The 57671-nt window shown below is 29.6% G+C and carries 49 protein-coding genes, 1 tRNA gene, 1 other RNA gene and 3 pseudogenes (1 of these 54 running past the window's edge); 21 read left to right on the forward strand and 33 right to left on the reverse strand.

Translation table 11 applies throughout. The annotated features are described in order from the left end of the window. Both L8T82_RS05905 and L8T82_RS05910 read right to left on the reverse strand, forming a co-directional pair. Window positions 1-1218: ShlB/FhaC/HecB family hemolysin secretion/activation protein (locus L8T82_RS05905; protein ID WP_263662897.1), on the reverse strand; the 1218-nt coding region annotated here is incomplete at its 3' end. A 10-nt stretch (window positions 1219-1228) separates the two neighbouring features. Then, window positions 1229-4897 carry a filamentous hemagglutinin N-terminal domain-containing protein gene (locus L8T82_RS05910; protein ID WP_263726106.1) on the reverse strand — a complete coding sequence of 1223 codons (3669 nt, stop codon included), beginning with the start codon at window positions 4895-4897 and terminating at the stop codon, window positions 1229-1231. A gap of 164 nt (window positions 4898-5061) precedes the next feature. On the opposite strand from L8T82_RS05910, the gene L8T82_RS05915 reads away from it, so the two are divergent. Both L8T82_RS05915 and L8T82_RS05920 read left to right on the forward strand, forming a co-directional pair. Next, a complete protein-coding gene (locus tag L8T82_RS05915; protein WP_263662901.1) occupies window positions 5062-6690 on the forward strand; it encodes a multidrug ABC transporter permease/ATP-binding protein in 1629 nt (542 codons plus the stop codon). 9 nt (window positions 6691-6699) lie between these two features. After that, the gene (locus L8T82_RS05920) at window positions 6700-7173 is read left to right on the forward strand and encodes a GlcG/HbpS family heme-binding protein (protein WP_133319039.1); all 474 of its coding nucleotides are present in this window, start codon (window positions 6700-6702) and stop codon (window positions 7171-7173) included. 24 nt (window positions 7174-7197) lie between these two features. On the opposite strand, the gene cgb is transcribed toward L8T82_RS05920, so the two are convergent. After that, window positions 7198-7626 (reverse strand): single-domain globin Cgb, encoded by a 429-nt coding sequence (gene cgb / locus L8T82_RS05925; protein ID WP_133319038.1) that lies wholly within the window; start codon window positions 7624-7626, stop codon window positions 7198-7200. A 190-nt stretch (window positions 7627-7816) separates the two neighbouring features. On the opposite strand from cgb, the gene L8T82_RS05930 reads away from it, so the two are divergent. The 4 genes from L8T82_RS05930 to L8T82_RS05945 all read left to right on the forward strand — a co-directional run bounded on the left by L8T82_RS05930 (window position 7817) and on the right by L8T82_RS05945 (window position 12711). Beyond that, complete coding sequence (locus tag L8T82_RS05930) at window positions 7817-8821, forward strand: extracellular solute-binding protein (protein ID WP_263661604.1); 1005 nt, start codon at window positions 7817-7819, stop codon at window positions 8819-8821. Between the two features lie 19 nt (window positions 8822-8840). Next, window positions 8841-10424 (forward strand): ABC transporter permease, encoded by a 1584-nt coding sequence (locus L8T82_RS05935; protein WP_263662903.1) that lies wholly within the window; start codon window positions 8841-8843, stop codon window positions 10422-10424. Then, on the forward strand, window positions 10424-11404 hold the full coding sequence (locus tag L8T82_RS05940) for an ABC transporter ATP-binding protein (RefSeq protein ID WP_263662904.1): 981 nt from the start codon (window positions 10424-10426) through the stop codon (window positions 11402-11404). The genes L8T82_RS05935 and L8T82_RS05940 overlap by 1 nt, the downstream gene beginning before the upstream one ends. Window positions 11405-11487: 83 nt before the next feature. Continuing rightward, window positions 11488-12711 (forward strand): HD domain-containing protein, encoded by a 1224-nt coding sequence (locus L8T82_RS05945; protein ID WP_263662905.1) that lies wholly within the window; start codon window positions 11488-11490, stop codon window positions 12709-12711. A 3-nt stretch (window positions 12712-12714) separates the two neighbouring features. Here the strand turns inward: L8T82_RS05945 and ffs are convergent. Then, window positions 12715-12812, reverse strand: an RNA gene (ffs, locus tag L8T82_RS05950) — signal recognition particle sRNA small type. Between the two features lie 52 nt (window positions 12813-12864). Here ffs and L8T82_RS05955 point away from each other — a divergent pair. Then, window positions 12865-13308 carry a hypothetical protein gene (locus L8T82_RS05955; RefSeq protein WP_263659559.1) on the forward strand — a complete coding sequence of 148 codons (444 nt, stop codon included), beginning with the start codon at window positions 12865-12867 and terminating at the stop codon, window positions 13306-13308. A 10-nt stretch (window positions 13309-13318) separates the two neighbouring features. Here the strand turns inward: L8T82_RS05955 and L8T82_RS05960 are convergent, their stop codons facing one another. Genes L8T82_RS05960 through L8T82_RS05975 form a run of 4 tightly spaced genes read right to left on the reverse strand, consistent with a single transcriptional unit; the run spans window position 13319 to window position 18022 of the window. Further along, the gene (locus L8T82_RS05960) at window positions 13319-14944 is read right to left on the reverse strand and encodes a flagellar hook protein FlgE (protein ID WP_263662907.1); all 1626 of its coding nucleotides are present in this window, start codon (window positions 14942-14944) and stop codon (window positions 13319-13321) included. A gap of 4 nt (window positions 14945-14948) precedes the next feature. Further along, entirely contained in the window at window positions 14949-15956 is a 1008-nt protein-coding gene (locus L8T82_RS08060) for a flagellar hook capping FlgD N-terminal domain-containing protein (RefSeq protein WP_263670295.1), read from the reverse strand. A 50-nt stretch (window positions 15957-16006) separates the two neighbouring features. Next, the gene (locus L8T82_RS05970) at window positions 16007-17680 is read right to left on the reverse strand and encodes a flagellar hook-length control protein FliK (RefSeq protein WP_263726107.1); all 1674 of its coding nucleotides are present in this window, start codon (window positions 17678-17680) and stop codon (window positions 16007-16009) included. A gap of 3 nt (window positions 17681-17683) precedes the next feature. Beyond that, complete coding sequence (locus tag L8T82_RS05975) at window positions 17684-18022, reverse strand: hypothetical protein (protein ID WP_133319030.1); 339 nt, start codon at window positions 18020-18022, stop codon at window positions 17684-17686. Window positions 18023-18149: 127 nt separating this feature from the next. On the opposite strand from L8T82_RS05975, the gene typA reads away from it, so the two are divergent. Together typA and L8T82_RS05985 are read left to right on the forward strand one after the other, a co-directional pair. After that, window positions 18150-19958, forward strand: a complete 1809-nt coding sequence (gene typA, locus L8T82_RS05980) for a translational GTPase TypA (protein ID WP_220567072.1) — start codon at window positions 18150-18152, stop codon at window positions 19956-19958. Next, complete coding sequence (locus L8T82_RS05985; RefSeq protein ID WP_263665669.1) at window positions 19958-20590, forward strand: poly(A) polymerase; 633 nt, start codon at window positions 19958-19960, stop codon at window positions 20588-20590. Before typA ends, L8T82_RS05985 begins: the two co-directional genes overlap by 1 nt. A gap of 11 nt (window positions 20591-20601) precedes the next feature. On the opposite strand, the gene L8T82_RS05990 is transcribed toward L8T82_RS05985, so the two are convergent. The 10 genes from L8T82_RS05990 to L8T82_RS06035 all read right to left on the reverse strand — a co-directional run bounded on the left by L8T82_RS05990 (window position 20602) and on the right by L8T82_RS06035 (window position 27754). Beyond that, window positions 20602-21342, reverse strand: a complete 741-nt coding sequence (locus L8T82_RS05990; protein ID WP_263726108.1) for a carbonic anhydrase family protein — start codon at window positions 21340-21342, stop codon at window positions 20602-20604. Window positions 21343-21447: 105 nt separating this feature from the next. After that, complete coding sequence (locus L8T82_RS05995; protein ID WP_133319188.1) at window positions 21448-22077, reverse strand: protein-L-isoaspartate(D-aspartate) O-methyltransferase; 630 nt, start codon at window positions 22075-22077, stop codon at window positions 21448-21450. A 90-nt stretch (window positions 22078-22167) separates the two neighbouring features. Continuing rightward, window positions 22168-23685: a disulfide bond formation protein B gene (locus tag L8T82_RS06000; protein WP_263681147.1), complete on the reverse strand. Its 1518-nt coding sequence runs from the start codon at window positions 23683-23685 to the stop codon at window positions 22168-22170. A gap of 10 nt (window positions 23686-23695) precedes the next feature. Then, window positions 23696-23863 (reverse strand): dihydroneopterin aldolase, encoded by a 168-nt coding sequence (locus tag L8T82_RS06005; RefSeq protein WP_133319023.1) that lies wholly within the window; start codon window positions 23861-23863, stop codon window positions 23696-23698. Window positions 23864-23987: 124 nt separating this feature from the next. Beyond that, the gene (locus tag L8T82_RS06010) at window positions 23988-25010 is read right to left on the reverse strand and encodes a ribonucleotide-diphosphate reductase subunit beta (protein ID WP_133319022.1); all 1023 of its coding nucleotides are present in this window, start codon (window positions 25008-25010) and stop codon (window positions 23988-23990) included. Then, window positions 25007-25423 (reverse strand): RDD family protein, encoded by a 417-nt coding sequence (locus L8T82_RS06015; RefSeq protein WP_133319021.1) that lies wholly within the window; start codon window positions 25421-25423, stop codon window positions 25007-25009. The genes L8T82_RS06010 and L8T82_RS06015 overlap by 4 nt, the downstream gene beginning before the upstream one ends. Next, on the reverse strand, window positions 25423-26031 hold the full coding sequence (gene pyrE / locus L8T82_RS06020) for an orotate phosphoribosyltransferase (RefSeq protein WP_263726109.1): 609 nt from the start codon (window positions 26029-26031) through the stop codon (window positions 25423-25425). Before pyrE ends, L8T82_RS06015 begins: the two co-directional genes overlap by 1 nt. Window positions 26032-26033: 2 nt before the next feature. Then, entirely contained in the window at window positions 26034-26591 is a 558-nt protein-coding gene (frr, locus tag L8T82_RS06025) for a ribosome recycling factor (protein ID WP_263726110.1), read from the reverse strand. Between the two features lie 14 nt (window positions 26592-26605). After that, window positions 26606-26950, reverse strand: a complete 345-nt coding sequence (secG, locus tag L8T82_RS06030) for a preprotein translocase subunit SecG (RefSeq protein WP_133319019.1) — start codon at window positions 26948-26950, stop codon at window positions 26606-26608. 102 nt (window positions 26951-27052) lie between these two features. Then, complete coding sequence (locus L8T82_RS06035; RefSeq protein WP_039629164.1) at window positions 27053-27754, reverse strand: Bax inhibitor-1/YccA family protein; 702 nt, start codon at window positions 27752-27754, stop codon at window positions 27053-27055. A gap of 160 nt (window positions 27755-27914) precedes the next feature. On the opposite strand from L8T82_RS06035, the gene L8T82_RS06040 reads away from it, so the two are divergent. Next, window positions 27915-28553 (forward strand): carbonic anhydrase, encoded by a 639-nt coding sequence (locus tag L8T82_RS06040; RefSeq protein WP_133319017.1) that lies wholly within the window; start codon window positions 27915-27917, stop codon window positions 28551-28553. Further along, window positions 28550-30421 (forward strand): mechanosensitive ion channel family protein, encoded by a 1872-nt coding sequence (locus L8T82_RS06045; protein ID WP_133319016.1) that lies wholly within the window; start codon window positions 28550-28552, stop codon window positions 30419-30421. The genes L8T82_RS06040 and L8T82_RS06045 overlap by 4 nt, the downstream gene beginning before the upstream one ends. Here L8T82_RS06045 and L8T82_RS06050 read toward each other — a convergent pair. Then, window positions 30418-30732, reverse strand: a complete 315-nt coding sequence (locus L8T82_RS06050; RefSeq protein WP_133319015.1) for a hypothetical protein — start codon at window positions 30730-30732, stop codon at window positions 30418-30420. The genes L8T82_RS06045 and L8T82_RS06050 overlap by 4 nt on opposite strands. Window positions 30733-30763: 31 nt before the next feature. Continuing rightward, window positions 30764-31126, reverse strand: a complete 363-nt coding sequence (locus L8T82_RS06055) for a hypothetical protein (RefSeq protein ID WP_263726111.1) — start codon at window positions 31124-31126, stop codon at window positions 30764-30766. Between the two features lie 100 nt (window positions 31127-31226). On the opposite strand from L8T82_RS06055, the gene L8T82_RS06060 reads away from it, so the two are divergent. Beyond that, complete coding sequence (locus L8T82_RS06060; RefSeq protein WP_263726112.1) at window positions 31227-36512, forward strand: Ig-like domain-containing alpha-2-macroglobulin family protein; 5286 nt, start codon at window positions 31227-31229, stop codon at window positions 36510-36512. Beyond that, the gene (pbpC, locus tag L8T82_RS06065; RefSeq protein WP_263726113.1) at window positions 36509-38713 is read left to right on the forward strand and encodes a penicillin-binding protein 1C; all 2205 of its coding nucleotides are present in this window, start codon (window positions 36509-36511) and stop codon (window positions 38711-38713) included. Before L8T82_RS06060 ends, pbpC begins: the two co-directional genes overlap by 4 nt. Window positions 38714-38729: 16 nt before the next feature. Here pbpC and L8T82_RS06070 read toward each other — a convergent pair. Continuing rightward, window positions 38730-39163, reverse strand: a pseudogene (locus L8T82_RS06070) (hypothetical protein); the annotation flags it as partial. Between the two features lie 159 nt (window positions 39164-39322). On the opposite strand from L8T82_RS06070, the pseudogene L8T82_RS08065 reads away from it, so the two are divergent. Beyond that, a pseudogene (locus tag L8T82_RS08065) lies at window positions 39323-39946 on the forward strand (hypothetical protein); the annotation flags it as partial. 1077 nt (window positions 39947-41023) lie between these two features. Beyond that, window positions 41024-41404 (forward strand): annotated as a pseudogene (locus L8T82_RS08070) (methyl-accepting chemotaxis protein); the annotation flags it as partial. A 24-nt stretch (window positions 41405-41428) separates the two neighbouring features. Here L8T82_RS08070 and L8T82_RS06080 read toward each other — a convergent pair. Both L8T82_RS06080 and dnaG read right to left on the reverse strand, forming a co-directional pair. Further along, complete coding sequence (locus tag L8T82_RS06080) at window positions 41429-42412, reverse strand: MnmA/TRMU family protein (RefSeq protein ID WP_214135261.1); 984 nt, start codon at window positions 42410-42412, stop codon at window positions 41429-41431. A gap of 65 nt (window positions 42413-42477) precedes the next feature. Then, window positions 42478-44265 (reverse strand): DNA primase, encoded by a 1788-nt coding sequence (dnaG, locus tag L8T82_RS06085; RefSeq protein ID WP_263660656.1) that lies wholly within the window; start codon window positions 44263-44265, stop codon window positions 42478-42480. 74 nt (window positions 44266-44339) lie between these two features. Here dnaG and L8T82_RS06090 point away from each other — a divergent pair, with 74 nt between their 5' ends. Genes L8T82_RS06090 through L8T82_RS06115 form a run of 6 tightly spaced genes read left to right on the forward strand, consistent with a single transcriptional unit; the run spans window position 44340 to window position 49239 of the window. Further along, complete coding sequence (locus L8T82_RS06090; RefSeq protein ID WP_263662127.1) at window positions 44340-45302, forward strand: hypothetical protein; 963 nt, start codon at window positions 44340-44342, stop codon at window positions 45300-45302. Then, a complete protein-coding gene (gene rnhA, locus L8T82_RS06095) occupies window positions 45299-45739 on the forward strand; it encodes a ribonuclease HI (RefSeq protein WP_263660658.1) in 441 nt (146 codons plus the stop codon). The genes L8T82_RS06090 and rnhA overlap by 4 nt, the downstream gene beginning before the upstream one ends. Further along, window positions 45732-46400, forward strand: a complete 669-nt coding sequence (gene rnc / locus L8T82_RS06100) for a ribonuclease III (RefSeq protein ID WP_263659574.1) — start codon at window positions 45732-45734, stop codon at window positions 46398-46400. Before rnhA ends, rnc begins: the two co-directional genes overlap by 8 nt. Beyond that, window positions 46397-47485: a chorismate synthase gene (gene aroC, locus L8T82_RS06105; protein WP_263726114.1), complete on the forward strand. Its 1089-nt coding sequence runs from the start codon at window positions 46397-46399 to the stop codon at window positions 47483-47485. The genes rnc and aroC overlap by 4 nt, the downstream gene beginning before the upstream one ends. Window positions 47486-47539: 54 nt before the next feature. Further along, window positions 47540-48583, forward strand: coding sequence for a Cj0069 family protein (locus L8T82_RS06110; protein ID WP_133319003.1), 1044 nt, complete (start codon window positions 47540-47542; stop codon window positions 48581-48583). A 29-nt stretch (window positions 48584-48612) separates the two neighbouring features. Further along, window positions 48613-49239, forward strand: coding sequence for a trimeric intracellular cation channel family protein (locus L8T82_RS06115; protein WP_220566464.1), 627 nt, complete (start codon window positions 48613-48615; stop codon window positions 49237-49239). Window positions 49240-49429: 190 nt separating this feature from the next. Here the strand turns inward: L8T82_RS06115 and L8T82_RS06120 are convergent. The 10 genes from L8T82_RS06120 to folE form a co-directional block, all read right to left on the reverse strand. Further along, a tRNA-Glu gene (locus tag L8T82_RS06120) sits at window positions 49430-49504 on the reverse strand. Between the two features lie 55 nt (window positions 49505-49559). Beyond that, window positions 49560-50714, reverse strand: a complete 1155-nt coding sequence (gene nhaA / locus L8T82_RS06125) for a Na+/H+ antiporter NhaA (RefSeq protein WP_263726115.1) — start codon at window positions 50712-50714, stop codon at window positions 49560-49562. Further along, window positions 50711-51871 carry a Na+/H+ antiporter NhaA gene (nhaA, locus tag L8T82_RS06130; protein WP_133319000.1) on the reverse strand — a complete coding sequence of 387 codons (1161 nt, stop codon included), beginning with the start codon at window positions 51869-51871 and terminating at the stop codon, window positions 50711-50713. Before nhaA (L8T82_RS06130) ends, nhaA (L8T82_RS06125) begins: the two co-directional genes overlap by 4 nt. A gap of 85 nt (window positions 51872-51956) precedes the next feature. Then, complete coding sequence (locus L8T82_RS06135) at window positions 51957-52928, reverse strand: iron-sulfur cluster assembly scaffold protein (protein WP_220566466.1); 972 nt, start codon at window positions 52926-52928, stop codon at window positions 51957-51959. Between the two features lie 11 nt (window positions 52929-52939). Continuing rightward, on the reverse strand, window positions 52940-54118 hold the full coding sequence (locus tag L8T82_RS06140) for a NifS family cysteine desulfurase (protein ID WP_263726116.1): 1179 nt from the start codon (window positions 54116-54118) through the stop codon (window positions 52940-52942). Window positions 54119-54244: 126 nt separating this feature from the next. After that, window positions 54245-55390: a hypothetical protein gene (locus L8T82_RS06145; RefSeq protein WP_263660676.1), complete on the reverse strand. Its 1146-nt coding sequence runs from the start codon at window positions 55388-55390 to the stop codon at window positions 54245-54247. Between the two features lie 79 nt (window positions 55391-55469). After that, window positions 55470-55649 carry a putative motility protein gene (locus L8T82_RS06150; RefSeq protein WP_133318997.1) on the reverse strand — a complete coding sequence of 60 codons (180 nt, stop codon included), beginning with the start codon at window positions 55647-55649 and terminating at the stop codon, window positions 55470-55472. 53 nt (window positions 55650-55702) lie between these two features. Next, a complete protein-coding gene (locus L8T82_RS06155) occupies window positions 55703-56191 on the reverse strand; it encodes a hypothetical protein (protein ID WP_133318996.1) in 489 nt (162 codons plus the stop codon). A 56-nt stretch (window positions 56192-56247) separates the two neighbouring features. Then, the gene (gene fliI, locus L8T82_RS06160) at window positions 56248-57555 is read right to left on the reverse strand and encodes a flagellar protein export ATPase FliI (protein WP_220566469.1); all 1308 of its coding nucleotides are present in this window, start codon (window positions 57553-57555) and stop codon (window positions 56248-56250) included. Next, window positions 57555-57671: the final stretch of a GTP cyclohydrolase I FolE gene (gene folE / locus L8T82_RS06165; protein ID WP_133318995.1), read on the reverse strand. It continues 456 nt past the right edge of the window; 117 of the gene's 573 nt are visible here — the last part of the coding sequence; its start codon lies beyond the right edge, outside the window — the gene reads right to left on this strand; the stop codon is at window positions 57555-57557. The genes fliI and folE overlap by 1 nt, the downstream gene beginning before the upstream one ends.

Consider the following 57671-nt stretch of genomic DNA (forward strand, 5'->3'; position numbering starts at 1 on the left):
CATGCCATTACTATTATTTTTATAATTAGTACCTAAAAAATTAACCCCATCGTCATAGATCTTGCCTAGGTTAATTTTGGTACTATAAATAAAAGTGTTATGAAAATTTCTAAATAAACCTTCTAAACCTATGCTACCTACATTAGAATGCTTATTAAAAGTTAAAAATCCAGCACTTGTATCACTAAGTATTTTATGATAAATACTTGAAGTAAAGTAAAATGATGAATTAGTATTAATCCATACAGGATAAGAAAAGTCTATACCGAAATTTCTAGAAGTACCATAAAATCCGGCATTTTCATAATCTTCTCCCAAGGAATAATTTCCTTTTGATACACTTGGAGTAATTTTTAAATTTCCTAAAAAGAAAGTATAACTAGCCCCATAGTTGATTTGTTTTTCATTGCTTGATTGTAAGTAAAAATTATAATAATCTCCCATATTAAGTATAGAATTAAATCCCATGCTGATGCCTATTCTATATTTGCCAGAACTTTCAATACCATAATTATCAGCATATAATAATACATTAGCCTTAGTATCAGGCACTACTTCTATAACTATATCAGTTTCTCCTACATTCTCTCCTGCTTGTAAGCCTGCTAGGGTTTGCACTCCATACATTTCATTGACTTTATATGCGCTATCTTCTATTAATTTAGTGGAGATAATTCTACCTTTAAGTTTTTTATCTAATTTATCTTTTATGAAATGATCTTTGATCGAGGTTTTGTTTTCTATTATGTGTTTTCCAAATACTCCTAAAGCAATGTTTAGTTCTATATTGCCATCTTCAAAATTTTGTTTTGGAATAAACACTGTTGCAGCAGGATAGCCATTAACTTGGAAATAATAAGCAACAATATTTGATACATCTTGCAAATCTTGGATATTAAATTTTTTCTGTTCATAATTTAATATGAGATTATGTAATTCCTCTTCTTCAATTCCTAAATTTTCAAAATCAATTCCTTTGTTTGTGATGTGAAAATTATAGTGAGTAAGTATTTCTTTTTCATAATGTTCTTGGTGTGTATTTATGATTTCTCTAGCATCTTGAAATTTTTCATAATTTTGTTCAGTTTTTAAATTTTCTTTTAAAGCTTTGTTTTGTGGTATATTTCTATCAGGGGATAATTCTATTATTTTTATATTGTCATTTGTAGCTCGTAAAGCACATGTTAAAATTAAGGTGCAAACAATAATCTTATGCATTTAACTTTCTTTAATTAGCACATGGGTTCATAGCTTTAAACCCATCGCTTACAATACAAGTTTTTTTACGAGCTTCTATATCAAGTTCTCCAATTTCTTTGATTATTATTTCATCTTTAACTAAATCATCTCCTAAAGAATTAAATAAAAATAAATTAGCAATATTGTCATTAATCATTGCAGGATAGTTTTGATTATTGTTTAGACTTGATTTTGCTTGATTGTTTTCTAGTGTAGGAATGCTAGGAATACTAGGTGTTAGATCAGTCCAAGGCAAATCAGGTTCAACCGGAATACTAGGTGTTAGATCAGTCCAAGGCAAATCAGGTTCAACCGGAATACTAGGTGTTAGATCAATGCTTTCTAAAATAGGTTTATATAAGTCATATTGATAATCTCCCATTATTAAAAAACTACCTTTATTGTGTTGATATTCTATTTTATTTTTAATTTCTGCTAATCCTAATTTGGAAGCTATTGTTTCTTGTTGTTTTTCTAGCATATTGATATTTTTAAGTAATTGAGCTAGCTTATTAGGATCTAGTGAAGAATTGTTTTTTATATAGTCATTATAAGATTTTTCTGCTATTTGAAGTTGTAATTTTATATTTTCCAATTCTTTTAGAAGTTGTTGTGAATTTAAAACTATATCTTTTAACTCTCCTTTTAGAATTTCTAATATACTTATTTTTTTCTCAATTGTTTTGTCTATATTTGATTTTATATTGTTTTGATAAAAATCTTTTACACCTTCTTCAAATTTATCATTATTTGCATTATTTAATCCGTTGTTTTGATAAGCCATTATAAAATCTAAACTTTGAACTATCTTCAAGGCTTGTGATTTATTATTTGCTGTATCTTTGATGAAGTATTTTGCCACAAAATCTACTTTTTCATCTTCTGTCATTAGATTATAATCTTTTTCTGCTAACATATCCAATAAAACATCAATATATATTTTATAATGCTGATTGATAAGATCTGCTAGAATTTCATTTTTGATGACATCTTCATATAAATCATCTTTACCAAGGATGGCTTCTTCTTGTATGATATTGTCTATATTTGGGTAATTAATTTCTATTTTATTTGAAAAATCTGGTTTTTTTGGTAGTTCTATAATAGGTCTTGTTATTGTATTATCTTTACTTAAAAAATCTTCAAATTTTAAATTTTTATTATCATCATTATAGGTATGAATATTAATTTTCATATCTTTCCATAATTTTAAGTCGCTAAAAACATCATTAAAATCATTCTCATGATGATAAATATGTATATTCTTAAAAGCTAAATTTACATTTTTATCGTTATAGGCACTAATAAATTTTCCACTTAAATTTTTACCATCACTTGCAAAAGATTGTATTTGGGAGTCATTTTCAAAAAATAAATATATATTTTTAAAATCTAAATTAAATTTTTGAAACATTGAACGCCCTTCAATATATCCGATAAACCCAGCAGCATTGGCAAAGTCTTTTTGTCCATAAGCTTGTATATTTTTTATATCATATATGCTTATGTTAGAAAAACTTCCTTTACCTTCTTTTTGAATCCATCCTGCAAAACCTCCAACATTCACCATTCCGCTTTTGTCTTTTTCAATCTTGCCTGAAATAGTGTCAATATTTTTTATTGTGATATTTGAAAGAGATAAATTATCACTTCTATATCCTTCTATTTTTCCTGCAAAGCCACCGCTTGCAGCACGAGTGCCTTCCATGGAGTTATTATTAATGCTTTCTATTTTTTCAGCTTCTATGCTAATATTATCAAAAACACCTCCATTAGCAAAACCTACAAACCCGCCAGCATAAGCATTTCCTGTATCAAAAAAATCTTCTTCCAATGAGCCATCTTTGTTATCTTGACTAATGCTTTTTACATTTTTAACACGCACATTGATGTTTTTAAAATAAGTATCACCAGAATCAATACTTCCTACAAACCCGCCAGCATAAGTATGGCGTAAAGTAGTAAAAGTGGAGGTTATGTTGTTTATATCTAAATTTATATTTTCAAGATCAGCATAGCCTATATTACCTGAAAAACCACCTGTAACAAAACCTCCATTAATTTCATCAATTTGTCTTATATCGATATTGCTAAATTTTCCTCCCCATACTTCTCCGGCAAAACCACCCGTATATGTTGCTTTTGTTGTTTTATCATTAATAATTTTATTTATTTGTGATATGTTTATATTTTCAAATTTTCCATTGTTAATTCCACCTACAAAACCTCCAATATGTGATCTATTTTCAAGGCTAATACCGCTGATTTCTCCTATTGATTTTATATCAATTTTGTTAAAGTTAGCACCATTAACATATCCTATAAAACCTCCTGCGTAGAGATTGTTTTTATTTTGTGTAGAGATTTTAGAGATATTTTTTAACTCTATATTTTCAAATTTACTGCCACCACTTGCATATCCTACAAAACCTCCAGTATACATTGAGTTTGATAGAATAGAATTATCGTTATAATCAATTATTATATTTTTAAATTCAGAACCATTAGCATTTCCAAATATACCAACATATCTTAAAGAATCTGATAATACATTTGTATCTATGAATATATTTTTTAAAGCAAAATTTTGTCCGTCAAAAATTTTATTATAAAAGCTATTATCTTCTATAATTTCCCAATTATCATTGTAAATAGGATCTTTATATCCTACTATCATATTGGTGCAACCATATCCTTCTATACAGTAATTTGCATAGTTTTTTCCTTTAAAATCTATATCATTTGTTAGTCTGTATTCAACAGCTGTATTTCTAAAATCTTTTTTATTTTCATTCCAACCTTTGGCAAAATGCCACCAATCAACATCTGAAGATATTCCTACAAAATCATATATGTTAAAGGAGTTATTATTATGTTTTATATTTTGAAAATCAGCTTGTTTAAATTTATCAAAAACTGCAAAAGAATTAGGATCGTAGTAATATCCACTAGCATTTAAATATATAGAACCTCTTTCTTTAGCACTTACTTCTAATTTTGATAAAGAATTTGCGTTTATATTTGATGTATCAATGTCTATTTCGTTTCCTATAAGTTTGATGTTTTTTGAGTTGATTTTGGTTAATAAATCATTTGAATTTTTAATATTTGAATTTAATAAAATTTTATTTCCTATAAAGACAACTTCTTCAGCGTTAATATTTCCCATATTAACTACATTGCCATTGTTTTTATCTAATTTTATAATGGGTGATTGTATGGTGTTTGTTTTTCCATTTGCAAATTTTTGTATTTCATCAGAACTTATTGATGAGGTTGAAGCCACAAAGCGATTAGCATTGATAGTTCCTGTTTTAGTTATGATTACTCCATTAGGATTGATTAAAAAGACATTATTGCCACTTGCATTTAATAAACCTTCTATGGTGGATTTACTTGTACCATGAGCAATGTTTAGGTAGTTTTTGTTAGAGCCATTAAAATTTACACTTTCATTTTTGCCTATGCTAAATCCCCCCCCCCATTGTATTACAGAATTTTGCCCATTTCCGTGGATATTCATATGATTATCATTTATGCTAATAGAACCACTAGTTCCATGTGTAAATTTACCACCACTAGGTAGCGCTAGACTTTGATCAAATAAGATAGAAATAACAATACCAGATAAAAGAATATGGTTAGAAAAACTAGACATCAGCTATCCTTAAATAATTATTAATATCAATATGTAATTTTTAAATATATTATAACAAAATTTATTTATAGTTAAATAAAAACAAATAAACATAAACAATATAAATAATTTATTATGCATATTTTTGTTATATAATTTGCTTTTAGAGTTAAGGTTTAGATTAAATGAAATTTTTAGTTTTTTTATTTAAAGAAAGCAAATTAAAAATCATTCTTTTTTTGCTTTTTAGTATTTTTACGAGTATATTAGGTGTATTGACTTTAGTTTTTATCAATGAATTTTTATTAAAAGCTAATCTTGAAAACTCAAATATTATCGTGTATTTTGTGCTTTTGTTGCTTGTATTTTTTGCGAGTTCTTCTTTTGTAGAAATTGCTTTAAGCTCGTTTGGACAAAGTTTTATTTTTAAAATGCAAAGAAGGGTTGTAAAGCAAATTTTAGATACAAGTGTTTTGAGTATTTTAAATACTACTAAAGCAAAGATTTTGGCTTCTTTAAATAATGATGTGCGTAGTATTTCTTTTGGACTTTTAAGACTTCCTGAATTCATACAATCAAGTGTTTTGATTATTTGTGTAAGTGCTTATATAGCTTATCTTTCTTTAGAAATTTTCTTTTTGTGTTTTGTGTGGATAGTGTGTGTTTTTTTGGTGGATAATTTTTTGATGAGCAAGGTGTATTTTTATTTTAAAAATGCTAGGGAAAATGATGATGCTTTGCAAAAAAACTATCAAAATATTTTACAAGGGCATAAAGAATTAACCTTAAATCCTTTAAGGGCAAAGTATTATTATGAAAACGAGTTTGAAAAAAATGCTCTAAAAAAGAAAAAAAGCTCCACTATAGGAAATATTTTACATATCTTATCTAATAATTGGAGCAATAGCGCCATGCTAGCTTTAGTAGGAGTGGAGTTTTATATAGCTTTAAGCTATGAACTTGCTAGTTTGCAAAGTGCTACTACTATTGCTTTAAGTGTGCTTTTTTTAAGATCGCCACTTGGAGCTATGATAGGAAGTTTTCCTACGCTTATGATGGCAAAAATCGCTTTAGATAAAATTTCAAATTTAAATTTAGAAAATTATTCTCATGAGTTTAAAATTAGTCAAAATAAAAAAACTTGGCAAAAACTTTGTTTTAAAGATGTATCTTTTTCTTATAATGAAAATTTTGCACTAAAACCTGTAAATTTTGAGCTTAAAAAGGGCGAATGCGTATTTTTAATAGGGAAAAATGGTAGTGGTAAATCTACTTTTTCTATGATTTTAGCAGGACTTTTTATAGACTTTAAAGGGGATATTTTTTTAGATGATGAAAAAATAACTTCAGAAAATATTTATGAATATAGAAGTTTAATTAGTGCGATTTTTAGTGATTTTCATTTATTTGAGCATGTTTTAGAAGATGAGAAATTTAGCAAAGAGGACTTGGCATATTGGCTTGAAATTTTAGAACTAAATGAAAAAGTAGAGCTTGTGGAAAATACTTTTAGCACTATAAAGCTCTCGGCTGGACAAAAAAAGCGCCTTGCTATGCTTAATGCTTTACTTGAAAAAAGAGATATTTTAATATTAGATGAGTGGGCAGCTGATCAAGATCCTATGTTTAGAAAGTTTTTTTACACTAAGCTTTTGCCACTTTTAAAGCAAAAAGGCATTACAATATTTGCTATAACACATGATGAAGTATATTTTGACATGGCTGATAGAATTTTACTCGCACAAAATGGTCAAATTTGTGAATTAAAAGGCGATATTAAAGAACTAGCAAAAAATGCAGTAGAAAAATTTTAAAGGATAAAAATGAAAAAATTATTTATTTTATGTTTATTTTTAGGAGTAAGTTTGATGGCAAAATCTTTTGAGCTTGTAAAAGAGCCTGTTCTAACTTCGCAAATGGTTGAAGGGATTTTGGATCTTGCAAAGAAAGAAGCAAGAAAAAATGGCTTTCATGTAAGTATTACCATAGTAGATAAATCTGGTCAAATTTTAGCAGTTTTAAGAGATGATAAAGCAGGTGTGCATACGATTAATGCTAGTTATAAAAAAGCCTACACAGCCACTTCGCAAAAAAGAGAAACAGCAGTTATTTTTAAAGGTGTAAAAGAGGGTAAAATACCTGAAGATATTCGTTATTTAGATGATAAGTTTTCTATTATGCCTGGTGGGGTACCGATTTTTATAGATGGAGTTGTTGTTGGTGGTATAGGTGTGGGTGGAGCACACTTAGATGAGGATGTAAAAATAGCAAAAGCGGGGATAGCGTTTTTAAAATAGGCTTTGAAAAATCAAAGCCTATTGTCACTTAGCTTTTGCATAAATTTCTTTTTCAATGTTTATGTAAAATTGTGCGATAGCTTTGTAAGCTTCTTCCCAAGCTTTTAGTGTAGTTTCATCTGCATTTAACACTACTTTAATAGCCTTTAAAAGACAAGCACCTACTATAGGGTAATGCTCCTCTTTGACATTTAATTTTGTATGAGTGATAGCTACTTTATCAACAAAGCTTCTCATATTTTCTAAATTTTCTACATTTTTTGCTGCCATTAAAATAGCCATTGCTAAAGCTTTTGGTTGCTCGCCTGAAGCTTGTTTTTCCATATTAAACATAGGTTTTACTTCAGGATATTCTTCAAACATGATTTTATAAAATTCTTTTGTCAAAACTTCACCATTTTTTTGTAAAATTGGTACACAATCTTTGATGATTTGAATTTGCTCTTGTGTCATTTTATCTCCTTTGTATATTGTATTCTTGATGATTATATAAAAATAAGAGAAAAAATATCTTGATTTATGTTAATTTTGTATTATTTTATTTTAAATTGATTATGTATATCAATTTAAGTAAATATAAAGTGAATTATTAATATAATAATCCTTATCAATTTCAAAATTTAAAATTAAGGAAATTTATAAAATGAAAGCAAAAGTAGTTTTACTATCTTTACTAGCTGCTATGAGCTTAAGTGCTCAAGAGCTTACGATTTATTCTCATCGTCATTATGATTCTGATAAAGGAATTTTCAAATTATTTCAAGAAAAAACAGGTATTAGTGTAAATGTGGTGCAAGCTAAGGCTAATGAGCTTGCTAAAAGATTAGAAGTTGAAGGTAAAAATTCAAAAGCAGATTTATTTATGACTGCTGATGCGGGAAATTTAGAACAAGTTCGCACAAATAATCTTTTTGTTTCAGTTAGCTCGCCTGAGCTAGAAAAACTTTCTCCAAAAGAGCTAAGAGGTAAAAACAACGAATGGTATGCTTTTACAACAAGAGCAAGAATCATCATCGCTTCTAAAGATAGAATTAAAGATGGAGAGATTAAAACTTATGAAGATTTAACTGATCCTAAATTTAAAGGTAAGGTTTTAGTAAGAAGTTCAAATAATGTTTATAATATTTCTTTGTTAAGTGCTATGATAGATACTTTGGGCAAAGAAAAAGCAAAAGAATGGGCACAAGGCATAGCAAATAATCTTGCACGTACTCCAAAAGGTGGGGATCGTGATCAAATTCGTGCAATCTATGCAAAAGAAGGCGATGTGGCTATATCAAATAGTTATTATCTAGGACATTTAGCAAATTCAAAAAATCCTAAAGATGTTGAAGCCGCAAATTCAGTAAAAGTGATTTTTCCAAACCAAGATGATAGAGGAACACATATCAATGTAAGTGGTATAGGTGTTTTAAAAACTTCTAAAAATAAAGAAGCTGCGGTTAAATTTATTGAGTTTATGCTTTCAAAAGAAGCACAAGAAATTTTAACAAACCAAAATTATGAGTATCCAGTAAATAAAGAAGTAAAACCTGCTAAAATTTTACAATCTTGGGGCGAGTTTAAAGTAGAAAAGCCAAATTTCGAAGCTTATTGGGGTAATGCTAAAGAATCTTTAATGATTTTTGATGAAGTTCAATGGAAATAATTTTAAGGAAAAATAAAATTTGAAATTTTTAAGTTTAAGGTGGTCTTTTGCCACCTTTTTTTTCTGTAGTTTAATCATACTGCCTATACTTGCTATTATCTTACACCTTCCTTTTATAGATATTAATACCTTAAAACATTTGAGTAAAAATGTCTTACCAAGGTATATTTTTGGTAGTGCTTTTATATTGTTTGGGACTTTAGTGTTGTGTTTGATTATAGGATTAATTAGTGCTTATTTGATAGCTTTTTATAAATTTTTTGGCTCGAAATTTTTTGAATGGTTTTTGATTTTACCTTTGGCTATACCTTCTTATGTAATGGGTTTTGTTTGGATTGATTTGTTTGAATTTCAAGGCTTAATTCCCACGCTTTTAGGTGTTGATAGGCGTATAGATATCATGAATGCATATGGCGTGATTGTGATTTTATCTTTTGCTCTTTATCCTTATGTGTATTTTTTTGCTAAAAATACCTTTGCTTATGGACTTGGAAATATCATTTTAAGTGCCAAAACACTTAAGGCTTCTAATTTAAAAACATTTTTTAAAGTGATTTTGCCATTTTGCCGTGTGGGTATAGTGGGTGCTTTGCTGTTGGTGGCTATGGAGGTTTTGAGTGATTATGGTTTGGTGGCGTATTTTGGCGTAGATACTTTTAGTGCAGGAATTTTTAGAACATGGGGAAGTGGTGGCGATGAAGTCAGTGCTGTGGCTTTAAGCGTGGCTTTACTTGTATTTATCGCATTTTTAATGCTTTTAGAAAAAATTCAAAGAGGTAAAAAAGGCTTTAATCAAAATGTGTTTTTACCTACCCCAAAAGATGAGTTAAAAGGCTTTAGGGCATTTTTAGCCTTTTTATGGTGCTTTTTAGTGGCATTTTTAGCCTTTGTCGTGCCTATTATGTGGCTTGTTTATTGGGCTGGGTTTGATTTTATGCAAAATTTAAGCAATGTCTTAACACCTGCATTTTATAGTCTTAGTGTGGCTTTGGTGAGTTCTTTTGCTATTGTGGGAGTGGCATTTTATTTATGTTTTGTGGTGCGTTTAAATGATACAAAAGCTTCTAAAATCATTCTTTGGCTTACGACTTTGGGGTATTCTTTACCTGGAGCTGTGGTAGCTGTGGGAATTTTAGTGATTTTGGGTGTGTTAAATTATATTTTTGATCTTTTGTCTTTTGAGTATGCCATAGGTGGTGGATTTTTAGTGCTGTTTTTTGGATACTTTGTGAGGTTTTTAGCTTCAGGGATTTTTGCAACTCAATCAGGCTATGAGCGAATTTCTAAAAATATAGACTATGCAAATTTAACCTTAAAATCAAAACCACTTAAAATTTTCACTCAAATTCATTTTCCTTTGATGAAACATTATTTAGCTTTAGCTGTGGTGATTATTTGTGTGGATATTTTAAAAGAATTACCTATTTCAACTATACTTTCACCTTCAGGTTTTCAAACGCTTTCATCGCTTGTATTTGCTTATAGTGAAAATGAGTTAATTTACAATGTTTCTTTGCCATCTTTGATTATAGTGTTATTTGGGATTATCCCTACATTTTTAATGCATTATTTGCAAAATAAAAACAACCAAAAAGGACAATAATGGAAATCTTAAAAATTGACAATCTTTACAAATCTTTTGGAAAAACAGAGGTCTTAAAGGGAATTTCTTTGAGCTTAAAAGAAGGCGAGATTGTCAGTATTTTGGGAGAAAGTGGCTGTGGTAAGAGTTCTTTGCTTGGTTGTATAGCTGGTTTTTTTGAAATCAATGATGGTAGTATTTATATAGGGGATAAACTAGTTGCTTCTAAGAGTATGTATTTAGCCCCACAAGAGCGTGATGTGGGGGTTTTGTTTCAAGATTATGCTTTGTTTCCGCACTTAAATGTAGAAGAAAATATATGCTTTGGTATAAGCTCTTTAGGCAAAAACGAGCAAAAACAAAGGCTTGATGAGGTTTTGGAAATTTTAAATTTAAATACACTTTTAAAGCGCTATCCAAATGAGCTAAGTGGTGGGCAAGCTCAAAGAGTAGCACTAGCAAGAACCATAGTCGCAAGACCAAAAATCATACTTTTTGATGAGCCTTTTTCAAATTTAAATCACACTTTAAGCGTTAAAATGCGCAAAGAAATCAAAAATATTTTAAAAGAACATAAGCTTAGTGCTATTTTTGTCACACATGATAAAGACGATGCTTTTTATTTATCAGATAATATCGCTTTGATTAAGGATGGGAAAATTTTAGACTATGGAAGTGCTAAAGAGCTTTTTTATAAGCCTAAAAATATAGATAGTGCTTGCTTTTTGGGCGAGGCATTTTTTATAGATCCAAATACAATTTTGGATGAGAAATTCAAAGCATATTTGCAAAGTAAAAATGGCATTTTGCGCCCTAATGATATACAAATTTCAACTTCACAAACTCCTTTAAAGGCTAGCGTTTTAGAATGCGTGTTTTATGGGGATTTTTATGAGCTAGGCGTGAGTTTGGAAGGACATATTTTTAGCATTTATCATCATAAAGAGCTTAGTAAAAATGATGAGGTTTATCTTAAGTTAAGTGATATAGAAAGCTTTTAATCACTCTAATTCGTTTTCAAACATATCTAAAATTTGCTAAAGATTATAAAATAAAGTAAAATCACAGCAAAAAAAGGAAATAAATGATTAGTGTAGAATTGATAGAGCATATTTTTAAAGCTGCTTCTATATCAAGGTGGAATGATTATCCTAGAATGACAAATTTAGTCGAGCTTGATAAACAAGCACATAAATTTATCATTGCTTATTTCATTGCTAAAATGGAAAAAGATGTCAATATGCGTTTTATCATAGAAGCAGGAATTTTTGAGTTTTTAAGTAGGGTGGTAGTGACTGATATACGCCCTGATGTGTATCATGAGATAACGCGTGCAAAAAATGAGCAAGTAAGTGCTTGGGTGTTAAGTAAAATCGCACCAATGATTCAAGATATAGAAAATGGTGAGTTTTTAAAACGCTATGAGCTTTTTTTGCAAGGTAAAGATTGTGCAAAAGAAAGGCTTGTTTTAAAAGCTGCTTCGTATTTTGCGACAAGGTGGGAGTTTAATATAGTTTATCAAACTAGTTCATTTTTAAGTGATATTGATGAGATTAAGGCTAAGGTTGAAGAAGAATTAGAAGATTATTATGAGTTAATTGGCGCAAGAAAAATAGCCCTTAATCGAAAAATTTCTAAAATAATCGATCTAAGCGGACGCTTGCGTTTTCAAAAAAGATGGGCACAAACTCCAAGGATTCCAGAAACTGCGGTTTTAGGACATATGCTTGTGGTAGCTATTTTGTCTTATTTTTATTCTTTAGAAGTAAAAGCATGCGATAGTAGGATAGAAAGCAATTTTTATTGTGCTTTGTTTCATGATTTGCCTGAAAGTTTAACTAGAGATATCATCTCTCCGGTAAAATATGGCATAGATGGTTTAAATGAAATTATCAATGAGTATGAAATGAAACTTATTAATGAGAAAATTTTACCTTTTATACCACTATCTTTCAGGGAAGAATTTAGTTATATACTTGGTATTAGAGAAGGACAAAATGAAGAAAGTGCCTTTGTAAAAAATGAATTTGAAAATCGTATTTTTAATAACAAGCCAAGTGTTTATAGCGGTAGTTTGGATGCGGTTAATGAGGATCGTTTTAAGGCTATTGATGGAAAGGCTTTGAAGTATTGTGATAAGCTAGCAGCTTTTATAGAAGCGGCTTTATCGATTAGCTATGGAGTAAAGTCTAAAGAACTTGAAAGCGGTTTTGTGGGAATGTATGAGTATTTTAAAACAAATCCGACTATTAATGGGGTAAATTTCTTTAGAATTTGTGAGGATATTAAAGGGTATTTTAAACTTTAAAACCCTCTCCCAGATGACTGCGGCACACACTAAGTCTAAGTGCTCTGCTGTGTTCCCACCCTGAAGCGGTGCTTAAAAATAGCATTGCACAGGTCTAAGAGAAGGCAGTTGAAATAATATCTTAAAATATCTTAAAAAACATTGAGGTGAAGCATGTTGAGTATATTTGCAAATTTTTTATCTAAATTTAGAGAATTTTTTGTTCCCAGTCATCTGTCTTTAGAATTTAGAGCAAAATCTTTTGCGGCTATTATTGTGGCAAATAAAAATATAAAAGCAGAAATTTGGCAAGTTTTAGCTGATATTGCTAGTGAAATTTATCCAAAAGATAAAAGTAGGCAAGCAATTTTGGTGCAAACTTCTAAAGAATATGTAGATAGAGTTTTAAAAAATGAGCTTAGTTTGGATACTTTACTTAAAAATATTGCTTTGCTTTTGAAAAAAAATCCAAGATATATACAAAAGATAAAATTTGATAAACTTGAGCGTTTAATAGATAAAAATGAAGAAGAATCTTTGGTTCAGCTTAGGGTGTATGAATTTTTTGAGCAAGAGGTAAAATATATCTTAGAGCAAAAAAATATAAATAAAACATGAAAAGCTAAAATTAGCGTTTCATGTTGATTGCTTTTTGTATCATTTGATCGGCTGTTGTGATACTTTTACTACTTGAATCATAAGCTTTTTGTAGAGTGATTAAGTTAGTAAAAGCTACCGATAAATCTACATTAGATTGCTCTAAATAAGAACCTTTAAAAGTTGCTGTGCTGAAATTTCCATTAGCATCAAGTAAAAAAGTTGGATTACCGCTATTTCCTGTTTGCCCATAAAGATTTTCCCCTAGCTTTTCCAAGCCTTGTTCGTTTGTAAAATTAAACAAAGCAAGTTTTGCCATAGCTATTTGATCTCCATTGGTAAAAGTGGCGATGATAGTACCATCTGTGTTAATAGAATAATTATTTAAAAACCCCTCGCCCTTACCATCTGTTTGTGTATGCACTGAAGGTTGTTTGTTTTGTAAAGCATGAAGCCCATCATAGCCTGAATTTGGTATATTTGGATCATAATAAGAACCAAGATTTATATTAACCCTTGTGCCATTATTATCTACCGAATTTAAGGTGTTAGATACTAAAGCTCCAGATTCGTTAAAAGTGATTAAACCTTCAGTTGTTCCACCTATTTTATTGCCATCATTATCATACACTTGTGCAACAGCTTTGTATTCTAAATCTGTACCATTTTGCGGTAAAACTCTATCTAATTTAACTTTTACCCAACTAATAGATCCATCAGGATTTATTAATTTTGCAGAAAGTTCTGTGCTATCAGCTACTTCTTTTTCAACGCTTAAGTGAGATGATTCTAATTTGGCTGTTTCTAAATCGACTTTATCTAGTTTTTGATTGTCGATACTAAAAGCTAAATTTTCATCTAAAGTAGCTTGTAATGTTTGACTAGCACCCTTTTCATCAGTGATTTTAAAATATATAGTATCGCCAGGTTTTATACCATAAATTTGTTCATCTTTTACACTACCTGAAATTTTTACACTACCATCTTCATTTTTACTAAATTCAAATTTAGAAGCATCTACATCTACATTTACTGCTTCTGTTTTGGTGCTTGTGTCTAAATTTCCACTCCAAGTTATATTCTGCGTTGGTTGAGGTGGTAAGTAAAGATTTTTAGGTACAGAAATAGGTCCTTGAGTATTAACTCCGCCCATTTGTAAATTCTGTCCAGGTGTTCCACTCCAAGCTGTAGTGACTTTTTGTCCCATAATCTGACCAAACATATTAGAAACTCTATCGCTTAGTTGAATTTCTTGTAATGATGGATTCATAGTTCCAAGTACATAATTTCCATTTGAATCTACTAAAAATCCATTTGCATCAGGTTTAAAAGCACCATTTCTAGTATAATAAACCCCATTGGCATTACTTACACCAAAAAAGCCTTTTCCAGTAATTGCTACATCAAATTCATTATCAGTAGAAACTAACGGACCTTGTTCAAAAATATCATTAGTAGCTCCTGCTACACTACCATAACCAGTTTGACCTTTGTTATATGATTGTGTTGTTATGGTGCTATAAAATACATCTTTAAATGCCACATCAGAGTATTTAAAACCGACTGTATTGACATTGCTTATATTATGAGCGGTATTGTCTATACCATAACTTTGGGATTTTACTCCATTTACTCCATTGTAAAATGCTGTAAACATGATTTTATCCTGTAATCTCTTTAATATCTTCCCATTTAACCCAGCTACCGCCCATACCAACTAGAGCTTCACCTTCTTCAAATTTAACTCCAGTGATAGGATAAGCACCATAAGTTGAATTAACGGTTGTGCCATCTTCACCTATATAGCTTGCTCTTACATAGTATTTTCCAGATGGTACAGGACTTCCACTATCATCTGTTCTATCCCAAACGATTTGTTTCATACCAGCACTCATATCTTTAACACTCATTGTTCTTACAGGATCTCCTGCTTCATTATAAATAGTAAATGTTACAGGTGTGCTGTCTGATTTATAAGCTGAATCAATCTTTGCTGTTTTGATATCAACACTTGGGGTATGTCCTACTATTTTAAATGTTTGATCTTCTCCAACTACTGCTTGAACAGTTTCTTCTTGACCTTTGTCATCTTTTAATTTTATATGTATAGTTTCTCCAGGTTCAGCTATTTCTTTATCAACTTTACCTGTTATATCTAGTTTATCTTCGCCATTTTTCTTAAGTTCAAAACCTTCAATATCAATATCAGTCTTTTTACCTTTTTGTGGTTCTTGTGGTAAATACATATTAATTTGAAATTGTATATCATCATCTGCCACTACAAGGTAATTATCTTTAACTGTTGCAAGCTTTCCAACTGCAGCTAGTGCGCTCATACCTGTGCTTGCTGCAATAGAATTTTGTAGTTTTGTCATCGCAGTTACAAGTTGAGTCATGGTTTTATTAGTATTATCTTGCATTTCAAGTGCTGAAAGTTGTGCCGTTTGGGTAAGCATTTTTTCAGTATCCATAGGATCTGTTGGATCTTGATGTTGGAGTTCTATTAAAAGAAGCTTTAAAAACGCATCCTTGTCAAGTTCTGCCCCAGGGTTGTAGATCAACCCGCTATCACCTTCACCGGCTCTAGTGCTTCCTTTAGTATTTGGCATATCTTTAGTATTAAGCGTTGCTAAAGGACCTTGAAGGGTTTGTGTGTTTATATTTGACATAAAAATCCTTTTTTATATATTTTTAAAGCTCAAAGCAAAAAATATTCCATTTAAAAATATTTTGCTAAAACCATTTCTAACCTCGGTTTTTCTTGAATTTCTTTTTCAAAATTCACCTTATCTTCTTTGCTATTGTTGTTTTTTTGTCTTTGCGGATTGCTTTGTTCTTTTCTTTCTTGATTGCTAAAATTCATTTCTAAATTTGTAAATCCCATATTTACAAGAGCATTTTTAAACTCAGCTTGATGTTGTATAAAAAGATTTAGGGTATTTTGATTAGAGTTAAAGCTAATATTTAAATTTGAACCCCTTTGGACTAAAGTTACTTCTACTTCTCCAAGATTATGTGGATTAAGAGTTATACTAAAGCGAGTTATAGGTGCTTTGTAGCTTTCTAGTTTTTCTTTAAATTCTTGGGCAAAATCATTGAAAGTTTCTTTCATAGGAATATTTTGATTTTTTATAAAATTATTAGAAACCCTATTCATTTCCCTTACATAAGAATTTAAATTCTCTTCACTATGATCATTTTCATCTTTTGAAAACTCTTTTGTGTGTTTAAAAATATCACTAAAATTATCTATATTTTGATTATTTTTATCTATTTTTAAATGTTTATCTTGAGGGGCCAATTGATTTTCTAAGTTAATTTTTAAATCTTGATTTTGATTTTGTATATTTTGAGTATTTTTTATATTTGTTAATTCAGTTTTTAAATCTTTTGAATTTTCTAAAACAGAACTTATTTTTTTACTAAAGCTATCTTCGCTAATAGTTAGTTTTTCATTCTTTAATATTTCTTTAAAATCTAGCTTTTCTTTTTCTTTAATATCTTTTTTTAGGTTTGTGTTTTGAGTAAGATTAATTAACTCAATATCACTTAGTTTTTCATTGAATTTTGTTGTTGTATTTTGGATATTTTTTGCGTTTTTTATTTCTTTTTCATCTTGAATTTGAATTTTTTCTACTAATTTTTCTTTAAAATCTATGTTTTGAATGTTTTCTTTTGCTTGTGTTTTTATATCTTTTTTTGGAAGTTCTATATTTTTTAAAGCAGAAGAAAGCAAAGACACACCTTCGTTTTCTTTGCTTTTTATATTTTTGCTTGTATTTGGTTCTTCTTTTAAAAGCTTGGTAATTTTTTGATTGATTAAATCTTGAAAAACATTAGTATTATTATTTTGTTTTGGTATTTCAAAAAAACCTTTTTTATCAAGATTTGGAAAGGCTTCTTTTAAATCTTTAATTTGTTCAAATTTTATATTTTTGATGTTTAATCCAAGCTCTTTTGCCACATTAAAAAGCTCATTAATATTTTTTATATTTTTTAGCTTGTGTAGATTTTTTTCAAGAGCTAAAATAGCAGTATTATCCTGGACAAGTTTGTTTAGTTTTATATCCTTGCTATCGCTTTGTAAAACCTCCAATAAAGAAAGAATTTGCATAAAATTTGCACCCTCAAAAAGCTTCAAAGCATCTTTTTCATCCAGCGGTATTTTATCTTTGACATCATCTTTTAAAATTTTATCATTAACTTTATCATCTTTTTGTGGAGTCTTGAAATCTTTTGGTAAACTTCCATCTTTTTCATTTATTGCTTGCAATAAGGAATTTAAAAATTCCTCGCCATCACTTTGTGAGCTAGCGTTTTCTTTACTTGGGTTTTCATTTTGTGGAGTGATGCTTAGTAAGTTTAAAGCATCACTAGCTTGGATATTAGACATTAATTAACCTACTAAAAAATTATTTTTTGCTAAATTTGGAAATAAATTTTGTAATTGTGCTGCACAATCAAGTTTTAAATTTTCATGAGTAAGATTAAAATTTTTAAATATCACTAATAATTCTTCTATGTTTTTAGCATTTAAAACCGCATTTTCATTTTGCGCATCATCTAAAATTTCACTTACTTTACTTGAAAGTTTTGCATAATTTAATTCTTTTTCTTCATTTGAATTTATAACTTCTAAATAATTTAAAAGTTCCATAAAATGCTTACTATTTAAAACTGAAGTTCCTTGTTTTTCTAAGTTAGCGTTAAAGATTTGAGTATTTAGGTTTGACATATTTTTCTCCTTAAAAATAATTCTTACTCAAGACAAAAGCAACAAGTGTTCCAATTTTTAAATCTTAATTTTTAAGCATTTTTTTTATATAATATTAGATTTTAAATTTAAGACTTTGGAGAAAAACTTGGATAATATTAGAAATATAGCTGTTATAGCTCATGTTGATCATGGTAAAACAACAATGGTAGATGAGCTTTTAAAACAATCAGGAACTTTTAATGAGCGTGAACAAATAGCAGAGCGTGTAATGGATAGTAATGATATAGAAAAAGAAAGAGGTATCACTATACTTTCTAAAAATACTGCTATTAATTATAAAGGCACAAAAATAAATATCATAGACACTCCAGGCCATGCTGATTTTGGTGGTGAAGTTGAGCGTGTGTTAAAAATGGTTGATGGGGTTTTGCTTTTAGTTGATGCACAAGAAGGGGTTATGCCTCAAACTAAATTTGTGGTAAAAAAGGCTTTATCTTTAGGGCTTAAACCTATTGTTGTTATTAATAAAATCGACAAGCCAGCTGCTGATCCTGAAAGAGTAATCAATGAAATTTTTGATCTTTTTGTGGCTTTAGAGGCAAATGATGAACAACTTGATTTTGCAGTAGTATATGCAGCTGCTAAAAATGGTTATGCAAAACTTGCACTTGAAGATGAAAGCACTAACATGGAACCATTGTTTAAGACTATACTTGAGCGCGTACCTGCTCCAAGTGGTAGCGATGAAAACCCTTTACAGCTTCAAGTTTTTACTCTAGGTTATGATAATTTCGTTGGTAAAATAGGAATTGCAAGAATTTTTAATGGTAAAGTAAAGAAAAATCAAAATGTAATGCTTGCTAAGGCGGATGGTTCTAAAATCAATGGAAGAATTTCAAAACTTATTGGTTTTATGGGTCTAGAAAAAATGGATATTGAAGAAGCAGGGACAGGCGATATTGTAGCGATTGCAGGTTTTGAAGCTTTAGATGTAGGAGATAGCGTTGTAGATCCAAACAACCCTATGCCACTTGATCCTTTACATATAGAAGAACCAACTTTAAGTATAGTATTTTCAGTAAATGATGGTCCTTTAGCGGGTACTGAAGGCAAGCATGTAACTTCAAATAAAATCGCAGAACGCTTAGAAGCTGAGATGAAAACTAATATTGCTATGAAATATGAAAGCACAGGTGAGGGTAAATTTAAAGTAAGTGGAAGAGGTGAACTTCAAATAACTATTTTAGCTGAAAATATGCGTAGAGAAGGTTTTGAGTTTTGTATGGGAAGACCTGAAGTTATCGTTAAGGTAGAAGATGGTGTTAAAACAGAGCCGTTTGAGCATTTAGTGATTGATGTGCCTGATGATTTTACCGGAGTAGTGATTGAAAAACTAGGTAAAAGAAAAGCTGAAATGAAAACTATGACACCAACTGGAGATGGTCAAACAAGACTTGAGTTTGAAATTCCTGCGCGTGGGCTTATAGGATTTAGATCACAATTTTTAACAGATACTAAAGGCGAGGGTGTTATGAACCATAGCTTTTTAGAGTTTCGTCCATTTAGTGGAGCAGTTGAAAAAAGAAATAATGGCGCGTTAATTTCTATGGAAAATGGTGTTGCACTAGGGTATTCTTTATTTAACTTACAAGATAGAGGGGTGTTGTTTATCGATCCTCAAACAAAAGTATATACAGGTATGATTATAGGTGAGCATTCACGCCCAAATGATTTAGATGTTAATCCTATTAAAGGTAAAAATTTAACTAATGTTAGAGCAAGTGGAAGCGATGATGCGATTAAGCTTGTACCACCTAGAAAATTAAGCCTTGAAAGAGCATTAGAGTGGATAGAAGAAGATGAACTTGTAGAGGTTACTCCACAAAATATTAGAGTTAGAAAAAGATATCTTGATCCTACTCAAAGAAAAAGAATGGAAAAGGCTAAGTCTTAATGGATTTTGAAGCCATAAGACAAGCTTTAAATAAAAGACTCAAAGCTTTACAAATTTTAGCATTTGCTGAAGCTTTGGTTATATTTTTTCTTGCTTTTCAATTTAGCAAGGATGTGATTATAGCTTTGTTTTTTGCTGTTTTAGCAGGAGTTTTGTTTTTTAGAATTTTAGGAAGAAAGCTTATGTGGGGACGCAATGAGCTTGTATTTAAAATGTGTGAAGAATTTTTAAAGCAAAACAATGCTAAATTTGACAAACAAGGCTTTGATCAAAAAGATTTTGAAAAAATTACTTTTGATTTTTCTTTAAAAACTTATCATTCTCAAAATTCTTTTATTTTTGATGATTTTATTCTTTATGATGTGAAATTTAAAGATGAATTTGGGAATTTCTTTTGTGGAATTTTGCTTTATAGTAAGAAATTAAAAGAAGATATTAAGTCAAATGAAAGTATTTTTGAAAAAGTAAAGGATAAAGAATTTTCTACACAAAGAGTTTTGAAAAAAGATGATTATTTGCTCATAGCTAGTTTGAAAAATCCTTTTTTTGCTGATTTAAAAATTTCAAGCGAGTTAAATTTTAAACTTTTTAGAGCTAATTTAGAAAAAATTCAAGCTTTTATACATGATTAAGTTTAGCTTACTTAATCATTTTGTTCTAAATTATTAATTTCTTGTATTTTTAAATTCTCATTTTTTCCCATTAAATTTTGTATAGTTTGGATTTGCTCTTTAGAGGCATAGCTTATGTCTTTTAAAACTATCCAAGTGATTTTTTGATTACAAGGCTTGTTGAGTTTATTTTTAAAGATATAAAAAGATTGAAGATTGTTTGGCAATAATTCATTAGCACTTAAGCCTTGAACATAAAGTTTATCGCCTTCTTTTTTAGGAAAAGCACGGATGATTTTTTTAATAAAAGGATTTTCCATACCTTCTTGTAAAAACAGCGCAACTACTGCTATATCTCCTTTTTGACTTACATGACTAAAATGAATTTCTAAAGGATAAGACTTTTTATCAATAGAAATTTTTGATGGACTATGGAAGTGAAAATGAGATAAATTATAAGCTGTATTATCTAGCACGATATGGCTTCCATTGCTTTCAAAATGCATTTTTATGGTATAACCATCATTTATTAAGCCAAAAGAATCATTTGAGTAGTTAAATTCTAAAGAATGATTTTTGTTTGTAGCCTTTTTACTGTTTATATTGATGAAATCTTGATTTAAACCACTTTCACAGTAAATCCAGTTTTTATCTAAATTTTTCCATTTGTCTTTGTCTATGAAATTTCCATGTGAGGCATTTTGAGGCATTTGCTCATAGGCAAAAAGCATGCTAGTGGTAAATAAACCAAAAAGTATTTTTTTAAAACTCATAATATTCCTTTTTTAGCATAATTATAAAAAAACATCCCCTATAAAAAGCTTATGTTTAAAAATAATTATATTAAAATTAAATATTTATCTTAAAAATTAGCAAGATTATTCTTTACCATCTTTAATAGGCACAAAAAGGCATTCATCTAAAACTTCTTTGCTAATTTCACCATCTTTTTTGGTAAATTTAGTGATGAATTGTTGATTTCCTATGAGTAAAGGAGCTACTAAAATTCCATTGTTTTCAAGTTGATCAAATAATACATTTGGAATATGCTCTATATAAGCTGAGAGTAAAATTCTATCATAAGGTGCATAATTTTTCCAACCATTTTGCCCATCATCAAATTTTACATGAATATTAGCATAGTTTAGTTTTTTAAATTTTTCTATAGCGCTAATTGCAAGTTTTTCAATGCGCTCTATGGTAAAAACTCTTCTAATAAGCTTACTTAAAATCGCAGCTTGATATCCGCTACCACAACCTATTTCTAAAACACTATCAGCTTCTTTAAAATCAAGTGCCATAGTCATTTTGGCCACAGTTAAAGGCGAGCTTATCCATTGATTACCCATTAAAGGAAGTGCATCAAGTCTATAAGCATGCATTTTTAAAGGTGAGAAAATTTCTCTTGGAGTAGAACAAAAAGCTTCAAATAATTCTTCATTGATGAAAGTATTTTTGCGAATTTCTTCTGCCATAGTTTGGCATTGTTTTTGTTCAAATATATGAATCAATAAGCACTCCTTGATAAAAAGCGTTATTTTATCTTAAATTTTATTTATCTAGCTTTAAAATCCTTAAGGCGTAAAAACGCCTTAAGATTAATCAAGTGTATAAAGGATGTTTGATCCATCTTGATAAGATAAGATGTGCATTTTGCCATCTTTAAAGAATAAGCTTCTTGCATTAGTTATATTTTCTGGATAAGAAATAGTTTTTATAACTTCTTCTTTGTCTAGATCAATTACAGCAATAACATTATGTTTTTTACTTAATGCATAAATTTTATCATCTTTAAATGCCATTGAAGTTACATAAAGATCGCCTAAAGTTTTTCCTTCTTTTAACTCAGCTTTAGGAGTAAATTCAGCTGAAAGAACTCTATCTGCTAAAGAAATTTTAGAAATTACAAAAGTTTTAGCGTCTTTATTGTTTGGAACGGTAGCAAGATACATGTATTTTCCATCAGTAGTTGTGCTTAAAACATGATGGAATTTAGCTCTAACTGTGTCAATTCTACCACGACCAAGGTTTTCACCTTGTCCCTCAAAATTATTTGCCCCTCTAATAAAATCAGCATATTGTAAAGCTTCATCTGCATTAGGATTTTGAGCAAATCTTAAGAAAGTTTTATTAGAACCCATTAAGATGTATTTGTTGTCCAAATAAGGAATAATTCCTATGATAGGATTAATTGTGGCTGAAAAATATGGGTCTAATAGAAAATCTGTTTTAGTGCTAAAATTATCATCTAGGAAAAATACTTCCCATTTTGAACTTGCGACATACTCTCCATTGATATAATCAAGTGTATTGATAGCTTTAGGAAAATCAATTTTTGTTTCATTTACGATTTTTAGATTATCATCGATATTTGCAAATGGAGCATTACTGATATTATTATCAAATTCAATACCTAGTTTTTCATTAGCAGGAGCAAAAGCAAAATCAGGTTCTTTAACATCGCGTTTTCCTAAGAAAGAAATGCTTTTCCAACTTTTATTCCAGCCTGAATCATCCCAAATAATATATTTTGGATTTAAACTAAAACGAACTGGATCACCTTGTCCGCTATATGGGATAGGACCAGTGCTTACGAAAGCTTGGAAGACATTTGAAGCTACGATAAAAGCAACAATAACCATAGCAGCTAGGTTAAATTTAGTTAATTTTCTAAAACTAACTCCTTCCATTTCTTTTTCAAAAGAACCAAATTTTGGAGCAAAGGCAAAAATAACACCAAGCAATAAAACCACAGCCCAAAATACTACTTCAGCCCAAAAATAAGTATGCAAACCAAAAATAGGCAAACCAAAACCTTGATCAAGATCACGGTGTGCATGGCCACTTATATGATTAAATGATTGCCATAAACCAAATGCAGTCGCGATTAAAAGGAAAGCTAAAAATTTACCTTTCATACCATAACGCACGATAAATAAAGCTGCAACACCAATGAAAATCATTGATTCTCTTTGGCCCCAACAAGAAGTACAAGGGCTATCACCTAGCATATAACCAAAAATCAAATTTGCAATTCCAACAGGCATTAAAATGATTAAAAAACCTGCCAAGCACATTAAAAAATAAAAAAATTTAGTTTTGTTAATATCACACATATTTGCCACCTTATAGATTCATTAGGCCTAAGATTGCGCCTGATTTGCGACCTAAATAGTCAAATACCATAATAGCCCATGAAATTACAAGTATAGAAAAAGCTAGTTTTTCTTTTTCAGGCTTAATTATCATGAGAACTATGGCAATAAAGACTAGCAAAAGTTCTAAAAACTCCATAATTGCCCCTTTACTAATAAAATAAAATGGCGGATTTTACAATAATGAAATAAATAAAAATAAAATATTAAATAAAAAGAGAATTTTAGTTTAAAAAAATGTAAAATATGGGTAGTTTTGTGACTTAAAAGTCATCAAAACTCAAACTCCCTTTAGAATAGTTTGTAACCTTGCTTTCAAAGAAATTGCTTTTTTGATCATTAAATTTAGAAAAATCATCTACCCATTTAATAGGATGTTTTGCATTATAAATTTTATCAAGATTAATAGCTATTAGTCTTTGATCAACAAGATAGTGAATGTATTCTTCTATAATATCGTCTGTAAAACCCATGATTTGATTTTGAGTGATGTATTTACCCCATTTGATCTCAAGTTCACCTGCTTTTTTAAACATATCATAAATTTTGTTTATATTGATATCATTAAACAAATCAGGTCTTTCTTTACGCACAGAATTAATCATATTTTGAAATAATAATAAATGAGTAATTTCATCTCTTTGTATAAAGCGTATCATTTGTGCTGAACCTAGCATTTTTCCTGCACGCGCTAAAGCATAAATAGCAGTAAAACCACTATAAAAATACACTCCTTCTAGAATTTGATTTGCTACCATTGCAAGTAAAAGTTTATTATCATCTACTTCGCCAGCTAATTCTTCATAAATACTTGAAATGAAATCATTTTTTTCTCTTAAAGTCTCATCGTGTTTTTCCATTTCATAAATTAAGTCTGTATTTTCACAGATTGCTTCAACCATCACTGCATAAGATTTTGAGTGATTTGCTTCTTCATAAGCTTGTCTTGCTAAAACCGCATTGATTTCAGGTGCTGTGATATAAGGGTTGATATTATCAGCAAGATTGTTTGTTTGAAAACTATCCATTGAGATAAGTTGAGACCAAACTAGATCATACATTCTTTTTTCTGCTACGGTTAGATTGCAACGATAATCTAGTGCATCTTTTGTTGTATCTACTTCTTTTGGAAACCAAGTATTTGCTTCCATTAAATCCCAAAGTTTTAAAGCCCATGTGTATTTTGCTTTAGTAAAATTTAAAATACCATGTGGGTTGCCGTTAAATACTTTTCTATCATTTAAAGTTTCGTTTGATTTTGGATTATAAATTCTTTTTCTATTCATTTTTCCACCTTTGTTACAATAGCGCTTTGGCTTAAAATATCATGCAAGGCTAAGGTATCCTTTCTTAAAAAGCTTACCAAAAAGCCAATCAACAAGCCAAAGCTTATAATGAAAATTACATAGCGTAGGATTATTCTAAAAAAATTAAGTTTGTGTCCATTTTTAATATCAATCAAGTATAAATCATAAGCTTTAAGTCCAGGACTTTGAGCTTTTTTTACTAAAAATAATGCTTGTAAAAATCCAAAAAGCAATGGGCACAAAAAAATTATAAGTTGATTGTTTAAAAAAGCTTCTTTAGAGCCAAGAGTAAAATAAAACAAATACAAAATGGGCACATAAAGCAAAAATAGATCAATCAAAAAGGCTTTAAATCTTAAAAAGCGAGTGGCTATTTTTGCTTTAGTTTTCATTAGTTACCACGACTACCAGGTTTGATAGCTTTAGTGCCTTTTTCACAAAGTGGGCAAGTATTTGCATCATAAATATCAAATTCAAAATTTCCTAGTGCAAAAAGTGGTAAATTTTGTGGTAATTTTGCATTTTCTTTTCTTGGATTGTTTAAATTTTTTACAGCACAAAAACCACGATTTGCTAAAGCTGCAAAACCTACTACTTCTCCACCTAAATTCTCGATGATTTTTGCACTCTCAAGTGCTGAGCCACCTGTTGTAATAATATCTTCACAAACGATAAATTTTTCACTTTTTTTTACTTCAAAACCGCGTCTAAGACTCATCACTCCTTCTACGCGTTCAGTAAAAATAAAGCGTTTGTTGCAAGCTCTAGCAAGTTCATAACCTGCTAAAATTCCACCCAAGGCAGGCGAGCAAATACTATCAAATTCAATATTAAAATTGGCAATAACTTTTGCAAGCTCATCACAAAGCTCACCTGCTAGTTTTGGATTTTCTAAAACTTTAGCACTTTGAAGGTAAAACTCAGAGTGTTTCCCTGAGCTAAGTAAAAAATGTCCTTGTAGGTATGCTCCACAATCTTTATAAATTTGTTCTAAGTTCATTTTTAAACCTTTAAAAGTTCCGCTTCTTTGTTTTTAACCAACTCATCTACTTTTGCTGTATAATTATCGGTTTGTTTTTGTACTTCATCATAAGCTTTTTTAGCTTCATCTTCTGAGATTGCTTTATCTTTTTCTAGTTTTTTTACCGCATCATTTGCATCTTTTCTAATATTTCTAATAGCAACTTTAGCCTTTTCACCCATAGCTTTAGCATTTTTAGCATTTTCTTCTCTTTGTTCTCTTGTCATAGGAGGAAAAAATAATTTAACACTTTCGCCATCATTGTTCGGATTTACTCCAATGTTTGCCGCAGCTATAGCACTTTCTATGGCTTTTAGCATTGATTTTTCCCAAGGAGTAATGCTAATAGTTGAAGCATCGGTTGCTAAAACTGTTGCTACTTGATTTAATGGAGTTGCACTACCATAATAATCTACATGAATATGATCAAGTATATTTATATTTACTTTGCCAGTTCTTATGGTAGTAAAATCTTTTTTTAAGACCTCTAAGCTTTTGTCTGATTGTTGTTTTTGCTTGGTATAAATTTCATTTAGCATGGTATTTCCTTTTTTTATTTGCTAGTATTACTTTCGCTAATTGGAGCACTTGGTGCAACTGGAATGCTAGTTGTGTTTGTTTCAGGTGCCTTTGGTAAAATTTGTTCTGCTTTTTCAGCAAGTGAGTTAGAATTAGCATTATTATACATATAACTTAGAGCAATTGTATTAGCGATAAGTAAAACACCCATCACAAAAGTAAATTTAGCTAAAAACCCTGCAGGACCCTTTGCTCCAAACAAGCTTTCATTACTTCCGCTATATGCTCCAAGTCCTATGCTTGAGCTTTTTTGTAATAAAACAGCAATACAAATAATCACAACAATTGCAAATTGCAAAATAATTAAAAGAGTAGTCATGAATTTTCCTTATTGAAAATAAAATGAGTATTTTAACTTAAAAAGTTTGATAAAAACTTGAAAGAGGTAAAGAAAATTTGCGAGAATTTTTCTCGCAAATTTTTATCTGCTATTAAAGCTTCTTAAAATATTAAGAAGAGAGATGAAAAGATTGATAAAATCAAGATAAAGCGCAACTGCACCTTCGATTGGTGTTTCATAATTTCCTCTAATGATGTTTTGAGTATCATAAAGAATGTAAAAAGAAAATAAAATTGCACCAATACCAGAAATTGCTAAGCTTAAAAGTGAACTTTGAAAAAAGATATTAATTAAAGAAGCTACTACGATAACAATTAAAGCTATAAAAAGCATTTTTCCCATCATAGTAAAATCTCTTTTTGTATTCATAGCAAAAACGCTTAAAGCACCAAAAGCCACTGTTGTTAAAGCAAAAGCTTGAGCGATAATGCTAGCTCCTGCAGGAAGTGCTAAAACAGAATATAAAAGTGGTGTTAAAGTAAGTCCTGAAACAAAAGTAAAGGCAAAAAGTAAAACTAAATTAAGCGGAGCTTCTCTTTTTTTCCATTGTAATGCAAATAACAAGCCAATTTCTACGATAAATAAAATCCAAAAAGTTGCTTGAGATTGTGCAAATAAATGTGCTAAGGCAAAAATTCCTATGTAAGCACCTGCTGTTGCAGCTAATAATGAAGCAGCAAAAAGCTGATAAGTTTGTTTTATAAAAATGCTCAAATCACTTCTAGCATAACCTTCAAATTCTTGAGTTTTAGAGTTAGAATAATCTCTATCATAAAGACTCATTAAAATCCTCCAATAATTTTTAAAAATTAAAATTTACAAAAAAAAGATAAATAAAAGATTAAAATTGTATAAAAATATAACAAAAAATAAATTTATAGATTTATTTTAAGTAAAAATAATTTAGTATAATGCTTTATTAAAATGCAAAAAAGGACTTTTTTTGAAAGACTTGATCGAGGGTGCTTTAAAATTTATGCAAGAAGATTTTAAAGAGCATGCAGAACTTTTTGAAAGTTTAAAAAATAAACAAAATCCCCACACGCTTTTTATAGGATGTGCTGATTCAAGAGTTATACCAAATTTAATTACTAATACAGGTCCAGGAGAGCTTTTTGTTGTAAGAAATATAGGCAATATAGTTCCACCTTATAGAGTAGGAGATGATTTTTTGGCAACTACTTCAGCTATTGAGTATGCTTTTAGTTCTTTACATATAAAAAATATCATAGTTTGTGGACATAGTAATTGTGGTGGCTGTGCGGCTTTATATGCAAATGAAAATGAGCTAAAGAGTATGCCGAATGTGAGAAAATGGCTTACCTTGCTCGAGCCTATTAAAAATAAGGTTTTAAAAGTTGCAGGCAGTGATTTAGCCATGCGATCTTGGATGACTGAAAAAATGAACTTGGTTAATTCTTTGCAAAATTTATTAACCTATCCAGGTATAGAAGAAGCTTTAAATAAAAAAGAAATAGAACTTCATGCTTGGTATTACATCATAGAAACGGGTGAAATTTATGAGTATGATTTTAATTTTGAAAATTTTGTTTTAATACAAGAGAGGGTGAAAAAAGTATGAAAAAGATTGTTAATATTATTTTATTATTTTTATTTATCAGCACTTTGAATGCACAGGAAAAAAATGCTTTAGAGGATAAGAATAGTATTTTTGCTTTGGTACAAGATTATATAGAGCTTAATTTACTTTTGGAAAGTTTTAAAACCGGTGATACAAATAGCACCGAATTTCAAGATAATATCAAAGAAATAGAAAAACAAAAAACAGCTCTTTTGACTACTTTACCTTTAAAAATGGTATCTCAAAAGATTGATGATAAAGAAGCAAAAGATTTTTTAAAAACTAAGAATGCTTTACAAAAAAGTGTTGAAAATGCCCAAGCTAAAAAAAGATATTATGATTATGTGGATAATAAAATCAAACTTTTAAATTTAACCTCTGCAGAACATTTTTATCTTTGTATATTTGAATTAGAAAAAGTTTTTATCGAAGGTGCTCAAAGTCAAAAAATAAAAAAAATTATTGATGAAAGCATTGACTCATTAAAAGAAGATATAGTTTTTAATTTTGCTTTAGATAAAGAGAAAATTAATGATATTACTCAACTTAGAACTTTAGAGCTTAGTGAAAATAATTTAAGAAATACCATCAAGTCATATAATGAAATTTTGGTATATCTAAGAAATAATGCAAATTTGCTTGAAACTAATTTTTTATTTACGGGCTTGGGTTTGCAAAATGCCATTAATTATATTAATAAACAAACCTCTATTAGTAGTGTAAATGTTGGAAAAATAGTTATTTCTATTATTGTCATTGTTTTGTTTTATTCTTTGAAATTTTATCTTGCAAAAATTTTGTATTTTGTATTGATACATTTATTTGGAAAAAATTCAGAAAATGTAGAAATAAAAACTCACTTTTTAGAAAAGCTCCAAGGACCAGTGGGTTGGTTTTTGTTTGCTTATGCTATTGGAATTTGTTTTACTATTTTTTACTATCCTGCACCTGTAGATATAAGAATTAGTAATATTTTATCAATTGTTTATGTTATTTTAACTGCTTGGCTTGTGATAAATATTTTTGATAGTTATGGTATGGTAATTGTGGCAAAGCTTGCTGAAAAAAGTGGCAAACGCGAAGTGGTTAATTTAATTATTAAAATTTTATATTTTATTATTATAGTAATAGCTGTTTTATTTGTTTTATCACATTTAGGATTTAATATTTCAGCATTGATTGCATCTTTAGGTATTGGTGGTTTGGCTGTGGCATTGGCAGCTAAGGATATTATTGCAAATTTCTTTGCTTCTGTGCTTTTGCTTTTTGATAACAGCTTTAATCAAGGCGATTGGGTTGAAATTTCAGGTATAGAAGGAACTATAGTAGAAATTGGGCTTAGAAAAACTACTATTAGAACTTTTGACAATTCTTTGGTATTTTTACCAAATTCAACTATTATGGGAACTAATATAAAAAATTGGAGTAAAAGAAAAATAGGACGCCATGTAAAATTATTTATAGGTGTAACTTATGATGCAAGACCTGAACAACTTGAGCAATGTGTAGAAGATATAAGATATTTATTAGCTACTAGTCCTTTAATAGCCCAAGTTGATGATAGTGCACTAAATCATGGTGGAACCCGCGCTAGATATAGACAAAATTTAGTTTCAGTGAATGATTTAGAAGGATATAAAAATAATACTTATGTGGCTGTGAGTGGCTTTAGCGCAAGTTCTATTGATATAGAAGTATATTTTTATACTAAAGCAGTTGATGCTGCAGGTTTTAGAGAAGCAAGACAAAGTATTTTACTTGAATTAATGAAGATTGTCGAAAGAAATAAACTAAGTTTTGCATTTCCTTCACAAAGTCTTTATATAGAAAAAATCAATAAAGACGATAAAGAAGAGTTATTATCTTAATAAGCTCTTCTTTGATCATCACACTCTACTATAATTTTTTCAGCAATGATAATGCTTCCATTTTTACTGCCTTTAACTTTAACAAGACTTCCTTTTTTTAGATCTTGCACATTGGCTTGTTTTTTATTGCTACCAAAAATTCCGCAGTTATAAATATCTATATGTGTTTGGGGTAAAATGGTAATAATTAAGTTATTATCAAAACTTGTTTGAATACTTATTGTATGTGTAGTAGTGTTTTTTAAAATACCTTGAATTTTATAAGCAAATGCAAAAGTGCTAATGCAAATTAATATAAGAAAAAAACGCATTAAAATAACTCCTTTTTAGGAGTTATTTTGCTTAATAAGCTCTTTTTTTGCATTCTATTTTAATTTCTTTAGCGGTTATATTTTGAACTTGATTTGGCGTTTGTGGGTTTGGTGTTGTTTGAGCGTAGCCATGGAAAACTTCAGCTTCTATAAAAGTTCCTACTTTTAAATCTCTAAAAGTGCCATATTTATCCATACCAAAAATACCACAATCATCCATGTCAATTTCTGTATTTGGTAGAATTTTTATATTCATTTTTTCTCCATAGGTGGTATCGATTAAAATAGTTTTTGCACCATCATTTACATCTGCTATAACACCATAAATTCCATCTGCATAAGCAAGACTTGAAAGACTTAAAGTTGTTAATAATGCAGCGATTTTCTTTTTCATTTTTTCTCCTTTATTTTTATGTAAGAATTATATAATTTTTTGAGTGAAGCAAGAGTGAATTTAGATATAATTTGAAAAATTTACCAAAAAGAGGATACCCATGAAAGGATTTTTACATTATTTTTTTATTTTTTTGCTTGCAAGCTTGTTGTTTGCATGTTCTAAAAATGAAGATAAGAATTCTATTATAAGATCTTATGGTTTTAATGAAAATACGCATAGTATTTTTATAGAATTTAATACCAATATCATTACAGAAAACATAGGTGTTGTAAAAGAAAGAGAAATTGTTATTAATAATCAAAAAATAAAAGCAAAGTATGAACTTGAAACTTCCACAAGATTAAACATATACACTTCTTTAAAAGCAAATCAAAATTATGATATTTTTATAGACTTAAATGATATTGTAGCTGATGAAAAAATACAATTAAAAGTAAAAACTCCTTTTGAAAAACTAGATGTCAAAGGATATTTTCAAAATATATCAAATGATGAGAGTGTGTTGATTTTAAATGTTCAAAGTTTTTATGCTTTTGATAAAGATGAGTTGTTAAAAGCTGTAAAAATTAATGCACAAGAAAAAGAAATTCAAATAGATAAAATTATCATCCAAGATGATATAGCAAGTGTGTATTCTAAGCCATTAAAAATTAAAAATACAAACACTAATATAAAAGTAGTTTTTGATAAAGAAATTTTAGGTTTAGAGAAAAATATAGATTTAGAATATATTTTACTTGCAAAGAACGAATTTGTATTTCAAAATGCAAATATAATCAATAAAAACATAGAATTACTTTTTTCTCAAAGTATTTCGCAAGATCAAAATTTAAAAGAGTTGATTTTTATTACACCCAAAGTAGATTTTAAAGCATTGGTATTTGGGAATAAAATCAAGCTCACAGGAAATTTTACTCCAAATAAAACTTATGAAATTCAACTTGCTCAAGGGATTAAAAGCGCTGATGGAATTAGTACAAAAGAAAGCTATAAAACTCAAGTGAGCTTAAAAGACTATGAGCCTGCTATAAGTTTTACAAATCAAGGGGTATTTTTATCTAGCAAAGCGAGTAAAAAAATAGCTTTTAAAAGTTTAAATATTAAAAAGATCCATTTAGAAGTTCATCAGGTATTTTCAAATAATTTAAGTGAATATTTAAGATATAAAAATCTTCAAGGTGCTAAAAATTTAAGTGATTATGATAGCGATATTTTTTCAGAGAGTGATTATACTAGTGAAGTAGTATTAAAAAAAGACTTTGATATTAAAAATGTTAAAAATCAATGGCAAGAAAATGAGATAGCTTTAGATGGTTTAAAAGATTTAAGTGGTGTGTTTATAGTTAAGCTTTATTTTAAAGAAGAAGATATTGATTATGTTTTTGATGAGGGTATGGAGAGTTGGAAAAAACAAAGATTTTTCGATCAAAAAGCAAAGATTAGTAAAAATTTGATTTTTTCAGATATAGCTTTAATTGCTCAAAATTTAAATAAAAAACTTTTTGTCGATGTAAGAGATTTTACCACGCAAAAGGCTTTAGGTGGGGTTAGGGTTGATATAATTAGTAAAAGCAATCAAATTTTAGCTTCTAAGACAAGCGATGATAATGGTTTGGCTGTTTTTGATGATATTGATGAGTCAAGAGCTTTATTTATCATTGCTTCAAAAGATAAGCAAGCTTCTATTTTACGCTTAAGTTCGCCTTTATTATATGATGGTTTTGATGTAGATGGTTTAGAGCAAAATTCTCAAAACAAAGTGTTTATTTACACAGAAAGAGGGGTTTATAGACCAGGTGATGATATACATTTAACTATGGTTGCAAGAAATGATAAAGGAGCTGTTAATCACCCTATATTTTTGAGTTTTTTTGATCCACGCAATAAAAAGTTTTTAGATAAAATTAAACTTGATCCTTTGAGTAATGGAACTTTTTATAAAAAGATTTCACTTGATCAACAAGCTTTAAGTGGAGTGTATTTAGCTAGAGTAGAATTTGCAAATGCTATTTTTGATAAAGAAATTTTAGTGCAAAATATAGTGCCAAATCGTATAAAAGTATCTATACAAGCTCCAAAAAGTATAAAAGAAAATGAAAAATTAGATTTTAATATTAGCTCAAAATATCTTTTTGGAACACCAGCAAGTAATTTACAATATCAAGCTGATTTATTTGTAAGTAAAAAAGAATATAAAAATTCAAAATATCCAGAATATATTTTTTCAAATCCTAGTGTTTTAGTGCAAAAATATCAAGATAATTTAAAAGGCATTTTAGATGAAAGTGGCTTTGTAAAGCAAGAATTTGCTTTAAAAGATTTTTTTAAAAATACTCCATATAATCTTGAAGCTAACATAAGGGCTAGGGTTTTTGAAAAAGGTTCAAGATCAGTTGAAGCGCTTGTGAATTCACAAGTGATATTACATGAGTATTTTGTGGGTATTAAGCGTTTGAAAAATCACTATTTAAGCTCGGGTTCTACAATTAATTTTGAAGCTATTGTGAGTGATTTAGATGAGAATTTGATAGCAAATAGGGAGATTAAATATACTATTTATGCAAATGATTATTCTTGGTGGTGGGATTATGATAATTATGATGATTTTTTAAAATCACTCAAAAAAGATAAAAACACACAAATCATTACCCAAGGAACTATTTTAAGTAAGGATAAACCGGTTAAAATAGAATTTGATCCCAAAGAATACCATGGTGAAATGTTTATAGAGCTTGAAGATACACAAAGTAAAACAAGCACAGGAGAGTTTTTTTATATTAGTAGTTTTGGTGCGCCAAGTAATGCTGATATAGTGAGTTCTTTAAAAATAAAAAGCGATAAAAAAGAATACAAACCAAACGAAACAGCTTTTATTGAATTTGAAAGTGTTAAGGGTGCAAAAGCCATCGTTGCTTTAAATGATAATGTAAAGGTTTTAAAACGCTTTGTGATAGATACGCATGAAGATATTACAAAGGTTGAAATTCCTATTCTTAAAGAATATAAGCCAAATGTGTATGTGAGTGTGATTTTGCTTCAAGATTATAATCAATACACTAACGATAGAGCCTTAAGACTTTTTGGTGTAGTGCCTTTGAATGTAGTAGATGAACAAAGTAAAATCGAGCTTGATTTAAAAGTACCGGATAAAATCATGCCAAAACAAGATTTTGAAGTAGAAATTCAAAGTAAAAACAAGCAAAGTTATACTTATACCATAGCTATTGTAGATGAGGGTTTGCTTGATGTGAATGCTTTTAAAACTCCAGATATTTGGGGATATTTTTATCAAAAAATTCGCTTTAACATGAGCATATATGATACCTATGATAAAATCATTGCTAAAAATATTTCTAATGCTTCCAAGGTATTAACTACAGGCGGTGATGTTTTCTTAGAAAGTAGGGCAAATAAAAGTAAAAACGATGAAAAAGCAAGACGATTTAAACCTGTTGTGTTGTTTCAAGAGCCAGTACAAAGTGATGAAAATGGTTATGCAAAATTAAAATTTAATATGCCTTCGTATCTAGGTTCGGTTAGAGTTATGGTAGTGGCGAACAACTTAGCAGGTTTTGGCAGTGCTTCTAAAGATATCCAAGTTAGCGCACCTGCTGTAATGCTTGAAACTTTGCCAAGGGTTTTAAGACTTGATGATGAGTTTAAGCTTTTGGTGCAGGTATTTAAAGTAGATGATGATGTAAAAAATGCAAAACTTAAACTAAAAACAAAAAATTCACTCATAAATTTTGAAAAAGATGAAATTTTAATTGATTTTGGTAATGAAAAAACAAAAGATATTTATATTAACACAAGAGTAAATTCAAGCAAGCTTGGGGTGGAAGAAATAGAGTTAAGTTTAAATGCAAAAGATTACACCTATACTCAAAATACTCAAATTGACATAAAAGCACTAAATACGATTACTTATGAGGGAAAATCTTTTAAAATTCCTGCAAATACTTCTATGGAGTTTAAAATCACACAAGATTATATCAACCCAGTGGCGTTTTTAAGTGTGAGTTCTAAGCCTATTTTAAATATAAATCATAGATTAAAATACTTGCAAAATTATCCTTATGGATGTATAGAGCAAAGTACTTCAGCAGTTTTACCGCAATTCTTTTTGCAAAAACTTGATCAAGGGGCAAATGAACAAAAAAATATTAACAATATCAATGCATTGTTAAGTAAATACGCAAATTTTCAAACTGCCAATGGTGGCTTTGCTTATTGGCAAGGACTTAAAGATTCTGATGCATGGGGAAGTAATTATGCGGGTATGTTTATGATTTTAGCCAAAGAAAGAGGCTATTATGTGAGCGAGGGAATGTTTAAAGCATGGCTTGATTATCAAAAACACTATGTTTTAAAAGCTCAAACAAATAAAGAAATTAGAATAAATTCTTTATATCTTTTAGCTTTAGCCAAAGAACCAAATTTAAGCATAATGAATGCTATTTATGAAGATAGTACTTATTTGCAAAGCTTAAACAATGTAAGTCTTTGGCAACTTAGTGCAGCTTATAAATTAGCAGGTTTTGATGAGGTAGCTTTAAATATAGCTAAAAATTTAAGCACAAAGCCTGATGAAAAAGCTAATTATACTCATACTTATGGATCTTTTCTAAGAGATGAAGCTATTATTGCAAATGCGTATAAAATAATTTATGGTAAAAATAATGATGAATTATTAGATGATATTAAAAAAACTTTAGAAAGCCAAGCTTGGCTTAGCACTCAAAGCACAGGCTATGCTTTATATGCTTTGGCAAATAGCTTTAGTGATGAAAATCCTAAAACTATCAATGCAAGTGTAAAAATTAATGGTGAGAGTAAAAAGCTCAATGCAAGTTTTTCTAAATTTGAGTTTAATCAAGGCAGCGCTTTGATAGAAGCTAAAGAAGATACTTATGTGCATTTTGGAGTAGAGGGAATTAAAAAAGGCATTGTCGAACCTTTTGCGCAGCGTATGTATATAGAAAGAAGTTTTTATGATGAAAATGGAAATGAAATAGATGAAAGTGCTATAAAAAGCTCTCAAATTTTTTATATGAAATTAAAAATATCAAATAAAAATTATCCGGGCACTTCTAATATAGCTTTAACTCAAATTTTACCAAGTGGATGGGAGATAGTACATGATCTTTTAGATGATGAAACTCCTGATTTTGTGAAAAATTCTTATTATGATTTTGTAGATATAAGAGATGATAAAATCATGTATTTCTTTCCTTTATACTCTGATGAGTCAAGAGAATTTTTTGTGAAATTAAGTGCTGTTACTCCAGGTGTTTATACTTTGAGTGGAGCTTATGCTGAAGCAATGTATGATAATGCTTATAGAGCTTTAAGTGAGAGTAAAAGAGTCAAAGTAGTGCAGTGAAAATCAAAATAAGCCTTGCAGTATGCTTTTTAAGTCTATGTCTTTACATAGGCTTAATTTATTTTAGCTTTGATAGTAAGGATTTATTTAAATGCACTTATAGTAAGGTTTTGTTTGATAAAAATAAAGAAATTCTTAGTGTATTTTTAGATTCTAACGAACAATGGCATTTAGAGAGTGGGTTTATACCGCAAAAATTAAAAAGCGCAGTTCTTTTATATGAAGACAAAAATTTTTATTCTCATTATGGAGTAGATTTTTTAGCGATTATAAGAGCTTTTAAAAATAATCTTTTTTCAAGTAAAAGAAGTGGTGCAAGTACAATTTCTATGCAAACAATCAAACTTCTAGAGCAAAACAAACGCACATATTTTAATAAATTTAATGAAATCATCAAAGCTTTTGCTTTAGAAAGCGTTTATGATAAGGAAGAAATTTTAAGACTTTATTTAAATAATGCTCCTTATGGAGGAAATTTAGTAGGTGTTGCAAGTGCGGGTTTATTTTATTTTGAAAAAGATTTAAAAGATCTTACTTGGAGTGAAGCAGCCTTGCTTGCTGTGCTTCCTAATAATCCAGGTTTAATTAATCTTGAAAAAAACAAAGATAGACTTTTAAAAAAACGCAATGCTTTGCTTGATAGGCTTTTTGAAAAGGGATATTTTTCTAAAGATATTTTAACTCTTGCAAAGGCTGAAAAACTTCCTAGCTTTAAAACAAGGAAAAACTTGGCTCCACATTTAGCGCGTAGGCTTTTAGCGGATAAAGAAAAAATCGTTTCTAGTATAGATAAAAAAATTCAAATCAAATTTGAAGAAAAAGCTAAAGAATATTCTTATAAACTACAACAAAAAGGCATAAAAAATCTAGCTATATTGTTAGCAGATACCAAAACAAATAAAGTTTTAGCTTATGTAGGCTCTAATGATTTTTATGATTTTGCAAGTTTTGGTCAAGTTGATGGGGTGATAGCAAAGCGTAGTGTGGGTTCAACCTTAAAACCTTTGCTTTTTGCTTTTGCTATAGATGAGGGACTTATAGTGCCTGAATCTTTAATGCTTGATGTGCCTACATTTTTTTCTAACTTTGCTCCACAAAATGCAAATAAAAAATACCATGGTTTTATTAGTGCAAAAGAATCTTTGCAAAAATCACTTAATGTTCCTTTTGTAAGCTTACTTGCAGAATATGGGTATGAGAAGTTTTTTTATAAGCTCAAAGATATTTTAGATTTTGAAGATGAAAATTTTAAAAAATACGGACTTTCTTTGATTTTGGGCACAAAAGAATTTAGTTTAGAAGATATGGTAAAAATCTATCTAGGACTTGGAAATTATGGAAATTTTAAAGAGCTTTTATATGAAGAAAATGCATTTACTAAAGAAAATAAAAAGCTTATTAGTGATGGAGCAAGCTTTTTAACCTTACAAACCTTAAAGGATTTAGATAGGGCGGGTTTAAGACAATATGATTTTAATACTATTATTTCTTGGAAAACAGGCACAAGTTATGGTAGAAAAGATGCCTGGGCTATAGGAACTTCTCCAAAATACACTTTAGGAGTGTGGGTTGGAAATTTTAATGGCGAGGCAAATGCAAATTTATATGGTGTAAGCATAGCAGGGGAATTGTTTTTTGAACTTTTAGCCTTACTTGAGAGAGTTAATTTAGAATTTGAAAAGCCTAATGATTTAGTTTCTATCAAAATTGAAAATCAAACAGGATATAGATATGATTATAAATTTGACTTTAAAGAAGTGCTTTACCCGCAAAGTGCAAATGTCTTAAGAACTTCACCATTTTTAAAAGAAGTTTTTATGTATAAAAATAAAGAAGTTGATTCTTTAGATGAAAATTTCATCCATGCAAAGAAAAAGATTATATTAAATTTACCTTCCAATGCACAAGCATTTTTTGCAAAAGAAAAGCAAAATTTACAAAGCTCTAATCAAAATTTAAAAATCATATATCCACTAAATAATCTTAATATCATTTTGCCAAAAGATTTAAAAAGTAAGCAAAAATTGTTAATTAAACTTATAAACCCTAAAAAAGAAAAACTTTTTTGGTATTTAAATCAAGAATTGATTTTTGAAGGAAAAGAAGAAAGTTTATCTTTAGATTTAAAAAAAGGTAAATATGTTATTAATGTTATTAGTGAAAATGGTTCTAATGATTTTATAAAATTTAATATATTTTAATATTATAAAAATATTTTTAAACTTTAATATCTATAATTTTTGGAGTGATATTTTGAGAAAGAAATTGATTAAATTCTCCCACATCGTCATTAAATTTCATACCAAAAAGAATTTCTAATTCTTCTCTTGTGCTAAATTTATTTTTTAAAAGTTTTTTATAAGTTCATTTTTTGCATTATCATCTTTGTAGGTTTCTTTATTTTTACTTTCACCTTGTATAGGTTTGAAAGATTTTTCTTTGTCTTTTTCTAAAGTTTCCTGAGGTTCATTAATCTTTTTACTAAAATCAATAAAGTATGTATTTTGAAGCTCAAGGTATTTTTCTTTAAACTCATCTATGCTTTTGCTTGTGTGAAAAATTTTAACATAAGCTTCATCATAATCTATTCCATTTACGCTCAGCCAACGAGGTGATTTGGTATTTTCATTCATCCATTTAAATAAATCTTCAACTTCTTTTCTTTGTAAAAACTACTCAATTCTTTAGCTTTAACTTGATAATTTTTATTGTTTATAAAATATTTAATATTTTAATAAATTTTAATTTTTATTTAATGAAAAGTTTTTATAATTATAAAAATTTATAATTTATTAACTAAAGGAGAAAAAATGCGTAATTGGAGTCTTGGTGCTAAAATAGTTGCAATAGCTATTATAACGGTTGTTTTAATCTTAAGTATTTTATCTTTTTTGATTATAAACAGATCCACAGCTATTTTAAATACACAAATAGAAAATACACTCACAGCTTCTGTGCATCGTTATGGAAATCAAGCTGAAGCGAGTATTAGGTCTTTATTCGTCAGTACTATTGGTACACAAAGAACTTTAAACAATCTTATTTCAGAAGGTGCTATAAACCCAAAAAGGATAGAAAATATCCTCGGAGAAGCCATTGATGCAAATGGAGATATAGCTTATGGTTATTATTATTTAAAAGACGGAACTGCATATAAAAATTTGGGTGTTGATGTAAAATATTTTTCAAATAATAATGAATTTATGGTGTTAATGAGAGATGTAGATATTAACAATGCTGGCGGTATGCAAACTTTAGCAGCAAGTGAAGAGATTGCTAAAACTAATGCTATAAAAAATTTGATGGGGGGGGGTAAGTTATATTTTGGAGAACCAAGATGGTATAACATACATGGAAATAAATTTCTAGGTGTTCATGTAGCCGCACCTATTGCAGATAAAAAAGGAAAGGCTATAGGTGTTGTTGGTATGCTTTTTGATCTTAAACCTACGGCTGATTTTTTAAATGATTCTTCAAGATCTATTTATCAAGGAGCAAGAAGGATTTTAATAGCAAGTAATGGTGTTATAGCTACGCATCCAAATGCTGAATTTGTTACAAAAAAGATTACAGAGGTTAATAAAAATACAGCTCATATAATAGAAGCACAAAAAACTATCCATGCAGGAGCTATTGATTATAAAGCAGATGATGGTAGTGAATATCATGGTGCTATAAGAGTATTTGAAATATGGCCAAATACAGGAATTTATTGGGCTATGTTGGCTATTGTCCCAAATGAATCTGTATATGCTTCTATTGTGGATTTAAGAAATATTATTTTGATTAATTCTATTATAGCGATAATTGTTATAGTAGTTGTGATTGGTACTTCAGTAAAAAGAATAGTTTCTATAAGAGTGCAAAGACTTCAAGATCATTTAATGAAATTTTTTAGATACTTAAATCATGAGCTTCCAACCGTTGAGGTTTTAATTCCTAGATATAATGATGAACTTGGAAAAATGGCATTAATGATTAATGATAATGTTCAATATATACATACTTGTTTAGAAAAAGATGACATAACTGTGCAAAATATCTTAGAAGTATCTTGTGATATAGAAAAAGGACATTTTACTCAAAGAATAAAAGCAAATCCTGTTAATCCAAAACTTGTGGAATTAAAAGAAGTATTAAATAAAATGCTTGATGATATGCAAATGAAAATTGGTAAAGATTTAAATGAAATAGAAAGAGTTTTTAAAAGTTTTAAAAATCTTGATTTTTCAGATAAGCTTGAGTATGCTGATGGTGAGATAGAAAAATCGCTTAATGCAGTCGGAGAAGAAATAAGAAAAATGCTTCAAGCTTCATTAAAACAAGGGGAAATGCTTCAAACTAAAGCTGATGCTTTAAAAGAGAGTGTTTTAAAGCTTAATGATGGCGCACAAAAACAAGCTGATTCTTTACAAGAAAGCGCAGCTGCTGTTGAAGAAATGAGTGCTTCTATGAACGCAGTAGCAGCAAGAACTGAAGAGGTTATTAAACAAAGTAGCGATATTAAAGATGTAACTGATGTTATTAGAGATATTGCTGATCAAATTAACCTACTTGCATTAAATGCAGCTATTGAAGCAGCTCGTGCAGGAGAACATGGTCGTGGCTTTGCTGTTGTTGCTGATGAAGTTAGAAACTTAGCAGAAAGAACTCAAAAGTCTTTAGGTGAGATTGAAGCTAATACTAATATCTTAGTTCAATCTATTAATGAAATGGGTGAGAGTATTAAAGAACAAGCTTTAGGAATTTCACAAATTAATCAATCTGTTTCAGTAATAGATGGTTTAACTAAAGAAAACTCACAAATTGCACATGCAACTAATTCTGTAGCAAATGAAGTTGATTCTATGTCGGCTGATATTGTAGCAGAAGTTAGAAGAAAGAAATTCTAAAAAACTACCCTTTTTAAGGGTAGTTTAATTTATAAAATACTCTTGAATTTTATTTTTATCTTCAAAAGCCATACTTTGGAAAATTTTATCTTTAAAACCTATTTTGTATTTTGTATTATTTTGAGTTTTAGCATAAGTTAGTGCTATGCTTAGAGCAAGTTCAAGATCTTGCGGATTGATATTTTCATCTACCAAAGAATAAGCACCGATTAAATCAAAGAGTTTTAATTCTTCATATTTTTGAGTTTTTAATTCTTTTAAAAATTGATTTTCTAGCTCATTTCTACCTACTATCATTTTAGAGCCATTTGGAAGTCTTAAGTGGCGTCCATATTTTAAAAGTTGTGCATCATTAACTTGCATATTTTTATCAAATTTAATAAAATCTTTGATTTTATTTGAAAAACTCTCAAGTGTGAGCAAACATCCACCACCTGGACTTTCAAAATCTTCAAAACCAAATTTGGCAGCTAGTTCAAGTTGTCTTTTTCTGCTTCTTCCGCTTATGTTTTCTAACTTTTCTCTATCAACCCAACCCTCACGCTCAGGTTTAGTTAAAGGTAAATTTTTAGCGCACATTGGACGCAAGATTAAATCTTCTTCATCAAGTGCTAATTTTTTTACCTTAGCCATAGCATCATTTCTTTGACTCATAGGGCGTTGACCAACTACTTCTCCTGTGATGATAAAACTTGCATTTTCATCTTTTAACATAGAAAGAGCGGTTTTAAACATAAAAGCATGACAATCTATACAAGGGTTAAAATGTTTTCCATAACCATATTGAGGATTAAATAAAACTTCTTGCAAATAAGCATTTCTTACATCTATCATTTCAAAACTAGCCCCTGCCATAGCAGCGCGTTTTGCCATGAGTTCGCTTTTATCGCTTGTGCCACCAAAGCCTATATTGATATTTAAAGCTTTTACCTCTATGCCTTGAGAGCTTATAAGCTTTATAGCAAGCATAGAATCAAGGCCACCACTAAAAAGTGCTAATGCTTTCATTTTTTCCTTTCGAAATTTTTGGCATATTGTAGTGAATATTTTTTAATTTTTATGTAAGTTTTTATTTAAAAAACTTCTTCTTCAAAGTTATAATGAATTGCTTTTTTATCTTTTATATTTTTTTGTAATCTACTTAAAAATAATTCTAAACTTCCCTCATCATCTAAAAATTGGACATTTTTTAAAACTTCCATTAAATGATTAAAAAAATTTTCATCATTTTGATAGTTTTTTTTGATTTTTTCTAAATTTTGATTGAGCAAATTATAAATTTGCTTTTTAAAGGCTTGTTTTAAATTTAAGTTTTTTAATTTGTTAAAATGAGCAAAATTAATTTTGCAAATAGCATATAAAAATTCTTCTAAATTACTTAAAATTTTAATATTTTCGATCTCATAAAGTTCTCTTATGCTAGGATCATTAAAGTCTTTTTGTTCTAAAATAGCCTTAGCAATATCTTGATGTAAGAAATATTCTTTTGTGCTTAAAAGCTTAAAAAGTCCTATGGCTTTTTGATTTTCATATAAAAATTTCAAAAGCTCCAACTCGCTTATGTTGTTGATTTTATTTTGTTTTGTAGGAGTAAAAAAATTTATATTTTTTCTAGTATTTTTAGAAAGTTTTATATCATTAATATTTACACCCAAAAGATTTGCTACTAAGGTAGTGTAGGAATTTGCTATTAAAGGTTCAAGGTTAAAAGTATATTTTTGCACCTCTTCTAAAGCCTTTTGCTTACTAAGTGCTGAGCTTAAATCAAAATTTGTGATCAAATTTCTTATATAAAATTCTCCAAGTTCTATACCTTTTTCTAAAATATTAAAAAGCAATTTTTCTTGATGAGTAGCCACTAGTTCAGCCGGATCTTTCCCACCTTCTATTAAAACTACTTTTCCATCAATTTTTGCTAAACTTAGTAAATGTGCTGAACGCACGGCAGCATTAAGTCCTGCATTATCATTATCAAAGCACAAAATCACTCTTGCCTCTAATCTTTTTATCAAGGGTATGTGATTTTCACCTAAAGCTGTTCCTAAAACTGCTACAGCATTTTTAAATCCTGCCTTATGAAAGGCTATGGCGTCCATATAGCCTTCACAAATTATCATTTCTTTTTGTTTGTAAATGGTATCTTTTGCTAAATTGAGTGCATAAAAAACGCGTGATTTATCAAAAAGTTTGCTTTGAGGTGAATTAACATATTTTGCCATATTTGCTTCATCTAAAGTTCTACCACCAAAGCCTATGAGTAAATTTTTATGATCATAAATACTAAAAGTAATGCGGTTGATAAAACTTGCATAAGCACCATTTTCATTTTGTTTTATTGCGCCAACCTCTAAGGCTTCCTCTTGAGTGATTTGCTCATTTTGTAAAAGTCTTAGTGTTTCATTAGAACTTGGTGCAAAGCCTAGCTCAAAGGTTCTAATATCCTCATCATTTAAACCTCTTTTATAAAGATAAGTTAAAGCTTCTTTGTTTTTAGCTAAGTTTTGCTTATAAAAAGCATTAAGAGTAGGTAAGATGTGAGTGATAGATTTTTTATTGTCCTGTTTTTGTGAGGTGTAAGTAAGTGAAAAATTACTCCACGAAGCAACCTTTTCTACCGCTTCAACAAAGTTTAATTTCTCATAATCCATTACAAATTTAAAAACATTGCCCCCAGCTTTACATGCAAAACAATGATAAAATCCTTTAATAGAATTAATATGCATGCTAGGATTTTTATCATCATGGAAAGGACAAACGCATACATAGCCTGAACCTTGTTTTTTTACTTCAACATAATGAGCTATAATATCAACAATATCTGTTTTTTGTAAAAGTTGTTCTATACTTGCTTGTTCTATCATATTTAAACCTTAAAGAAAATTATATAAGCATTTAGCTATAATTGTTATAAATTTGAAAGTTAAGTTGCAAGATTATGGATTTTTTCTTTGTAGAATACCGCGATCCTTTATTCGGTCTTATTGTTTTGACGGCTTTGATTTTTATCGTTGCTAGCTCACATTATATATGGCGGTTTTTTGCAAGCAAAGATCAAAAAAGCAAGCTTGATCGTTTTGTAAAAAAATTTGAAATCAATTCTACCCATCAGCAGATTTTAAAAAATGCCAATTTAAGTATAGAAAATTTAAATTTCCTAGCTCAAATTTTTACCAAAAGTGGTGAATTTGAAAAAGCTGTGGGAATTTATCTCATAGCTTTGCAAAAGACAAATGAGGCTAACCAAAAAGAATTTATCTTTTTTTCATTAGCACAAGTTTATCTAAAAGCAGGATTTTTAGAGCGTAGTGTAGAAGCTTTGTTAAATGCTTTAAAAATCAAAGCACGCAATAAAGAAAGCTTAAAACTTTTAAAAATTGTGTATTTAAAACTTAAAGATTATGATAAGGTTTTAGATGTTTTAGAATGTTTATTTGAGCTTGGAGAAAATATATATGCAGAAAAAGCTTTGATAAAGGCTTTAAAAATTCAAGCAAGTTCTAAAGAGCAAAAGCAAAAGATTAAAGAAATTTTAATTTTTAGCAAAGATAATGAGTATGTTTTAAGATTTTGTTTTTTACACTATAAAGATAAACTTACTCAAATGCCTAAATTTGAAAATGTTATTGATTTACTTAATGAATGTAAAAGCCCACTTAATCTTGAAGATGAAAAATACCATGAGTTTTTTTATGCAAAAAATTTAAGTACCAAAGCTATTTCTATTAAAAATCATAAACTAAAAATTTTAAAAATTTTAAATGATAATAAGCTAAGTGCTAATCTTAGCTTTACTTATGTGTGTAATAATTGCAAAAATCAAAGTCCTTTGTTTTTTTATCATTGTCCATTTTGTTATGAATTTGGAAAATGTGAGATTTATTATGAGGTAAAAGCTTGAAAAATATTGAAATTTATACAGACGGCTCGTGTTTAAATAACCCTGGTTTTGGAGGGTGGGCTTATGTTTTAACTTATAAAAATCATCAAAAAGAACAAAGCGGGGCATGTGAGAATACAACAAATAATCGTATGGAGTTAATGGCCATTATACAAGCTTTGAAAGCTTTAAAAGAGCCATGCGAGGTAAAATTATACACAGATTCAAATTTAATGGTGCAAAGTATTAATGAATGGCTTGAAGGTTGGATAAAAAAAGATTTTAAAGGTAAAAAAAATATTGATCTTTGGAAAGAGTATTTAAATGTTGCTAAAGATCATAAAATAACTGCTTTTTGGATCAAAGCACATAATGGCCATGAATTAAATGAGCGTTGTGATGAACTAGCAAGAAATGCAGCTTTGAAACTCCAAGAAGAAAGGTTGATAAATGCTTAAAAAACTCCAAGAAAGATTAAGTTATCATTTTAAAAATGAGCAATTGCTCATCGAAGCTTTGACACATAAAAGCTATAAAAAGCCTTATAATAATGAAAGATTAGAGTTTTTGGGTGATGCTGTAATGGATTTAGTAGTAGGGGAGTTTTTGTTTTTTAAATTCCAAAAAGACTCAGAAGGAAACCTTTCTAAGCTTAGGGCAGCTTTGGTAAATGAAAAATCTTTTGCAACCTTAGCACAAAAACTTGATCTTGGAACATGTATTTTTATGTCTATTGCAGAAGAAAATAATGATGGACGCAATAAACCTTCTATACTTTCTGATGCCTTTGAAGCTTTAATGGGAGCTTTGTATTTAGAAATAGGTTTTGAAAAAACTAAAAACATAGCATTAAATTTACTCAATGAAGTTTATCCACATATTGATACACAAAGTTTATTTAAAGACTATAAAACAAGACTTCAAGAAATTACACAAGCAAATATGGCAGGCACACCTGAGTATGTAGTGATGAAAGCTTTTGGACCTGATCATAAAAAGCAATTTGAAATTGCAGTAAAAATTCAAGGTATAGAAGTAGCAAGATCTATAGCAGGTAGTAAAAAAGAAGCCCAACAACAATGTGCCAAAATAGCACTTGAAAAATTAGGAAAACTATGAATAGCTTTGGAAAAAGATTTAAATTTACAAGCTTTGGCGAATCTCATGGTCAAGCTATAGGTTGTGTGATAGATGGTATGCCAGCAGGGGTGAAGTTTGACTTTGATTTTTTGCAAGAAATGCTAGATAAAAGAAAACCAGGTCGAAATAAATTTAGCACTCCTAGAAAAGAAGAAGATAAAGCTCAAGTTTTAAGCGGGGTTTTTGAGGGTTATACAACAGGAACTCCTATAAGTGTATTGGTGTATAATGAAAATACACGCTCAAAAGATTATGAAAAAGATGTGTTTCGTCCTGCACATGCTGATTTTACTTATTATCACAAATACGGCATTAGAGATTATAGAGGTGGTGGAAGAGCTAGCGCTAGAGAAAGTGTAGCAAGAGTGGCAGCAGGGGCGTTAGCTTGTATGCTTTTAAAAGAGTTTGATATAGAAATAATGAGTGGAGTTTTTGGGGTAGGAAGTATTGATAGCAAACTTAGTAATGATGAGTTCGATTTTAATTATGCTAAAAATAGTGAAATTTATGCTTTAGATAAAAATTTAGAGCAAAGTTTTAAAGATGAAATTTTAAAGGCTAAAAATGCTAAAAATAGCGTAGGTGCAAGAGTTTTTACTAGAGTGAAAAACCCTATTAAAGGCTTAGGTGAGCCTTTGTATGATAAGCTTGATTCTAAACTTGCTCATGCAATTATGGGAGTCAATGCGGTTAAAGCTATAGAAATAGGAAGCGGTATTCAAAGTAGCTATATGTATGGAAGTCAAAATAATGATGAGCTAAAAGATGGGGTGTTTTTAAGCAATCATAGCGGAGGTATATTGGGTGGAATTTCTAATGGAAATTTTATCGATATAAAAACATATTTTAAACCAACTCCTTCTATATTTTTAACCCAACAAACACAAAATATTCAAGGAGAAAATATCATATATGAGTTAAAAGGTAGACACGATCCTTGTGTGGGTATAAGAGGCAGTGTTGTAGTAAATGCTATGATAGCTATATGCATGGCCGATGCTTTACTTTTAAATGCAAGTTCAAATTTGCAAAATTTACAATGTATTTATGGAAAAAATAAATAAAAATTTAATACTTATTTTGATATGATGATAAAATATCTTTAAAAAGGGAGCAATATGAAAAAAAATATCGTATTTTTTGAAGTTAGAGGTGGTAGCGATAAAGGTGAAGATGGCCATAGAAAAGACACCATGCCTATGGTAAATGCTTTAAAAGAGCAAGGTTGGAACGCTGAGGTTATCTTTTTTGAAGTTGAAAAAAAAGACGAAATTTATGAATATGTAAAAAACAATGCTGATGCTTATGTTTCTAGAATTAACCCAGGAAATTTAAAAGAAGAAAATGAATACTTTGATATGTTAAGAAAACTTTGTGCAAATGGTGTTATAGGTATGCCTCATCCTGATGCGATGATAGGATATGGCGCTAAAGATGCACTTACTAAGCTTAATAAAACAGCTTTAGTGCCTGAAGATACTTATGCGTATTATGATATTAAAACTTTTAAAGAAAGTTTTGTAAAAACCTTAGCAAAAGGCGAGAGGGTTTTGAAGCAAAATCGTGGTTCAACAGGTGAGGGAATTTGGCGTGTGAGATTAATAGATGAGCTGCCAGCAGGGACTACAAGTGTGCCATTAAATGCAAAAATCAAATGCACAGAAGCAAAAGACAATCATACAGAAGAAAGAGAGCTTGGTGAATTTATGGATTTTTGTGAGCAATACATTGTGGGTGATAATGGTATGCTTGTAGATATGACTTTTTTACCGCGTATTAAAGAAGGTGAAATTAGAATTTTAATGCTTTATCATACTCCAATTTATGTAGTGCATAAAAAGCCTGCAGAAGGTGCTGATGCATTCTCTGCTACACTCTTTTCAGGTGCAAAATATAGATATGATGAGCCAAAAGATTGGCAAGAATTGATAGATTGGTTTTTAGCAACCTTACCAGAAATTCGTTCAAAGCTTGGAAATTACGATATTCCTTTAATTTGGACTGCCGATTTTATCTTAGATACAGATGAAAATGGTAAAGATAAATATGTTTTAGGTGAGATTAACTGCTCTTGCGTAGGATTTACTTCTCCTGCTGAATTTGTTGAGCCTATTGCTAAAAAAGTAGCTCAAAATATCATTAATATCGTGAGTAAAAATTAACCCTTGTTTAACAAGGGTTTTAACTCATTATGCTTTTAACTATACTTTATATTATCGGAATTACTGTTGATGCAATGACGGGGGCTATTGCTGCAGGACGGCACAAAATGGATCTTTTTGGAGTGATATTTATAGCTTTGGTAACAGCTATTGGTGGAGGTTCTATTAGAGATATTTTACTTGATCATCATCCATTAACTTGGATTAAAACTCCTGAATATGTCATTTTGATTTGTGTTGCGGCTATGATTACAACAAAAATTGCTAAATATGTTATAAGACTTGAAAAACTTTTTTTAATTTTAGATGCTATAGGTTTGGTTGTTTTTAGTGTTTTAGGTGCACAAATTGCAATAGAAATGGGGTATGGTTTTATAGTGGCTGTGAGTTCAGCTGTGATTACAGGTGTATTTGGTGGGATATTAAGAGATATATTATGTGCTAGGATACCACTTGTATTTCAAAAAGAAATTTATGCAGGTGTGGCCATATTAACAGGAGCTTTGTATTATATATTGCATATTTTAGGCATAGATGAATTATGGGTAATTCTTGCTTCATTGATTGTAGGAACTATAGCAAGACTTTTAGCGATACATTATGGTTTAAGTTTGCCTATATTTTCTTTTAAGGATGGAGAAAATAAAGAAAGCTAATTTTATTTTTTAGATTTTAAAATGCAAGTTTTGTTATTTATAATGTTTTTATAAAATCCCTGCGAGCTTTGCTAGTAAGCAATATTTATTTATATTTTATTTTAGAATATTTATTTGATATATTAAATTTATATTAAGCTTAAATATTGAAACTATCGTTTATGCTATTTTTATTTAGGAGTTAAAAGAGTGGTGACCCATACGAGACTCGAACTCGTGTTACCGCCGTGAAAGGGCGATGTCCTAACCGCTAGACGAATGGGCCAAAACATTAAATTAAGAAATGAAATTATATCTTATTTAATTTAAAAAAAGCTTAATTATTTAATAAAACGCAGGTAAAAATAGCCAAATACACCAGAAGCTAATGAGGCTAGTAAGATTGCAAAGTTATCTACAAAATTAAATATATCACTCACCTCATAAGCAAGAGCATCTATAAAAAAGCTCATGGTAAAACCTATACCTGTGAGTATGCAAACTCCATAGAGTTGTTTAAAATTTGCATCTTTTGGTAGTTTTGCAAGTTTGAATTTAATCGCCATATAGGCAAAGCCAAATACACCTAGTTGTTTTCCAACAAAAAGTCCCAAAAATATACCCATGCTTACACCACTAAAAAGCATATGAAATTCTATTTTAGAAAGATCAACTCCTGCGTTTGCAAAAGCAAAAAGTGGCAGTATTATAAAAGCTATCCAAAATTTTAAACCATGCTCAATTTCTTCTAATAAAGCATGATTGTTTTTTGTATATACAGGAATGAATAAAGCAGTAATAATACCTGCTAAAGTCGCATGTACTCCACTTTTTAATACACTAAGCCAAAGCAGAGTACCAAGTATATAATAAAATGATTTTCTTTCATTACCTAAGCGATTAAGTAAAAACAAGCCAACAATGCAGCAAAAGGCAACAAAAAAAGCCAAAGTTGAAAGCTCACCTGTATAAAAAATAGCAATGATTAAAATAGCTCCTACATCATCAAAAATCGCCAAAGAAACTAAAAATATTTTTAAAGAGCTTGGTATGCGTTGTTTTAGCATTGCAAGTATAACTAGAGCAAATGCAGTGTCAGTTGCTGTTGGTATAGCCCAACCTTTTAAAACATAAGTATCATTAAAATTAATAGCACAAAATATCAAAGCAGGTACTACTATACCACCTATAGCAGCTATTAAGGGTAAAGTAATATTGCTAAGAGTTTTAAATTCTCCTTGAACAAATTCTTTTTTTAATTCAAGTCCTATTGCAAAGAAAAAAATTGCAATCAGCCCATCATTAATCCATAACAAAGAAGGTTTAAAAAGCTCCCAAGCTCCTATTTTTATACCCATTTCTACACTTAAAAAATTCATATAGTGTTGTCCATAAGGGCTATTTTTGAGTAATAAAGCAAAGATTGTTGCTATTAAAAGCAACAATCCTCCTAAAATTTCAAGAGATAAAAAGCTTTGGAGGTTTTTAAATTTCATTTTTTGAAACTATAAATGAGTTTTAAATAAACATAGCCAATCACAGCACTTAACAAAGAGGCTATTAAAATAGCAAGCTTGTCCGAATATGCAAAAATATCACTATTTTGATAAGCTAAGCCATCTATAAAAAAGCTCATAGTAAAACCTATACCTGTGAGTATACAAACCCCATAGAGCTGTTTGAAATTAACATTTTGCGGAAGTTTTGCTAGTCCTAGTTTTATACTAATATATGAAAATAAAAATACCCCAATTTGTTTTCCTAAAAATAATCCTAAAATAATACCTAAGCTAACCGAAGAAAACATAAAGCTTGGATCCATATCTTTTAAATCAACACCTGCATTTGCAAAGGCAAAAATAGGTAAAATAAAATAACTTACCCAAGGCGCTAAATCATGTTCGATTTCTTTTAAAAAAGATTTTCCATTTTTTGTTTCAAGTGGTATGAACAAAGCAGTAATCACACCCGCTAAAGTTGCATGCACTCCACTTTTTAGCATGCTTATCCAAAATACTATAGCTATAATGATATAAAAGGATTTTTTAGTAACATGAAAATGATTTAATAAATAAAGTGCTAATATACATACCAAAGCAGCGATCATAGCAAATACTGAAAGCTCGCTTGTGTAAAATAAAGCAATCACAATAATCGCACCCAAATCATCAAAAATAGCCAAAGAAAGCAAGAATAATTTTAATGAAGTAGGTACTTTTTTACCTAAAAGCATTAAAATTCCTACTGCAAAAGCCACATCAGTTGCTGTTGGTATAGCCCAACCTTGCAAAGCAAAAGCATCTTTATAATTAAAAAATGCAAAAATCAATGCAGGTACTATCATACCACCAAGTGCAGCAAATACAGGTAAAGACATAGCTTTTATACTATTTAGCTGTCCTCTTGTTACTTCATACTTTAATTCAAGCCCTATGGCAAAGAAAAAAATCGCAATAAGTCCATCATTAATCCATAAAAGCAAAGGTTTGAAAATTTCTAAACTTCCTGCTTGAAACCCAAAAGGAATATTTAAAAAGTTGGTGTATTGATCTGTTAAAGAGCTGTTTTGTAAAATTAATGCAAGTAAAGTGAAAAATATTAGCAAAACACCCGGAAAAGTTTCGCTTTTAACAAAGGTTTGAAGTCTTTGCATATAAATAGCCTTTTTAAATTTTTAATTAATGCGTTATTTTAACATAAAAAGGCTTGAAATTTAAAAGTTTAAGCAGAAAAACTGCTTAAACAGGTATAACGCGTATATTTGGACTAAGTTCTTCTTGTAAGATATTTTCTATGGCATATAAAGTTGCGCCACTTCCGCTTGAGCAACCACTGCAAGCTCCAAGATAGCGTATATATACATCTATATTTTTACTTTCACTTTTTTGTATATCAATTACTTCCAAATCCCCACCATCTCCGTGTAGCATCGGACGCACATCGCTATCTAAAACAGCCTCTACTGCTTTTAATTGTTTAACCATGGTCATATCATCAAAAGCAATATCTGCTTTACTTTGATCTTTTAATCTTTCTCTTTCCATTTCGGCTCTAGTTTCAGCTAAAATATCTACAAGGTAATAATCTTTTTTTTCATGTCCTCCAGGCTTAACACAAGATTTACAAAAAGCTCCTGCTTTTGTAAATTGTGTGATTTCTTCTACTGTATGTAAATCATTTAGTTTAATTACCTCTTTGATAGTTCCAAGGCTTACCCTAGCACATTCACAAACTATAATTTGATCTTCAAAGTCTTCAGGATTGACTCCTTTATAATGTGCTGCTGCTTGTTTGATAACATCATAAGCCATAACCGAACAATGCATTTTTTGAGGTGGAACCGCAGGAGTTTGCGGATTATCTCTCATAGCAAATTCAACATCTAAATTTGTAATTTTAACAGCTTCATCCACGGTTTTACCTATGCAAAGATCAACCATAGTATCACTACTTGCTATTGCTGTTCCACAGCCAAAGCTTTTAAATTTAGCATCAATGATTTTATCTGTTTTTTCATCCACTAGCCAATAAAGTCTAACTGCATCACCACAGCTTTCAGCTCCAAAATCTGCAATAATAAGTTTTGCATTTGCTTTTTGTGCATCTTCTTGTGTAAATTCGCCCATATGTTGAGGGTTATTCATTCTATCTTGTACTTTTTGAGAATACTCATCCCAAATAGATCCACCAATTAAATTATTTTTTGCCATTTTTTTATCCTTTAAATATTTTCAGGCTTATACGCATAAGTACTTGAGATTGCTCTAAGTCTTTGCGTTGCTTTTTTTATCTGCTCTGCTGTATAATCAATTTCATCTTCTGTGTTAAATCTAGATAAAGAAAGTCTTAGGGCAGTATGAGCTAAATCATTTTCAGCACCAATTGCTTCCATGATAGGGTTGCTCTCAAGTGCTTCACTAGCGCAGGCTGATCCAGTGCTTGCTGCTATGCCATTTTTATTTAAATCCCAAAGCATAGCTTCACCTTCTACGCCTTTAATGCTTGCTAAAATTGTATTTGGAACTCTTCTTGATCTATCTCCAACTATGCTTGTATCAGGCATTGCTAAAATTAAATCTTCTAGTTTGTCTCTTAATTTTCTAATGTGTGAATTTTCAAAGTCAAGCATAGTATTTGCAATTCTTAAAGCTTCTGCCATTGCTATAATATATGGCACATTTAAAGTTCCACTTCTTCTGCCACCCATATGCTCACCACCATGTAAAAGTGGAGTTAGTTCTATATCTTTTTTAATATAAAGCCCACCAACTCCTTTTGGACCATGGAATTTATGTGCAGAAAATGAAGCAAAATCAACTCCAGCTTTTGCAAAATTAACTTTGATTTTTCCAACAGCTTGGGTTGCATCAGTATGGAATAACGCTCCGTATTCATGAGTAATTTGAGCCATTTCTTCTATAGGAAAAATCATACCAGTTTCATTATTTGCCCACATAATACTCACTAGGGCAGTTTTATCTGAAATAACTTCTTTTAAATCTTTTACGCTAGAAACACCCTCATGATCAACACCAAGTTCTATAACTTTTACCCCTAAAGATTTCAAAAACATAGCACTAGCAGCTACTGCAGGATGTTCTACGCTAGAGATAATTACTTCATTTCTATCGCTATTTAAAATTTTATCAAAATACACACCTTTTAACACCCAATTGATACTTTCTGTAGCACAGGAAGTGATAATAATATCATCTAAATCACTTGCTCCTACACCTATATAAAGTTTATCCATAGCTTCTTTTAAGGCAGGATGGGTTGCACTACCCCATTGATGAAGGCTATTTGGGTTTCCAAAATGCTCTTTTAAAAAAGGCTTCATAAGCTCGTAAGCTTCTGGTGCAAGTTGTGTTGTTGCGTTGTTATCTAAATATACTTTCAAATTATACTCCTTTAATTAGGATAATTTTTATCTTTTTTGTTAATATACACTAAAATATTAAATTTAATATTAAATCAAGTAAGTTTTTAACTTGTGTAATAATTTACATTATTATTTTAGCACAAGTTAAGCCATAGCATTTAAATAAGAATGTAAAATTTTGTTAATACTAGCTTGTTTTTTTCTATTTTCTAAAAATTGAGTATCTAAAAGTTCTTTTTGAGTATTGATTTTTTCAAGATCAATATTAGGATTGTTTTGATTGAATTCTTCTTTTAAAACTTCAATTTCTTTACTAACTTGCTCGCTATAAAGACTATAAATAGAACTTGAATTGGCAAATTCTTTCATGTTAATGCTATGTTGATAGTTAATATATTGTTGAAAGAAAACTGAAAGCTTATCTTCTGAAGTGTTGTTTTTATCTACTCCATTGATATATAAATATAAATCAAAACTCATTTTTTCTTTATTGTTTTCATTAATATAATCTTGCATACTCATTTGACCTCTCATGAGTTTTTGAAAATTTACACTAGAGGACATATCCAACTCAATAGGCGATAGAAAAAAATTAGCTTTATTGTGATTTTGTTCTTTTAAATCATGATAAATATAATTGAGCAGCAATCCACTTTTAGAAACCTCCCCTTGTTTATTTAAATAAGGTTTGATAACAGGATTGCTAGCTGTATTTTCTATGCTTGCGTTAAACGCAAAGTCACCTATTTTATTATCAAGCATTAAGGTGTTTAAATTTTTATTTGATTCTTTTGCATTTTGTAAATTTTTAGCATTTTCATAAACTTTTAAAATTTTACCCTCATAAGTATAACTATAACCTTGATTTAACTCTGAAATTTGAGCTTTACTTAAAAAATCATTGTCATTGTTTTGAAACTGTGGATTTATAGTTTTTAATGTGTTGTGATAAGTGTTTAAAAGTCTTGGTAAATCTATTTTGTTATAATTTAAATTCTCATCAAGCTTTATAAGTTGTTTTGAAATTTCTCTTATACTTTTTATATTAATATCATAATCAAGAGGCAAAGCAGCTGCTTTATTAAGATCTTTTTCAAAAAAACCTTGCTCGTTGATTCTAAAACCAAATTCACTTGCATAAGTCACTTTATAGTCTAAATTAGAACCATTGATATCAAGTAAATCACTTTTAATATTAGTATTTTCTTTTTTTTCTTCTATGTGTCCAGTTTTTGCAAAAGGATAATTTGCAAAATTCTGATACGGATTAACATTAGAATTTACAAACATAACTCTTCTCTTCAAAAATATTGCTTAACTTTTAAAAAGCAAAAGCTATGCCAAAATTTTTGAATTGAAGAGAAAAATTTTAAGCGTAAATGTCAAGTAATCCTGAACTAGCAGTAGGAGTAGTAGTTGGAGCAGGGTTTGCATTTACGCCTTCAAGTACTTGCATTACTGCATTTTCATTAACTTCTATGGTTTTTTTCATCATAGTAGTTGCAATGTTAAGCATTAAGTTTGCTTGATTGTTTGTAACTTCGCCCATAACATACTCCTTTTGTTTGGATCAAAGGTATTATCGGCAAAGTTTGGTAAATATTAAGCTATATTATAAATTTTTGATAAGTAATGATTGTGGGTGTTTTCTTTTGCTTCAAGCATATCGATATAATTTTTAAATTCATCCATATCTTTAAAAAGATTTTTCATTGTAGTGCTAATTTCATTGGAAAAATTTTGAAGATTATTTTGGGCTTTTAAATATCTTTCGATTTGATAAATTCTCGCCACTTCTCTTTCATATTCATCTTGAGTCATTCTTTTTGCACTGAATTCTTCATTTAGAACTTTTTTATTATTAATAATAAAAGATTTTTTTTGATTATTGATTTTAAATTCGATTATAAAATCTTCTTTTGAAGCGATAATTTTTAAATATTTTAATTTTGCTTTGTCTTCTAATAAAACAAAACTTATGCATTCTAAAAACATATGTGTAAAAATTTCTCTTTCAAAAATATTTTGACAAATATCGGTATATTTTAAACCTAAGCTTTGTTGATGATCTAAAAATGCTATATTTGACATGATCTATCCTTTTTTCATGACTTTTTTATCAAAAAAAGCAAAAAATATTCCAACTATTATGTATCAATCATCTTAAGCATATTAATCGTATCTTCAAATTCAAAACTTTCTTCAGGATTTTGACTTAAAAATTGTTGCATAAAATCTTTTTTAGCAATAGCTTGATCGAGTTCTTTATCGGTACCTTTTTGATAAGCACCAATACGCAATAGCACTTCATTTTCTTTAAGCAAAGAATTTAAACGCTTAAATTTTCTAGCAGCCAGCTTATGTTCATCACTGATAATATCCCCCATAACCCTTGAGGCTGAATTTTGTATATTTATAGGTGGATAAATTCCAAAGTCAGTAAGTTCACGACTAAGCACTATATGCCCATCTAGGATAGATCTGCTTTGATCAGCTATTGGATCACTCATATCATCCCCATCAACCAACACGGTAAAAAAAGCTGTTATGGTGCCTTTACCTTCTTCCTTTCCTGTTCTTTCCATAAGCTGAGGTAAAAGACTTAAAACGCTTGGCGGATAACCTTTTGTTGTAGGTGGTTCACCTAGGGCAAGACCTATTTCTCTTTGAGCCATAGCAAAACGCGTTACACTATCCATGATAAATAACACATCTTTACCTTGTTCTTTAAAATATTCAGCCACACTCATAGCGCAAAATGCTCCATATTTTCTCATCAGCGCACTATCATCACTTGTTGCAACGATGATTACGGTATCATCAAGCTTACCACCAAGATTTTTTTGTATAAATTCAGGAATTTCTCTACCGCGCTCTCCTATTAAAGCTATGACTTTAATAGGAGCTTTGGAATTTTTCACTATCATACCCATAAGAGTTGATTTACCAACCCCACTTCCTGCAAAAATCCCAAGCTTTTGTCCTACCCCGCAAGTTAAAAGTGCATCTATTGTTTTAACACCTACTGGAAAAACTTCTTCTATCAAACCTCGCTTCATTGCATCAATAGGTGCGCGCATAATAGGCATAAATTTACTTGCCTCAATAGGTCCTTTACCATCTTTTGGTCGCATAAAAGGATCAACTACTCTTCCTAAAAGTTCATCACTAACTCCTATTTGCATACCTGCATCGTTGATAAAAGCACGATCGCCTATTTTAAAACCTTCCACAAAACCAAAAGGACTCAAATAGCTTAAATTTTCATCTACTTCTACCACCATAGCCATAGCTTCTTTACTCTCATCTTCACTAGAAACTATTTTAATGATATCACCTATGCTAGTTTTTAAGCCATTTATTTCTATACTAGTACTTGAAATTTTAGTAATTTGTCCAAAAACACTAGCAAGATTTTGTGAAGCAATTTTGCTACGAAGTTTTTCTAAACCCATTAAAATCTAACCTGTTTTGCCGAGTTAATTAAAGTGAAAAATTCTTTTCTTGTTTTTTCACTTTTTAAAAAGCTACCTCTTAGTGCTGAAGTGCTAGTAGTAGAATTTGCCTTTTG

The organism is Campylobacter sp. IFREMER_LSEM_CL292 (assembly GCF_025771615.1).
Classification (GTDB): Bacteria; Campylobacterota; Campylobacteria; order Campylobacterales; family Campylobacteraceae; genus Campylobacter_D; species Campylobacter_D lari_D.

Excerpts from the sequence above, each read along its gene's own strand:
- L8T82_RS05910 (WP_263726106.1), bottom strand. The coding sequence starts at position 4,897 with ATGTCTAGTTTTTCTAACCATATTCTTTTATCTGGTATTGTTATTTCT.
- L8T82_RS05915 (WP_263662901.1), top strand. The coding sequence starts at position 5,062 with ATGAAATTTTTAGTTTTTTTATTTAAAGAAAGCAAATTAAAAATCATT.
- L8T82_RS05920 (WP_133319039.1), top strand. The coding sequence starts at position 6,700 with ATGAAAAAATTATTTATTTTATGTTTATTTTTAGGAGTAAGTTTGATG.
- cgb (WP_133319038.1), bottom strand. The coding sequence starts at position 7,626 with ATGACACAAGAGCAAATTCAAATCATCAAAGATTGTGTACCAATTTTA.
- L8T82_RS05930 (WP_263661604.1), top strand. The coding sequence starts at position 7,817 with ATGAAAGCAAAAGTAGTTTTACTATCTTTACTAGCTGCTATGAGCTTA.
- L8T82_RS05940 (WP_263662904.1), top strand. The coding sequence starts at position 10,424 with ATGGAAATCTTAAAAATTGACAATCTTTACAAATCTTTTGGAAAAACA.
- L8T82_RS05945 (WP_263662905.1), top strand. The coding sequence starts at position 11,488 with ATGATTAGTGTAGAATTGATAGAGCATATTTTTAAAGCTGCTTCTATA.
- L8T82_RS05955 (WP_263659559.1), top strand. The coding sequence starts at position 12,865 with ATGTTGAGTATATTTGCAAATTTTTTATCTAAATTTAGAGAATTTTTT.
- L8T82_RS05960 (WP_263662907.1), bottom strand. The coding sequence starts at position 14,944 with ATGTTTACAGCATTTTACAATGGAGTAAATGGAGTAAAATCCCAAAGT.
- L8T82_RS08060 (WP_263670295.1), bottom strand. The coding sequence starts at position 15,956 with ATGTCAAATATAAACACACAAACCCTTCAAGGTCCTTTAGCAACGCTT.
- L8T82_RS05970 (WP_263726107.1), bottom strand. The coding sequence starts at position 17,680 with ATGTCTAATATCCAAGCTAGTGATGCTTTAAACTTACTAAGCATCACT.
- L8T82_RS05975 (WP_133319030.1), bottom strand. The coding sequence starts at position 18,022 with ATGTCAAACCTAAATACTCAAATCTTTAACGCTAACTTAGAAAAACAA.
- L8T82_RS05985 (WP_263665669.1), top strand. The coding sequence starts at position 19,958 with ATGGATTTTGAAGCCATAAGACAAGCTTTAAATAAAAGACTCAAAGCT.
- L8T82_RS05990 (WP_263726108.1), bottom strand. The coding sequence starts at position 21,342 with ATGAGTTTTAAAAAAATACTTTTTGGTTTATTTACCACTAGCATGCTT.
- L8T82_RS06000 (WP_263681147.1), bottom strand. The coding sequence starts at position 23,685 with ATGTGTGATATTAACAAAACTAAATTTTTTTATTTTTTAATGTGCTTG.
- L8T82_RS06005 (WP_133319023.1), bottom strand. The coding sequence starts at position 23,863 with ATGGAGTTTTTAGAACTTTTGCTAGTCTTTATTGCCATAGTTCTCATG.
- L8T82_RS06010 (WP_133319022.1), bottom strand. The coding sequence starts at position 25,010 with ATGAATAGAAAAAGAATTTATAATCCAAAATCAAACGAAACTTTAAAT.
- L8T82_RS06015 (WP_133319021.1), bottom strand. The coding sequence starts at position 25,423 with ATGAAAACTAAAGCAAAAATAGCCACTCGCTTTTTAAGATTTAAAGCC.
- pyrE (WP_263726109.1), bottom strand. The coding sequence starts at position 26,031 with ATGAACTTAGAACAAATTTATAAAGATTGTGGAGCATACCTACAAGGA.
- frr (WP_263726110.1), bottom strand. The coding sequence starts at position 26,591 with ATGCTAAATGAAATTTATACCAAGCAAAAACAACAATCAGACAAAAGC.
- secG (WP_133319019.1), bottom strand. The coding sequence starts at position 26,950 with ATGACTACTCTTTTAATTATTTTGCAATTTGCAATTGTTGTGATTATT.
- L8T82_RS06035 (WP_039629164.1), bottom strand. The coding sequence starts at position 27,754 with ATGAGTCTTTATGATAGAGATTATTCTAACTCTAAAACTCAAGAATTT.
- L8T82_RS06045 (WP_133319016.1), top strand. The coding sequence starts at position 28,550 with ATGAAAAAGATTGTTAATATTATTTTATTATTTTTATTTATCAGCACT.
- L8T82_RS06050 (WP_133319015.1), bottom strand. The coding sequence starts at position 30,732 with ATGCGTTTTTTTCTTATATTAATTTGCATTAGCACTTTTGCATTTGCT.
- L8T82_RS06055 (WP_263726111.1), bottom strand. The coding sequence starts at position 31,126 with ATGAAAAAGAAAATCGCTGCATTATTAACAACTTTAAGTCTTTCAAGT.
- L8T82_RS06060 (WP_263726112.1), top strand. The coding sequence starts at position 31,227 with ATGAAAGGATTTTTACATTATTTTTTTATTTTTTTGCTTGCAAGCTTG.
- L8T82_RS06080 (WP_214135261.1), bottom strand. The coding sequence starts at position 42,412 with ATGAAAGCATTAGCACTTTTTAGTGGTGGCCTTGATTCTATGCTTGCT.
- dnaG (WP_263660656.1), bottom strand. The coding sequence starts at position 44,265 with ATGATAGAACAAGCAAGTATAGAACAACTTTTACAAAAAACAGATATT.
- L8T82_RS06090 (WP_263662127.1), top strand. The coding sequence starts at position 44,340 with ATGGATTTTTTCTTTGTAGAATACCGCGATCCTTTATTCGGTCTTATT.
- rnc (WP_263659574.1), top strand. The coding sequence starts at position 45,732 with ATGCTTAAAAAACTCCAAGAAAGATTAAGTTATCATTTTAAAAATGAG.
- aroC (WP_263726114.1), top strand. The coding sequence starts at position 46,397 with ATGAATAGCTTTGGAAAAAGATTTAAATTTACAAGCTTTGGCGAATCT.
- L8T82_RS06110 (WP_133319003.1), top strand. The coding sequence starts at position 47,540 with ATGAAAAAAAATATCGTATTTTTTGAAGTTAGAGGTGGTAGCGATAAA.
- L8T82_RS06115 (WP_220566464.1), top strand. The coding sequence starts at position 48,613 with ATGCTTTTAACTATACTTTATATTATCGGAATTACTGTTGATGCAATG.
- nhaA (WP_263726115.1), bottom strand. The coding sequence starts at position 50,714 with ATGAAATTTAAAAACCTCCAAAGCTTTTTATCTCTTGAAATTTTAGGA.
- nhaA (WP_133319000.1), bottom strand. The coding sequence starts at position 51,871 with ATGCAAAGACTTCAAACCTTTGTTAAAAGCGAAACTTTTCCGGGTGTT.
- L8T82_RS06135 (WP_220566466.1), bottom strand. The coding sequence starts at position 52,928 with ATGGCAAAAAATAATTTAATTGGTGGATCTATTTGGGATGAGTATTCT.
- L8T82_RS06145 (WP_263660676.1), bottom strand. The coding sequence starts at position 55,390 with ATGTTTGTAAATTCTAATGTTAATCCGTATCAGAATTTTGCAAATTAT.
- L8T82_RS06150 (WP_133318997.1), bottom strand. The coding sequence starts at position 55,649 with ATGGGCGAAGTTACAAACAATCAAGCAAACTTAATGCTTAACATTGCA.
- L8T82_RS06155 (WP_133318996.1), bottom strand. The coding sequence starts at position 56,191 with ATGTCAAATATAGCATTTTTAGATCATCAACAAAGCTTAGGTTTAAAA.
- fliI (WP_220566469.1), bottom strand. The coding sequence starts at position 57,555 with ATGGGTTTAGAAAAACTTCGTAGCAAAATTGCTTCACAAAATCTTGCT.